The organism is Stenotrophomonas sp. 169, from assembly GCF_014621775.1.
Classification (GTDB): domain Bacteria; phylum Pseudomonadota; class Gammaproteobacteria; order Xanthomonadales; family Xanthomonadaceae; genus Stenotrophomonas.
Genome location: NZ_CP061204.1, coordinates 2174898 through 2232568 on the forward strand (window position 1 = coordinate 2174898; position 57671 = coordinate 2232568).

Sequence of the window (57671 nt, forward strand, 5' to 3'; positions counted from 1 at the left end):
CATGTTCACCTTCGTCGGCGGCATCCTGGTCATCAATCCCGCATTTGCGCAGGACGCCGCGACGCCGACACCGGCGGCCCAGCAGCGGGGCCAGTCGAGCCCGACCGAGCTGGACGCCGTGCAGGTCACCGGCATCCGCAACAGCCTCAGCCAGGCGATGGATATCAAGCGCGATTCGGCCGGCGTGGTGGATGCGATCAGTGCGGAGGACATCGGCAAGTTCCCCGACACCAATCTCGCCGAATCCCTGCAGCGCATCACCGGCATTTCCATCGAACGTCGTGATGGTGAAGGTGCGCAGGTCACCGCGCGCGGCTTCGGCCCGCAGTTCAACATGGTCACCCTCAACGGGCGCCAGATGCCGGGTGCCGATGCATTCGGTGCGTCCGGACAGGTCGCCATCGGCGGTGTCGACGGCGGTACCCGGGCCTTCAACTTCGCCCAGTTGGCTGCTGAAGCCATCAATGGCATCGAGGTCTACAAGACCAGCCAGGCCAACGTGCCCAGCGGTGGCATTGGTGCCACCATCAACATCCTGACGGCGCGACCGCTCGCTCATGATGGCACCGTCGCCAGTGCCGGTGCGAAGGTGGTCTCCGACCAGAGCCAGCCGTTCGGCGACGACCTGACGCCGGAACTGTCCGGCCTCTTCAGCTACAGCAACCCGGAAAAGACCTTCGGCGTTGGCGTGAGCGCCAGCTACCAGAAGCGCAAGGGTGGCTCGGTGCAGGCTACCAACAACTATTGGAACATCCAGCCATGGACCGGCACGCTGCCGGGTAACCCGACCGTGGTCAATGCGCCGGCAGTGGGCGCGCTGTACGGTCGGCCGAACGATCTTCGCTATGCGTTTTCCGAGTTCGAGCGCGAGCGCATCAACGGCCAGGCCGTGCTGCAGTTCGTGCCGACCGACGCGGTGACGCTGACCCTGGACTACACCTATTCGACCAACGAGATCACCGAGAATCGTGGCGAACAGGGCATGTGGCTGCAGAACAGCAACTACACCGATGTCACGTTCGACACCAGCGGTGCGGTGGCCACGCCGATCTACCTCCGTGAGATCGCGGGGACCAAGGATTTCGGGCTGGAACAGCAGCGCAGCATGCAGAAGTACAAGCTGGGATCGCTTGGCTTCAATGCGCTGTGGAATGTCACCGATCGGTTCAAGCTGAGCTTCGACGCGCACGACTCGAAAAACGAAAGCCGCCCGAACGACCCGCTCACCGGGGGCGGCTCCATCTTCAGCAGCATCGCCGGCACCAACAACTGCACCACCGGACCGCATTGCGGCGGATCGTGGGTCCAGGAAATGAACTTCAACAACGGCCTGCCGGTGGGCACCCAGGTCTGGTACCCGAGCACGGCCGATGCCCTCGCCAAGATCAACGGCGTGGTCAACCCGGGTTTCGTGCCGGGCGAGATCGGTTCGCAGGTGCTGCGCATCAATTCGCAGACCCAGGTCAGCGAGATCAAGCAGGGTCGCGTCGACGGTGAGTGGAGCTTCGACAAGGGGCGCTTCCAGTTCGGCGTGGACTCGAGCAAGCAGACCACCCACCGCATCCAGGCGGCGGAAAACTACAACACCCTGGGCGACTGGGGCGTGGCCAACGTGGACGGCGATGTTGCCAACGGCCTGATGGACCTGCTGCAGCCGGTCAACATCGTCGGACTGTTCGACGACTTCAGTGCCAACACCTTCACCGCCTGGCGCGGCGACGCCGGCCGTCTCGCCCAGTGGGCGGCGAACAACTATGGCGCCAGTCTCGGCGTGAGCCCGCAGCGCGCCGCCGATAACCTGGTCGAAGAGAAGACCAAGTCGGCCTACTTCCAGGTCGAGCTGGACGGCGAGCTGGGCGGTCTGCGTACCAATACCCGTCTGGGCGTGCGCTATGAAACCACCGATGTGGTGTCGACTTCAGTCATCGCCATCCCGGAGGCCATCGAATGGCAGTCCAACAATGACTTCCGCGTGGTGTTGTCTGACGAACAGCAGCCGTTCACTGAGAAGAACAGCTACAGCTACGTCCTGCCCAACCTCGACTTCAGCATCGACCTCATGGACGACCTGAAGGGCCGCGTCTCGTTCGGCAAGAGCATCGCGCGCGCGCCGATCGGCAACCTGTACGCAGGCCCGACCGCGCAGCAACCGTTTGGTTCGGTGCTGATCGATCCGTCTTCGCGGGCAAGTGGCACTGCACAGAACCCGCAACTGAAGCCGCTGGAGTCCGACAACCTCGACATGGCGCTGGAGTGGTACTTCGCGGATGCGAGCTACGTATCGGTCACTTACTGGAACAAGCGGGTCGCCAACTTCATCGGCAACACCGTCGTCCAGGAAAACCTGTACGGCCTGCGGGATCCCACCGCCGGTCCCGATGCACAGGCGGCGCTGGCGTTCCTCACCAGCGGCGCCTGCGCTACCCAGGTCGGTGCGGCCAATGCGGGGGCCTGCAACGCCAACGACACCGCGCTGTTCACCGCCTTGGCGCTGCTGCGCAACAACCCGGGCGGGTTGGGTGCCTACAACGGGACGGACGCGCAGGTCCTGGCCACCGAAGCGGCCTACGATCTGTATGGCACGGCGGCGGACCCGCTGTACCAGTTCAACGTCAACCGACCCATCAACCAGAACGATTCCAAGCTGAATGGCTGGGAGCTCGGGGGGCAGTACTTCTTCGGCGACACCGGCTTCGGCGTGCTCGCCAACTACACCATCGTCAACGGTGACGTGGGCTACAACGACGCGGGTGATCCGAACATCGACCAGTTCTCGCTCACTGGCCTCAGCGACACCGCCAATGCCATGCTGATGTACGAAAAGTACGGCTGGTCGGTACGTCTGGCATGGAACTGGCGTGACCAGTACCTGATCCTGGCCAACCAGGGCACCAGCCGCAACCCCTACTATGTGGAAGCGTATGACCAATGGGATCTCAGCGTGAACTACACGCTGGATGAGCACTGGTCCTTCGGCCTGGAGGCGATCAACCTGACCGGCGAAGACGTACGCTGGCGCTCGCGCACCTCGCAGATGATCGTGAAGCTGGCGGACCAGAGTCCACGTTACATGCTCGGCGTTCGTTACAGGTTCTGACGTGTGGGGGTGCCGCTGCGCTCGCAGCGGCACCCGTTCTAGGCGCCTGCTGGGAGGGGACTGCACCGTGTCGCGATACGAAATGCTCAACAACATCGCCCACCACGACCTGCGCGTGGCCACTGGCTTCGGACCCGAGTTCGGTGACGCGGTGGGGATGGTGCCGGCCTACCCGAGCGAGTTCGCCGAACTGCAGCGGGAATATCCCATCTTCCTGCGCCGGGACGCCGACAGTGGCGCTTGGCAATCGGTGGCTCTGCTCGGGTTCGAGCAGCATGAGAATCTGTTCCTGCAGGACGGACGCTGGAATGCCTCCTATCTGCCGGGGGCCGCGGCAAAGGGACCGTTCCTGATCGGCTTCCAGGACCGCCACATCGATGGCACGCTCAGCCGCGAAGCGGTGCTGCACGTGGATCTTGATCATCCGCGCGTGACCGCGATGCAGGGTGAGCCGGTGTTCCTGCCGCAGGGGGAAACACCCCTTACCTGGACCACATTGCCAACGTACTGCGTGGCATCCACGACGGCCACGGGTTTGGCGCGGAGATGTTTGCCGCGCTCGACGCGCACGCCCTGATTCAACCGATCACGCTGGATGTGCAGGTCGACACGGAGCATCGGTTCGCGGTCAACGGCCTGCACGCGATCGACCGCGACCGGCTGGCCCTGCTGGACGGCGATGCGTTGGCCGGACTCAACCGCGCCGGCTACCTGGAAGGGGCCTATCTGATGCTGGCGTCGCTGCACAACATGCGTCGCCTGATAGCCGAGAAACAGCGTCGCCTGCGCGTGCACGATGCCGCGGCTGCGGCAGGCAGGAACTGACCGGTGCCGGACGCCGTCGCCATGCGCACCTTGGAAGGCCTGGATCCCACGGCGCTGCCGTTGGAGGCCCTGGTCGACGCTGGCGAACCGGTGGTGCTGCGCGGCATCGCGCGCGACTGGGGACTGGTGCAGGCCGGCTTGCGCGGCCCCCAGGAGGCCATGGCCTACCTGCGTCGTTTCGACGCCGGCTCGCCTGTCCCGTACTCCTACGGCGATGCCAGCATTGAAGGACGACCGTTCTACAACGCGGACTTCACCGCGTTAAACGTCGAGGTCCGGCGCGGCGGGCTGACAGAAGTGCTGGACGCGATCGCCGACCACCTCGATTCGCCCAGCCCGCCGACCTACTATGTTGCCTCGCTGCCGGTCGCGCGGGCGCTGCCGGGATTTGCGGAGCACAACACCGCCGGGCTGGCGGGGCAGGGCATCGATGCCCCGGCCAGTATCTGGATCGGCAACCGGGTAACCGCCTCCTGCCATTACGACACCCCGGAAAACCTGGCGTACTGCGCGGTCGGCCGTCGCCGGTTCACCCTGTTCCCACCCGAGCAGATCGACAACCTCTACCCGGGTCCGATGGAGCCTACCCCCGGCGGGCAGGTGGTCAGCGTGGTGGATTTCGAGCGTCCGGATTTCGACCTGCATCCGCGTTTCGCCGATGCACTGGCAAGCGCGCAGACCGCGGAGCTGGAGCCCGGTGATGCGCTCTTCATTCCAAGCCTGTGGTGGCACCACGTGCGCAGCCTGGAACCGTTCAACGTGCTGGTGAACTACTGGTGGCGCCGTTCGCCAAGCGTGCTCGCCTCGCCTCTACCGGCACTGCAGCATGCGATGTGGGCCCTGCGCGATCTACCACCGCGTGAGAAACAGGCCTGGGCGGCGATCTTCGATTACTACGTATTCGGCCCCGCCGAGCGCGCCGGGCAGCACCTGCCCGAAGCCGCCCGGGGTGAGCTGGCACCGTTCGACACGACCCAGGCGCGGCGCATGCGTGCCCGGCTCCTGGCGCTACTCAACCGCTGATGGGGACACCGCATTGAACGCTGTGAACACAACACAAGGACGGATCCGGAAAGTCGTCATCGCCGGCGGGGGCACGGCCGGCTGGCTGGCCGGCTGCGCGCTGGCGCACCAGTTCCGCGATCAGCTGGACATCGTCCTGGTGGAGTCGGAGCAGATTGGTACGGTCGGCGTCGGCGAATCCACCGTGCCGCCCATCCGGATGTTCCACCGATTCCTGCAGATTGATGAGCAGGAGTTCCTGCGCGCGGTGGCCGGCACCTTCAAGCTGTCGATCTCGTTCGAGAACTGGCGTCGTCCCGGGGACCGTTTCATCCATCCTTTCGGGACCATCGGCCAGGGCACCTGGGCCACGCCGTTCCATCATTTCTGGTTGGACAGCCTGCGCCGGGGCATGCCCTCGGACCTGGGCGACTTCTGCCTGGAAAGCGCGGCCTCGCTGGAAGACCGGTTCTCGCTGCAGACCCAGCCGCAGGTCAGCTACGCTTATCACTTCGACGCCAGCCTCTACGCTAGGTTCCTGCGGGGCAAGGCCGAAGCAAACGGCCTGCGGCGGGTGGAAGGCAATATCCGTGAAGTCCGTCAGCACGCGCATGACGGCGCGGTGGCATCTCTGGTGCTGGAAGACGGGCAGGTCATCGAGGGCGACCTGTTCATTGACTGCACCGGATTCCGCGGCCTGTTGACCGAGCAGACCCTGCATACCGGCTATGAAGACTGGCACGAATGGTTGCCCAGCGATCGTGCCGTTGCGGTGCAGACCGAGTCGGTGAATCCACCGGTCCCGTACACGCGCGCCATCGCACACGAAGCCGGGTGGCGCTGGCATATCGCGCTCCAGCACCGGGTCGGCTGTGGGCTGGTGTTCTCCAGCCGCCACATGTCCGATGACGAAGCGCAGGCCAAGCTGCTGCGTGACATCGACGGCCGGCCGCTGCGCGACCCGTGGCTGGTGCCGTTCCGCAGTGGGCGTCGGCTGAAGGCATGGAACAAGAACGTGGTGGCGCTGGGGCTTGCCAGCGGGTTCATCGAGCCGTTGGAATCCACCAGCATCCACCTGACCATCAGCGCGGTGGTGCGCCTGATCCAGTTGTTCCCGCTGGAGGGCATCAGCCCGTCGTTGATGGACCTGTACAACGATGTCAGCCGCCAGGAAATGGAGCACGTGCGCGACTTCATCATCCTGCATTACCACGCCAACCAGCGCGACGAACCGATGTGGAAAGCGTGCCGCGAGATGACGCTGCCCGAGTCGCTGCAGGTCCGCCTGCGCGCGTGGCGCGAGCGTGCCCACGTCTGGCAGGACCCCGGCGAACTGTTCCGTGTCGACTCCTGGACCAGCGTCCTGACGGGGCAGGGCATCCAGCCGGGACCGCCGCATCCGCTGGCGCGTGCCATCAGTGATACGGATCTGCGGACGCTGCTGGATCGCATCCGGCGACCGGTGCAGCACGAGTTGGCGAAGATGCCGTCACAGGCCGCGTTCATTGAACGCTACTGCAACGCCTCGCCAGAAGCATGGCAACGGAGCATGGCCGTGACATAGCAGCACGGCGTGCTGTTGCCGAAAATTGGTAGCGCTACCTTTAAACCACAACGGGTGGACGGAATGGATCTGGTTGCCGGAATCGACGCAGGGACACAAAGCCTCAAGGTGCTGGTCTATGACCCCGCCGGGCGCTGCGTGGTCGGCAGCGCCAGCACACCGTTGGCCCTTGCCAGCGACGCCGACGGCAGTCGGGAGCAACAGCCGGCCGACTGGGTTGCGGCACTGCACGGCTGCTTCGCTGCGATTGATCCTGCGGTGCGCTCGCGCATTGCCGCGCTGGCCGTTTCAGGCCAACAGCACGGCTTCGTCGCGGTCGATGCAGCAGGGCAGGCGCTGGCTCCGGCCAAGTTGTGGTGCGATACCAGCACCTCGGCCGAATGTGGGCAGATCATGCAGGCGGTAGGTGGCAGGGCGCGCACCATCGCATTGGCCGGAAACCCGGTCCTTACCGGCTACACCGCGTCCAAGCTGCCCTGGACGAAGACCCACCGCCCTGAAGCCTACGCCCGGCTTGCCAGCATCCTGCTGCCGCACGATTACCTCAATTTCGTGTTGACCGGACAGCTTTTCTGCGAATACGGGGATGCGTCCGGCACGGGTTGGCTGGATGTGCGCACCCGCACCTGGTCGAGCGAACTGCTGCACGCGACCGATCCCGAACGCGATCTTGCGGCCTGCCTGCCGCGCATCGCCGGGCCCGAAGAAGTGTTCGACATCGACCCCGCCACAGCCGCTGCATTGGGCCTGCCGGCGACGGTCAAGGTGGCCGTCGGCGGCGGCGACAACATGATGGCGGCCATCGGCACCGGCTGCGTGGTACCGGGGCGCCTGGCCATGAGCCTGGGCACCTCGGGCACGCTGTTCGCCTACTCCGACACGCCCGTGGTCGACCCGGACGGGGCATGGGCGGCGTTCTGCTCGTCCACCGGCGGCTGGCTGCCGCTGATCTGCACGATGAACTGCACCGTGGCGACCGAGCAGGTCGCGGCCGCTTTCGGCTTCAGCACGCGCGATGGCGACGCCCACCTGCGCGCCACGCCGCCCGGTGCCGACGGGCTGGTGATGCTGCCGTTCCTCAACGGCGAGCGCACGCCGGACCTGCCGCTCGGCAAGGCCGTGCTGGCGGGCTTGGACACCACCAACATGACCCCGGCGCATGTCTACCGCGCGGCCATGGAAGGCGCGACGTACAGCCTCAAATACGGCTTTGATGCCTTCGTTCGTGCGGGCATGCAGTTCGAACGCATCGTGCTGACCGGCGGCGGCAGCAACAGCGCGCAGTGGCGGCAACTGGTGGCTGATGTGTTCGGCCTGCCGGTGGACGTACCCAGCCAGTCTGAAGGTGCCGCCTTCGGTGCGGCGCTGCAGGCGCTGTGGGCACTCGGACACGCGCGCGGCGATGCCGCCTCGATCACCGACATTGCCAACCAGCACGTCGCGCTCGACCCGCTGCGCTCTGCACGCCCGGACCCGGCATGCACCCAGGCCTATGCCACGGCCTACGCACGGTTTCTTCGACATCTCGATGCCATCACGCCGCTGTATCGCGACGCATCCCCCTCAACACCGCACCCCGCACAACGACAGGAAGACCCATCATGAGCACCCAGCCCTTCATCGGCGCCAAGGAATACTTCCCCGGCATCGGCCGGATCCCCTTCGAAGGACGGGGCTCGGACAACCCGCTGGCCTTCAAGGTCTATGACGCGGACAAGATCGTCGGTGGCAAGACCATGCAGGAGCACCTGCGCTTCGCGGTCTGCTACTGGCACACCTTCTGCAATGCCGGGCATGACCCGTTCGGCCCGGGCACCCGGCATTTCCCCTGGGAAGCCGGTTCGCCGATGGCCAGCGCCGAGGCGAAGCTTGACGCGGCGTTCGAGTTTTTCACCAAGCTGGGCGTACCGTACTGGTGCTTCCATGACATCGATCTGGCCCCGGACGCCGACGACGTCGGCGCCTACGAAAAGAACCTCAAACACATGGTGCGCCTGGCCAAGGTGCGCCAGGAAGCGACCGGGGTGAAACTGCTGTGGGGCACGGCCAACCTCTTCTCGCATCCGCGCTACATGAACGGTGCGTCCACCAATCCGGACTTTGCGGTGGTGGCGCGTGCCGCCGTGCAGGTGAAGGCGGCGCTGGAAGCGACCGTTGAACTGGGTGGCGAACATTACGTGTTCTGGGGCGGACGCGAAGGCTATGCCGGCCTGGCCAACACCCAGATGAAGCGCGAGGTCGACCACCTTGCACGCTTCCTGACCATGGCGCGCGACCATGGCCGCAGCATCGGCCTGAAGGGCAATTTCCTGATCGAGCCCAAGCCGATGGAGCCGATGAAGCACCAGTACGATTTCGACAGCGCCACCGTGGTGGGTTTCCTCAAGGAGCATGGCCTGGACCAGGACTTCAAGCTCAACATCGAGGCCAACCACGCCACGCTGTCCGGCCATACCTTCGAACACGATCTACAGGTCGCATCCGACCACGGGCTGCTGGGCAGCATCGATGCCAACCGCGGCAACGCCCAGAACGGGTGGGATACCGACCAGTTCCCCACCGATCTGTACGACACGGTTGGCGCGATGCTGGTGGTGCTGCGCCAGGGCGGGCTGGAAGGCGGCCTGAACTTCGATGCCAAGGTGCGCCGTGAATCGACCGATCTGGAAGACCTGTTCATTGCGCACGTCGGCGGCATGGATGCCTTCGCCCGCGGGCTGGAAGTCGCCCACGCACTGCTCAACGAATCCCCGCTGGAACAGTGGCGCAAGGAACGTTACGCCAGCTTCGACAGCGGCGACGGCGAGGCGTTTGCAGGCGGCAGGCTGAGCCTCGCCGACCTGTCCGCGCTGGGTGCGAAGGGCGGCGAGCCCCGGCAGATCAGCGGCAAGCAGGAGCGCTACGAGAACCTGATCAACCAATACCTGCTGCGCTGACCGCGCGCGCTCGCGTCGATGAAACCGAACCGGGGAGGGGAAGGGCAATGGAGCAGACAGTAAACAGCGGCGAGAACACCCGGCTGATCGTTCTGATCAGCGTGGTGGCGACCATTGGCGGATTCCTGTTCGGGTTCGACAGCGGGGTGATCAATGGGACCCAGGACGGCCTGCACCAGACGTTCAAGTCCGGCGAATGGATGCAGGGATTCGAGATCGCTTCGATGCTGTTGGGCTGCGCGTTTGGTGCCTTCAGCGCCGGACGGCTGGCCGACCGGCTTGGCCGCCGCAACGTGCTGATCGTGTCGGCGGTGCTGTTCCTGCTGTCGGCGATCGGCGCGGGCGCTGCACCTTCGTCGGCGATGTTCATCATCGCGCGGGTACTGGGCGGCTTCGCGGTGGGCGCCGCCAGTGTGATCTCGCCGGCGTACATCGCCGAAGTCGCGCCGGCACGTTACCGTGGCCGCCTGGCCACGGTCCAACAGATCGCGATCATCAGCGGGCTCACCGCCGCGTTCCTGTCCAACTATCTACTGGCGGCCACGGCCGGTGCCTCCACCGAGGCGCTGTGGGGAGGCCACGCGGCCTGGCGCTGGATGTTCTGGATGCAGGCGGTGCCTTCGCTGTTGTTCCTGGTCCTGTTGTTGGCCATTCCAGAAAGCCCGCGCTACCTGATGGTGAAGCGCCGCAAGGACGAAGCGTTGCAGGTGCTTGCACGGCTGTTCGGCGCGGCCGAGGCGCAGGCGAAGCTCGCCGAGATCGATGCCTCGCTGTCGACCGACCACCATCGCCCGCGGCTGTCGGACCTGCGCAACACGGCCAGCGGCAGGATACGCCCGATCGTCTGGGTGGGCATTGGCCTGGCGACCTTCCAGCAACTGGTTGGCATCAACGTGGTGTTCTACTACGGCGCCGTGCTCTGGCAGGCGGTCGGCTTCTCGGAAAACGACGCACTGCTGATCAACATCCTGTCCGGCGCGCTCAGCATCGGCGCCTGCATCGTGACCGTGCTGCTGATCGATCGCATCGGGCGCAAGCCACTGCTGTGGATCGGCTCGGCCGGCATGGCGGTGTCGTTGGCGCTGCTAGTGGTGGCCTTCGCCAGCGGATCGCTGGTCGATGGGCGCCTGCAGCTGCCCGCGGGCATGGGCACGCTGGCGCTGGTGGCTGCCAACGCGTACGTGGTGTTCTTCAACGTCTCCTGGGGCCCGGTGATGTGGGTGATGCTGGGCGAAATGTTCCCCAACCAGATCCGTGGCTCGGCGTTGGCGGTGGCCGGGGCAGCGCAATGGACCGCCAACTTCGCCGTGACGGTGACCTTCCCGATCCTGCTGGCCGCCATCGGATTGGCCGCAACGTACAGCATCTACCTGGTGGCGGCGGTCATCTCGGTGTTCTTCGTGCTGCGGTACGTGCACGAAACCAAGGGCAAGGAACTGGAGCAGATGGAAGGATGAACGCGATGGCGAATCGACGCTTTACCCGCGCCCACCGTGGCGTGCTGCTGACCACGCTGATGTGGGCCCTGGTCGCCTGCGGGAAGGACGACACGGCGGTGGCGCCTGCACCGGCCGACACGGATCCGTGGCCGCAGGTCGCCTGGCCGCTGGCCGAAGATCCCGCGCTGGAAAAGCGCATCACCGAGCTGATGGCCAGCATGACGGACGAGGAAAAGGTCGGCCAGCTGGTGCAGGGGGATATCGCCAGCATCACCCCGGATGACCTGCGCACGTACCGGCTGGGCTCGATTCTGGCCGGTGGCAATTCTGATCCGGGTGGTCATTACGATGCCTCGCCTGCGCAATGGCTGGCGCTGGCCGATGCCTTCTACGCCGCGTCGATGGACACCTCACAGGGCGGCAAGGCGATTCCGGTGCTGTTCGGCATCGATGCCGTCCATGGGCAGAGCAACATCATCGGCGCGACCCTGTTCCCGCACAACATCGGACTGGGCGCGACCCGCAACCCGGAGCTGCTGCGACGGATCGGCGAAATCACTGCACTGGAGACCCGCGCGACCGGGATGGAGTGGGCCTTCGCACCGACCGTGGCGGTACCGCAGGACGACCGCTGGGGGCGCACGTACGAAGGCTATTCCGAATCGCCGGAGGTGGTGGCCAGCTACGCCGGTGCAATGGTCGAGGGCCTGCAGGGCAAGGTCGGCTCGCCTACCTTCCTCGACGGACGCCATGTGATCGCTTCGGTGAAGCACTTCCTCGGTGATGGCGGCACCGTCGATGGCAAGGACCAGGGTGATGCCCGGATCGACGAAACCGAACTTGTGCGACTCCATGCGGCCGGCTATCCGCCCGCCATCGCCGCAGGCGCACAGACCGTCATGGCGTCGTTCAACAGCGTCAACGGCGAGAAAATGCACGGCCACAAGCCGTACCTGACCGATGCGCTGAAGGGACGCATGAACTTCGGTGGCTTCGTGGTGGGCGACTGGAACGGCCACGGACAGGTGAAGGGCTGCACCACCACCGACTGTCCCGCCACCATCAACGCCGGCCTGGACATGGCCATGGCATCGGACAGCTGGAAGGGTTTCTATGAAACCACGCTGGCGGCGGTCAAGGCCGGCACCCTCAGCCAGCAGCGCCTGGATGACGCGGTGCGTCGCATCCTGCGGGTCAAGCTGCGGCTGGGCTTGTTCGAGGCCGGGAAACCTTCGACGCGCGCGGTCGGCGGCCAGTTCGCACTGATCGGTGCACCGGAGCATCGTACGGTCGCCCGGCAGGCCGTACGCGAATCGCTGGTGCTGTTGAAGAACCAGGGAGGCGTACTGCCGCTCTCGCCGAAGCAACGCATCCTGGTGGCCGGCGACGGCGCCCACGATGTCGGCAAACAGGCCGGCGGCTGGACGCTCAACTGGCAGGGCACCGGCACGACCCGCAAGGACTTCCCGAATGCAGACAGCATCTTCGAGGGCATCGAGCAGCAGGTGAAGGCTGCTGGGGGCCACGCGGAGCTTGCGGTCGACGGACGCTATGCGAACAAGCCGGACGCAGCCGTGGTGGTATTCGGGGAAAACCCGTATGCCGAGTTCCAGGGCGATCTGCCCACGCTGGCGTACAAGCCGGGAGACGATGCGGACCTTGCGCTGCTCAAACGCCTGAAAGCCGATGGCATTCCCGTAGTCGCGGTGTTCCTCAGCGGACGCCCGCTGTGGGTCAATCGCGAGCTCAATGCCGCCGATGCCTTCGTGGCGGCGTGGCTGCCGGGCTCGGAGGGTGCCGGGATCGCGGATGTGCTGCTGCGCAGACCCGATGGCAGCGTGCAGCACGACTTCAAGGGCACCCTCAGCTTCAGTTGGCCGCGCACCGCGACCCAGTACGCCAACAACGTGGGCCAGAAAGACTACAACCCGCTGTTCCCGTTCGGCTTCGGCCTGACCTATGCCGACAACGGCGCGCTGGCCGCGCTGCCGGAACTATCCGGCGTGACCGGCAAGGAAGGGGCGGTCGGTGTGTTCTTCGCTCGCGGTGATGCGGGCCCCGGCATGGCGCTGCGACTGGAAGGCAGCACGGGGCAGGGCGTGACGGTCACGAAGGTGCCGGACGCCCTGGAAGGCGACCTGCTCAGGGTTACCGGCGTGGATCATCTGGCGCAGGAAGACGGGCGCCGGCTCGCCTGGTCGGGCAAGGGTGAGGCGATTGCCGCACTGCAGTCACACACCGCACTGGACCTGCAGCGCGAAAGCAACGGCGACCTGATGCTGTTGACCACCCTGCGGGTGGAGTCCGCACCGCAGGGCGATGCCTGGTTGGCCGTGGGCTGCGGTACGGGCTGCATGGCACGCATCGCGATCGGACCCACACTGGCAAAACTCCCCGTGGGCCAATGGACGCGCGTGGGTGTGCCGTTGAAGTGCCTTGTTGCGGCGGGCGCGGATGTCGGCAAGCTGGAAAGACCGTGGTCGATCGGCACGGCGGGCGAGATGACGCTGGCGGTGTCGCGTGTCGCGCTTGGGGCGCTGAACGAGGCGGAGACTACCGTCGAGTGCCCGGGCGCATGACGGTGCGTGCTGCGCTATCGAGGTGCGCGAGGACGCGCGACCGAATCGCGAACCACCAGCCGGTGGGGCACGACGTGGTCCGTCAACACGCGTACGCCTTCCTGCCGGCGGCGGATGGTGCGCAGCAGGATTTCGATCGCGGCATCGGCCATCGAGGCGATCGGCTGATGGACCGTGGTCAGCTCGGGCCACACGGTGGTCGCGGCCGAGGTGTCATCGAAACCCACCACCGACAGGTCGCGGGGCACCTCGAGGCCGCGGCGGTGGGCGACGGAGATCGCGGCCGCCCCCATGTCGTCGTTGCTGGCGAAGATCGCGCTGGGCGGTCGACGGTGGCGCAACAGCTTCTCGGCGGCGGCAAGCCCGGAGCGGTAGGTGTAGTCGCCCTGCTGCACCAGCGTGGGGTCGACCTCCAGCCCCGCCTCATGCAGCGCGCTGACGAAGCCGTCGTAGCGCCGCGCGCTTGCGCTGAGGTCGCTGCGCCCGCAGATGAAGCCGATGCGGCTGTGGCCGTGCTGGATCAGGTGTTCGGCCAGTTCCCTGCCGGCGTGGAAGTCGTCGATGCGCACGCAGGAAATATCGTTGCCGAGGTGGCCCGATGCGATCGCGACCACCGGAATGCCCGCCCTCAGCAGCTCGTTCACCGCAGGCTGCGACTCGCACAGCGGCGGCGGCAGGATGACACCGTCGACCCGGCCGGCAAGGGCACGTGCCGACTTGCGCTCAGCTGCGGGGCCGAGATCGTCCCAGTAGTCGACGACCAGCTGGATCGCCGCGCTGGACGCGACACGCAGCAGCCCGACCAGCAATTCGCGCAGGTAGGCCCCACTGGGATCGGTGTAGATCAGCGCGATGCGGGTGTGCTGTGCGGCGGCCAGCGAACTGGCAGCGAGGTTGGGCGTATAGCCGAGCTCACGCACCGCGCGCATCACGCGTTCGCGGGTGACATCGCGCACCTTGCCCTGGTTGATCGCCCGCGACACGGTCATCGGCGAGACCCCGGCCAGGGCCGCCACTTCGTCGATCGTCACGCCACTGGTTTTGCGGCGGACCGATTTCTTCGGCTTCTCCAATACGCACTCCCGTTGTTCTTCGTGGCGCCGCCGCGAACCGCGCACGTCCCGAGCTTACAAGGTTTGCCGGCCGCGCTGCGGTCCCGCGCAGATGGCGAGCGGTGTCATTGGATATTCGTTGTCGTAATGGCCCTGATGGCCTGTATCGGCAACGCGCAGGCAGAGGATGGCTACGCGCTGTGGCTGCGCTACGTTCCGCTCGATTCCACTCTTGCCGCCGCCTACCGCACGCAGCTGGCCGAGGTGGTTGCCCCCGATGACACGCCCACGCAGCGTGCCGCGCGCGGAGAGCTGGAGCGTGGCCTGGCCGGACTGCTTGGCAGCGCACCGCGCATGCAGGTTGCGGCGGCCACCGGCCGTGCAGTGGTGCTGGGCACGCCGAAGTCATCACCATTGATCGCGCCGTTCGGCGAAGAGGTTGCATCGCTGGGCGGGGAGGGCTACCTGCTCAAACGTACCCGGGTGGGTGGGCACGATGTGGTGTTGGTGGCCGCACGCACGGATATCGGGGTGCTGTACGGCGTGTTCCATCTGCTGCGCCTGCTGCAGACCGGCGCGGAACTGGACACCCTTGCGGTGCGCGAATCACCGCGGCTGGATCGGCGCGTGCTCAACCACTGGGACGACCTGGACGGTCATGTCGAACGCGGGTACGCCGGCCGCTCGCTGTGGGCCTGGCAGACCCTGCCGGAATGGCAGGACCCACGCTATACCGACTACGCACGCGCCAACGCGTCCGTGGGCATCAACGGCACGGTGCTCAACAACGTCAACGCCAGCGCGCAGAGCCTCGCACCGGAGTATCTCGACAAGGCGGCCGCGCTGGCCGACCTGTTCCGCCCCTATGGCATCCGCGTGTACCTGAGCGCGCGCTTCAGCGCGCCCATTGAATTGGGCGGGCTGGCAACCGCCGATCCGCTCGACCCGGCGGTGCAGCGGTGGTGGCGCGACAAGGCCGACGAGATCCATGCACGTATTCCGGACTTCGGCGGCCTGGTGGTAAAGGCCAATTCGGAAGGCCAGCCCGGCCCGCAGGATTACGGGCGCTCTCATGCCGACGGCGCCAATCTGCTGGCCGATGCGCTGGCCCCGCATGGCGGCGTGGTGATGTGGCGCGCCTTCGTCTATGCGCACGACGTTCCCGCAGACCGTGCCACGCAGGCCTATACCGAATTTGCCGGCTTGGACGGTGCCTTTCGTCCGAATGTGATCCTGCAGGTAAAGAACGGGCCGATCGATTTCCAGCCACGGGAGCCGTTCCACCCGCTGTTCGGCGCCATGCCGCGCACGCCGCTGATGATGGAGGTCCAGATCACCAAGGAGTACCTCGGCTTCGCCACGCACCTGGTGTACCTGGGGCCGCTGTACGAGGAAGTGCTGCACGCCGACACCCATGCACGCGGCGAGCGCTCCAGCGTGGCGCACGCCCTGACCGGGATGGCGGGCGTGGCCAACATCGGCAACGATCGCAGCTGGAGTGGATCGCACTTCGATCAGGCCAACTGGTATGCCTTCGGTCGCCTTGCGTGGAATCCCGCGCAGTCCGCCGCCGACGTCGCGGCGGAGTGGGCGGCGATGACGTTCTCACCGGATCGCGAGGTGGTACAGCCCATCGTCGGGATGATGATGGGGTCGCGCGAGGCGGCGGTGAACTACATGACCCCGCTGGGCCTGCATCATCTGATGGCACGCGGACACCACCATGGACCCGGGCCCTGGGTCGACGGCGGTCCGCGCGCGGACTGGACGTCGGTGTACTACCACCGCGCCGACCGCAATGGGATCGGCTTTGACCGCACCGCGCGCGGCAGCAACGGCATCGCCCAGTACGCACCCGCAGTTGCTGATCGGTATGGCGACCTGACGCAGGTGCCGGAGTCGCTGCTGTTGTGGTTCCACCATGTGCCGTGGGACCACCGCATGGCGTCCGGACAGACGCTGTGGGACGAACTGATCCGACGCTATGCGCAGGGCGTCCGCGGTGTCGACGAGATGCAGCGCAGCTGGGCAGGTTTGCGGGGCAGGGTGGATGCACAAAGGTACGCCCAGGTCGACGCCTTCCTGCGCATCCAGCGCCGCGAAGCGCAGTGGTGGCGCGACGCCAGCGTGGCGTACTTCCAGTCGGTCAGCGGCCGCCCCTTGCCGGAGGGTGAAGCCGCACCGCCCCATCCAGTGGCGTGGTACCAGGCCCTGCAGTCCCCGTCCGCGCCGGGAGATGGCCGATGAGCAGGGCAGCGTGGAGGAGCTGGCTGCTGGCGATCACGCTGGGGTGCTGCGTCGTGCCCGCACCGGCGCAGCACACGATGAAGCCGCTGCTGCATCCGCTGTTCCAGGATCACGCGGTGCTGCAGCGGGACCAGCCGATTCCGTTCTGGGGCGTTGCCGCTCCGGGCGTCACCGTTTCGGTGGAGCTGGCGGGTCGGACAGCCACCACCCGCGCCGATAACAGTGGCCACTGGCAGGCAGTGCTGCCGCCCATGGCCGCAGGCGGACCTTACGAACTGGCGATCCATGCTGGAGATGCCATCCAGATCGTGCGCGACGTGCAGATGGGCGATGTCTGGTTGTGTTCCGGGCAGTCGAACATGGAACTACCGGTGTGGCGCACGCTCGACGCAACCAGCGAAATCGCTGCCGCCACGCAACCGATGATCCGACTGTTCACGGTGCCCAAGGCGGCAGCCGTTTCGCCACGACAGGATTTTGCAGGACCCGTTGCGTGGCATCGCGCGTCGCCGGATACCGTGCGCGACTTTTCCGCTGCCTGCTTCTACTTCGCACGTGAGCTGCAGAAGACCGTCACGGTACCGATGGGGCTGATCCAGGCGGCGTGGGGCGGTTCCCGCATCGAGGCATGGACCAGCGCCTCGGCCCTGCGCGCACAGGGCGGCATGGACCCGGCGCTGGACATACTTGCGCTGTACGCGAACGACCCTGTGGCCGCCAACGCCCGATGGGGCCAACACTGGCAGCAGTGGTGGTCCACGAACGCGGGTGCGCGCGCCGACGACCGGCCATGGCAGCCAGATGCAGAGGGCACGGGGTGGCAGCAAGCGCCGTCGATGCTGGGGGCATGGGAGCGCTGGGGCGTGCCTGCACTGTCCCACTACAATGGCATGGTCTGGTACCGCACCCAGGTGACCCTGACCGCCGCCCAGGCAGGGCAGGGCGCACGCCTTGAACTGGGTGCGGTCGATGAGACCGACATGACTTGGGTAAACGGAGTAGCCGTGGGCAGCGAGAACGCTCCCGGCACGGCGCGATCCTATGCGCTGCCGACCGGTGCGCTGAACGCCGGTGCCAACACGGTGGTGATCAATGTCCTGGACACCTACGGCGACGGCGGCCTGGCAGGGCCTGCGAGCGCCCACGCCGTGGTGCTGGACGATGGCACGCGCCTTGTACTGGACGCGCCGTGGCAGTACCGGCCAGCGCCCACTGCACGGGTCCCGCCGCTGGCGCCATGGCACGCTGCCACGGGCTTGTCGACGCTCCACAACGGCATGATCGCCCCGCTGGGCCAGCCTGGTCTGCGCGGAATGCTGTGGTATCAAGGCGAATCCAACACCGGCGACGGCGCGGCCTACGCGGCACGCCTACGCAGCCTGCGCGATGACTGGCGCAGGCAGTTCGGCGCGCAGATGCCGTTGCTGGTGGTGCAGCTGGCCGGCTACGGCCAGCCGCCCGAAGCACCAGTGGAAAGCGGGTGGGCACAGGTCCGCGAGGCGCAGCGGCGGGTCGTGGCAGAAGACCCGCACGCCGGTCTCGCGCTGGCGATCGATATCGGCGACGCCTACGACATCCATCCGCCCAACAAACAGGAACTAGGCCGGCGACTGGCGCGCGTGGCACGTCACAGGGTTTACGGAGAAGGCACACTCGCACCCTCTGGCCCGACCGCACGCACGGCATCGCGTACCCCTGCGGGAATAAAGATCGCCTTCGATGATGTCACCGAGGCCCTGGTCACTACCGGTGCCAATGGCCCCATCGGCTTCGAACTCTGCGATGCGCAGGCGCGGCAATGCGCCTACGCCGAGGCGGTGCTGCACGGCCACGACGTCCTGCTGCGAAGCCCGCAGGCCGGACCCGGCGCACGCGTGCGCTACTGCTGGGCCGATGGTCCGATCTGCACGCTGCGTGATCGTAGCGGCGCGCCGGCCGGGCCCTTTGAACTGTCCCTCGATGCTGCGGAGGTTCCATGATGCGCCTGCTGCTTGCCACGATGATCCTGCTGTTGACCGCTGCGGCGCCGCCGTTGCGGGCCGCGCCTGCGCCACCGGTCCACTTCGACTGGTTCGAGTACGCCGGTCGTGATGCCGCCTTCGAAAGCCCCCTGCCATCTGGGCACTACCGCAATCCGATCCTCGCCGGCTTCCACGCCGACCCGAGCATCGTGAGTGCGAACGGCCACTTCTATCTGGTCAATTCCAGCTTTACCTACTTCCCCGGTATCCCCGTGTTCGAGAGCACGGACCTGGTGCACTGGAAGCAGATCGGCCATGTCATCGACCGCCCGACGCAGTTGGACTTCGATGGCCTGGGCGTGTCCCGTGGCATCTTCGCTCCGGCGATCTCGTACCACGATGGCCTGTTCCATGTGGTCACCACGGCGGTGGACAGTGGCGGCAACTTCATCGCCACCGCACGCGATCCCGCCGGCCCCTGGTCGGATCCGCACTGGCTGCCGGGCGTGGGCGGCATCGACCCGTCGTTGTTCTTCGACGACGACGGCCGCGTCTACCTGCTCAACAACGACGTGCCGCCCGGTCCACCGCGCTATGAGGGCCACCGTGCGATCTGGATGCAGCAGATCGACATGGACCGCTACGCGCCGATGGGCCCGCGCAAGGTGCTGATCGACGGTGGCGTTGAGCCGGCAAAGAACCCGATCTGGATCGAAGGGCCGCACCTCTACAAACGCGAGGGCTGGTACTACCTGTCCGACGCCGAGGGCGGCACCGGGCCGCAGCATTCCCAGGTCGTGCTGCGCAGCCGCGATGTCTGGGGGCCTTACGTTCCGTATCCTGGCAATCCCATCCTGACGCAGCGCGACCTGCCTGAAGGCAGACTGCTGCCGATCACCAATGCCGGACATGCGGACCTGGTGGAGGGCCCGGACGGGACCTGGTGGGCGGTGTTCCTTGCCAGCCGCACCTACGACAAACGCCACTACAACACGGGCCGGGAGACCTATCTGCTGCCCGTGCAATGGCGCGACGGCTGGCCGGTGATCCTGCCGGCCAACCAGCCCATTCCCTACGTGCTCAAGGCGCCCTCATGGATGCAGGGCGATGCGTCGCAAGCACCGTTCACCGGCAACTTCGTCGAGCGCGATGAGTTCGATGCGCCGACACTCGGCAGCGGCTGGCTGCGCGTACGCGTGCCCAAGCAGGCGTGGGCGGACCTTGGCGAGCGACCGGGCACCCTGACGGTGCACCCGCTGACAGAGAACCTCGACACGCTGCTCAACCCGTCGTTCCTGGGCCGACGCCAGCAGCACCTGCGCTTCGAGGCGAGCACCGCGATGAGCCGCCCGGCGGCGGGGGTGGCGGCCGGACTGGCTGCGTTCCAGAGCGAGGCGTATTGGTATTTCCTTGGCGTGCGCAGCCTCGGCGGTGATCGCGTGGCGATCTTCCTGGAAGGGCGCGACGGGGGTGGGCAGACCCGGCTGCTGGCCACCCGCAACGTGGACGCGAGCGCTTCGCTTCGGCTGAAGATCAGCGGTGATGAAGCCCGCTATGCCTTTGCATTCGACAGCGGCGATGGGCAGGGCTGGCAGATCCTCGCGGACGAGGTGGATGGAACGGTGTTGAGTACGGATCGCGCAGGCGGCTTCGTGGGCGCTCTGCTGGGACCATTCGCACGCGATGAGCGTGCCTTGAGGAGCAAATGATGACGCGCACGCCACGGCTCTACCGCCCGATGTTCCGCACGCTGGCGCTGTGCGCCGCCATCGCCTTGACCAGCGTCGGTCAGGCAGCCGAAAACCAGCCGTGGCGTGACACCACGGCAAGCTTTGAAACCCGCGCCGCCGCGCTTGTCGCACAGATGACACTGGAGGAGAAAGCGGCACAGATGCAGAACGCCGCGCCCGCCATCGAGCGTCTGGGCATCCCGGCTTACGACTGGTGGAACGAGGGCCTGCACGGGGTGGCACGCGCAGGGCAGGCGACCGTGTTCCCGCAGGCGATCGGACTAGCCGCCACCTTCGACGTTCCGTTGGTAGGGCAGGTGGCCACCACCATAAGCGACGAGGCGCGTGCCAAGCATCACCAGTTCGTCCGTGAGGGTTCGCATGGTCGCTACCAGGGACTGACCTACTGGTCACCGAACATCAACATCTTCCGCGATCCGCGCTGGGGCCGCGGCCAGGAAACCTACGGCGAGGACCCGTACCTCACCGCGCGCATGGGCGTGGCCTTCGTGCATGGCCTACAGGGGGACGACCCGGTCTACCGCAAACTGGATGCCACGGCCAAGCACCTGGCCGTCCACAGTGGCCCGGAGGCCGACCGCCACCATTTCGATGCCCGCCCCAGCAAGCGCGACCTGTATGACACCTACCTGCCGGCGTTCGAGGCACTGGTGAAGGAGGGCCAGGTGGATGCGGTGATGGGCGCCTACAACCGCGTATACGGTGAATCCGCCAGCGCCAGCCAGTTCCTGCTGCGCGACGTGCTGCGGCGCGACTGGGGATTCAAGGGCTACGTGGTGTCCGACTGCTGGGCCATCGTCGATATCTGGAAGCATCACAAAATCGTTCCCACCCGTGAAGCCGCCGCGGCATTGGCGGTCAAGAACGGTACCGAACTGGAGTGTGGCCAGGAATACACCACCCTGCCTGCAGCCGTGCAGCAGGGCCTGATCAGCGAGGCGGAGATCGACGATGCGGTGACCCGACTGTTCACCGCGCGGATGCGACTGGGCATGTTCGACCCACCCGAGCGGGTGCGCTGGGCGCGGATCCCGGCTTCGGTCAACCAGGCCCCGGCGCACGATGCGCTGGCGCTGAAGGCCGCGCAGGAATCCCTGGTGCTGCTGAAGAACGATGGCGTGCTGCCGCTGCCACGCACGCTCAAGCGCATCGCCGTGGTCGGTCCAACCGCCGATGACACCATGGCACTGCTCGGCAACTACTTCGGCACGCCGGCCGCACCGGTGACCATCCTGCAGGGGATACGCCATGCGGCGAAGGGCATCGACGTACGTTATGCACGCGGCGTGGACCTGGTCGAAGGGCGCGACGATCCCACTGCCACGCCGCTGATCGAAGCGGCCTACCTGCGGCCGTCGGCCGACTCGCCGGAACGTGGTCTGCGCGGTGAGTATTTCCGCACGGCCGATCTGTCAGGCACGCCGGCACTGGTCCGCACCGACGCCCAGATCGGCTTTCGATGGGATCGGGGCTCACCCACCGACAACCTGCTGGCCCGGGGTGAAGCGGCACCGGGGCAGGGGATTCCCAGCGATGGCTTCAGCATCCGCTGGAGCGGCGAACTGCTGCCACCGGTGTCGGGCCGCTACCGGATAGAGGCCGCGGCCGACGATGGCTACCGCCTCTACGTGGATGGCAAGCCGGTGCTGGACCGATGGGACCGCAGCGACCGCCTGCAGGGCGACGGCGTGGAGCTGGATCTACAGGCCGGACGCGCCTACGCGCTGAAGCTGGAATACTTCGACGCCGAGCGCGACGCAGGCGTGCGACTGGGCTGGCGCATGCCCGGTGCGAAGCCACCGTTCGAGGAAGCGGTGGATGCCGCCCGCGATGCGGATGTCGTGGTGTTTGTCGGCGGACTGACCGGCGATGTCGAAGGCGAAGAAATGAAGGTCAACTACCCCGGTTTCGCTGGCGGTGACCGTACCGATCTGCGCCTGCCGGCACCGCAGCGTGCACTGCTGGAAGCCCTTCATGCCACCGGCAAGCCGGTAGTGATGGTGCTGACCGGTGGCTCCGCGCTGGCCGTGGAGTGGGCCGAAACGAACGTGCCCGCGATCCTGATGAGCTGGTACCCCGGACAGCGCGGCGGCACCGCGGTGGGCCAGGCATTGTTCGGCGACGTGAACCCCGGCGGGCGCCTGCCGGTGACCTTCTACAGGGCGGACCAGGCGATGCCGGCGTTTGACGACTACAAGATGGAGGGCCGCACCTACCGCTATTTCCGCGGCAGCCCGCTGTACCCGTTCGGACACGGGCTGTCCTACACACGGTTCGACTACGGCAAGCTGCAGCTCGACGCCGCCCGCATCGGCAATGACGGGACACTCAAGGTGCAGGTCGAGATAGCCAATACCGGAAAGCGCGCGGGCGATGAAGTGGTGCAGCTGTATGCAAAGCGGTTACAGGCACAGCCGGGCGATGCCCAGCAGGAGCTGCGCGGTTTCCAGCGTGTCCACCTGGCTCCGGGCGAACGGCGCACCGTGGCATTCGAACTGCAGGCGAATCAGGCCCTGCGCCAGTACGACGAGGCGCGGGCGGCGTACGCTGTGCCGACGGGAGCGTATGAGGTTCGGGTAGGGGCCTCCAGCGCCGATATCCGCGCGACGCGCAGGTTCACTGTGGAGGCCGCCCGTGACTGATGCACGCAGCGTGGAAAGCACCGAACACACGCTGTCCATCCGGGAGAAGCTTGGTTACAGCCTGGGCGACCTGGCGGCGAATCTGATCTTCCAGACGCTGATCACCTATCTCGCGTTCTTCTACACCGACGTGTATCGGCTTCCGCCTGCCACGGCCGCCACGATCATCTTCGCGATCGGCGTGCTTGGCGCGTTCGTGTTCACGCCGTTGATCGGCATTGCCGCTGATCGCACGGTCAGCCGGTGGGGCAAGTTCAGGCCATGGATCCTGTGGACGGCGATTCCCTTCGGTGTGTTGTCACTGCTTGCCTTCAGCACGCCGGACCTCGGCCCGCGCGCGAAGATCGTCTACGCCGTGGCCACCTACGGGCTTCTGATGCTGGTGTACGCGGCCAACAACCTGCCGTACTCGGCGCTCAGCGGGGTGCTCACCGGCAGCATGGCCCAGCGCAACAGCCTGTCGGCCTACCGCTTCGTGGCGGTGATGATCGCGCAGTTCATCATCCAGGTCCTGCTGTTGCCGCTGGTGCTGATCCTCGGCGACGGCGATCGCACGCTGGGTTTCGAGCGGGTCATGACGGTGTTCGCGGTGGTGGGCACGGTGTTCTTCCTTATCACCTTCGCCACCACGCGCGAGCGAATCGTCCCGGCCCGGGAACAGACCGGCGGCGTGCTGCAGGATCTGACCGACCTGCTGCGCAACCGGCCGTGGAAGGTGATGCTGCTGCTGACGGTGCTGGTGTTCGTCAACCTGGCCCTGAAGGGCGGCACCTACATCTACTATTTCCAGTACTACATGAGCGAAGTCGCCCTGGCACGCTTCCTCGACAACTCCGGCTTCAACGCTTTCATCGGCGGATTGAACGCAGCGTTGAGCCGATGGGGCCTGGCCGGTTTTACCTGGCCGGAAGACCCGGCGACCTCGGCCTTCAGCCTGTTCAACGCCTGCGGCATCCTCTGCATGATCCTGGGCATCGGCGTATCACGCCGGCTGGCTGACCGCTTCGGCAAGCGTGATGTCTTCGGTGGCGCGTTGCTGGTGTGCACGCTGTTCCTGCTGGCGTTCTACTTCTTCCCGCCCACGGCGGTTGGCGTGGCCTTCGTCGCCTTCATGCTGCACGGGTTCTGCTACGGCATCACCATCCCGCTGCTGTGGGCGATGATCGCCGACGTCGCCGACTATTCGGAATGGAAGAACCACCGCCGCGCCACCGCGATCGTGTTCTCCGCGATGCTGTGCGGCCTGAAGATCGGCCTCAGCATCGGCGGTGCGCTGGTGGCCGGAATTCTCGCGCACCATGGGTACCAGGCCGGCGCAGAGCAACAGCCCCAGGCGGTGGTGGACGGCATCCGCCTGACGGTGAGCGTTTACTGCTCGATCCCGTTCCTGGTCGCGGTTGCGCTGCTGTTCCTCTATGAGATCGACAAGCGCATGGAGAGCCGGATCGAGCAGGAGCTGCTGCAGCGCCGGCAGGCAGGCGACCTTGGCCAGCTCGCGGCACGTGCAATCTCCCAGCCGTTGGTGACCCACCTCTACACGGCGGATCCTTCAGCCCACGTGTTCGAGGGGCGGCTGTACATCTACCCCTCGCACGACATCGACGGCGGCGCTCCGTTCGATGACGAGGGCGGTCACTTCGGCATGGAGGACTACCACGTGCTGCGGCTGGACACGCCCGCCGGCGAGGCCACCGACTGCGGCATGGCGCTGCATGTCCGCGACGTGCCGTGGGCCAGCCGGCAGATGTGGGCGCCGGATGCGGCGAGCCGTGATGGTCGCTACTACCTGTACTTCCCGGCCAAGGACCCGCAAGGCATGTTCCGCATCGGCGTGGCAGTGGCGGACCGTCCGGAAGGCCCGTTCACTGCCGAGCCCGAGCCGATGGAGGGCACCTATTCCATCGACCCGGCCGTGTTCGAGGATGACGACGGCACGCATTACCTCTACTTCGGCGGGATCTGGGGCGGCCAACTGCAGAAGTACCGTGACAACCGCTTCGATGAGGCGCACGAGGAGCCTACAGGCGGAGCGCCCGCATTGGGCCCACGCGTTGGCCGGCTGGAACCAGGCATGACCCGTCTTGCCGAGCCCACGCGGGAGATCGTCATCCTGGACGAGCACGGACAGCCGCTGCGCGCCGATGACCACGCGCGTCGGTTCTTCGAAGGGCCATGGCTGCACACGTACCAAGGGCGGTATTACCTGTCGTACTCCACCGGCGATACGCACCTGCTGTGCTACGCGATCGGCGACAGCCCGTATGGACCGTTCACGTATGGCGGGGTGATCCTCAAGCCGGTAGTTGGCTGGACCACGCACCATTCCATCTGCGCATTCGAGGGGCAGTGGTATCTGTTCTACCACGACGCCTTGGCGTCCGGCGGCGTGACCCATCTGCGTTCGGTCAAATGCACGCCCATGCACATGGAGCCGGACGGCAGCATCCAGACCATCGATCCATATGGCGCTTGAACCGGGCTCGCCACTCGATGATGCGCAGGCGCCGCTGCGGGGTGGCCCGCTGCATTGGCTGCGGTCGGGCAGGGTGGAGGTGGCGTTAGCACCTGAAGCCGGCGGCCGGATTGCACAGATGCGGTACGACGGCGTGGACTGGCTGGTGGCCGAGCGCGAGGGCGGGGCGGCCGCGATCGGCTGGGGATGCTACCCGATGGTGCCTTGGGCTGGGCGCATCCGGCGTGGTCGCTTCACCTTTGATGGCACGGAATTCGTGCTCCCTGCGAACCTTGGGACGCATGCGATCCACGGGGTGGGATTCTCGAGACCTTGGCGGCTTGAACCTCGCGATCCGGCCGCTGCCACGCTGACGCTGGCGCTTCCTGAGGACCGGTACTGGCCGTTCGGGGGCGTGGCGACACAGGCTATCCGGGTGCTGCCTGATGGCCTGCAGCTGCGACTTGCCGTGCAGGCCGGCGCCAAGGCAATGCCGGCCGTGATCGGCTGGCATCCGTGGTTTCGCAAGCCCGATGCGTTGCTGTTCTCGCCGCGTGCGATGTATCCGCGGGACGGGGAGGGCATCGCTACGCTGCCCTGCGTCACGCCTGCGCCCGGGCCGTGGGACGACTGCTTCATTAACGACGCTGAGGTGGTGCTGGTATCTGCGGGGCAGCGACTGCGGTTGCGGGCGGATGCGGACCACTGGGTGGTGTATGACGGAACTGCGCACGCGACGTGTGTGGAGCCACAAACGGGGCCGCCTGATGGGTTCACGTTGGTGCCGAGGCGGCTGGGGGCGGGGGAACGGTTGGAGTTGGACTTTGTGCTTGGTTGGGAGACTGAGATCCATGCAGGATCTTGGTAGAGATCATTGAGATCCGACCACGGCAAGAGCGCGGGCCGCACGGAACCGCTGAGGCATCATGGGCGTGCAAGCAACGAAGCGATGTGCATGTCATTATTTGATCCGCGGCACAGCCGATCAACTTATGGGGCTGCGGTTGACCAGGAGCCTGGGCCACGAATGGATAACGATGAGGCATGCAAGAATGAAAACATCCAGACGAGGCACTGAAGCCGCTCGCGCACGACATGAATAAACTATCTTCGCTGAGCTGCTTCGCTTTGATCCTCACTGCATGTAATGGCGGCGACCATCCCGTTGATGCCAAGTTGCCTGACCCATGTGTAATCAAGACCAATGGCGCGCCCCCGTCGTGCGAAGTCTCAGCCCAGCACCTACTGTCTGCTGGGCAGGAATTCACTGGGAAGATCGTATCCGTATCGCTCTACTACCCCGGCTATAACGCAAGTCTCTTGTTCTCAGGGCAAGAGTCCGCGGAGATTCACGATCTATCGTCAGCGTTCGTTTTCGACCCGACTTCGCTGCGTGGCGGGAGGAGTTTGGAAGATGGCCCTGAGTTGGCTGCCGGATACTATCGGGTTCGTGCCCGTTTCCAACAGGTCGAGCCGCCGGGTGCGTCGGCACCATCTCCTACCAAGGCTGTGGGAACGTGCTAAATGGCAATCAGTGCACTGGAAAAAACATCCACTGCAGCGACACAAGGTGACACGTTTTGGCTGTGAAATCATTGATACTGACCTTGGCCCAAGCCAACGCAGCGACTCAAAAACTCTTGGTTGGCGCATATCTGGACAGCTTCAGCGTTACCAGCGTGTCGGTATCTCTGCAGTTCATCAACCCTGCACTGGTTCAGCGCACGAACCTTTTGGTCGATGTCGATTTTACGTGTCCTGCTGCAGTCCTCAGTCCTTTCTCGAAGACACGCATTGCCGAGGACGAGGATTTCTTCGTTGAACGCAGCATCTTCATTTCACAGGTATTCAATTGCATCGGCAAAGTGATTGACCGCATGCACGTGGAGGAGGACGGCAGACTTGTTCTGGTGATTGGAGATGTGTCCGTCGAGCTGCACGTCTCTGCTGATGATTGGGCAGATGATGACTCGGTTTGGAGCATTGCATTGGACGGTGCGGACGCTCATCACTCGGCGATAAGCGCGGTCTCATGCATCGCAGATGAGTCGATTTTGTTTGTGGCGGAGTGCTGACCAGTCTTCCATTCTGAACGTTTAAACTCGATGCGAGCGACGAGTCGAAGCTTGTCAGATGAGTAATAGCGGGCTCGCAACTTGTGCCGTTGTGCTTGCGCTTGTCCTGCCCGGATGTAGTCCTGATAACAGTCTGGCGCAACATGGTCTTGACTGTGGAAGGCCGGCGCAGCCTGCCTGCAGGGTGTCATTCAGGGCTATTGCGGAAGACAGTCAACGATTCGATGGTCGTTCAATACGGATCGAGGGATATCTTGGTGTCTCAAGGGAGCTCTTTGTGTTGAATTCCAGCAAGGAACTCTTTGAGGCGGGTGTGACTGACGAAGTCGCAATCAGGCTCAGGGGGCCGGTTGATGTACAGAAACGCATCTTCCAAGAGCATGCGTATTCCTGGGTATCCGTGGTAGGCACCTTCAAAATTAGAGCAACAACCGGCACTATTGATGATCTGCTGCTTGGAGAACTCTTCGCGCCTCTCGAAGTGCGTTCGTTGAGGTTGCCATTAGCGATGGGTCGTCACAGCTTCGGTGACGTGATTCATAATCTTGAGGACATCAAATAGCGTGTGATTCTGCTCAGCATTACTGGCCACTACTGCCCGCGCGCTCGTCGTGCCCTCACCTAGGCGCAAGGCCTCGAACAAATAAACATGCCGCATGTCTTCCACGGCGATTCAGCCGTTCCCAGCAGTGTCCGCACCATCGTCAACTCTGTCATGAACCTCTGATTTCCTCATGCGTGTTGTAAGGCGCAAGTGAGACGCGGCACGTCGCCAACACGCAATCGTGCTGCAGCAGCGGATGCGCGCAGGAGCACATCGCCATCCCCTCCAACCCCAGCAGCGTCGCAAGGCAGTGCGCGTTCGTGCCGTCGATCAGGAATGACACCGTCGCTGTTTTTGCAGGTGCCTCCTCAATGACGCGCAAGCCATCGATTGTTCAGAGCGTCCCTAGTTCAAGTCCTTAAGATCGATGGCTGCTTCGTCAAAGGTCTCTCTTCTTCTGGGAATTGGAAATCGAAGGGCCCTGACCTCTGTTGGCCGATGCAGCTCGCCTATCAAAATGTCATCTGTAGTTCCGTTCCTCTCTTTGGTCTTGAACGTTCCAGTAACTGATACCCAAGAATAACCGTGCTGATCGTACATTTGACGCTGCGAATCCAAAGGCCCTCTAATCCTTACAAAAACTTCGTCGGTAACTCCTGCGTCAAAGAGCTCCTTGCTTGAGCTCAAAACGAAGAGTCTCGCTGAGACAACGAGGTAACCCTCAATTCTCACCTTGCGGCCGTCGAATGACGCTGGATCAGCTGCGAGCGCGCGGAAGGATACTCGGCATACGCTCTCTTTTTTCTCTGATTCGCAGAGTTGCGGAGTGCCGCTTCTTGACCTGTCTGCGCATCCTGCCAGAGAGGTTGCGTAGAAAGCCAAAATAAGGAAGAAACGCACCATCACTTTAGCCCTCTGATTGACCGGTTTTGTTCAACTCTTACACACTTGAAGTAATGGATACATAGTTCGTTGAATTCCATCTCTCAGTTGAAGTCCGAACTATCCATTTTAGCTGTATCAATGTCGAGGCGCCGAACGTGCACCCCGACACCAAATTCAGCCTGTCTCCTGACGGGACGTTCGAGTACCAGGACGAGGAGCTCACGAGCCATGCGAAGATTGAATTGTCGCCTGATCAGGCCGTCAGACTCACCCCAAGTGGCTGACGCGGACAGGATTCCCTAGAAGTTCTACGGCAGTCGCTACATCACTGCGATCCGTAGAGTGACACTGCCTCAACCCGCACCACCGAGCCAGATCATCGCGAAGGTGCAGATGATGCAGCCCACAAGAATCAGAAAAAATGTCTGCAGCGTGCCGGCAATCATGTTCCTGCCTAATAGGTAATACCCCCATGTGAACTCAGGTTTTCGCTTGGGCGCATGGTGTTCTTTCAACGTGGCCTCCCGGCTTTGGTGCCTTTTCTGCGGCGTGGCATGTATTGCCCAGATAGACTACGGCTCTGGAGCGGCCGCAGCTACTCGCATTTCAAGACCGACATGCCCATACCTCGTGACCTTCCGTCGCAACCTCGCAAACTTCCTCGCCAGGCGCGCTCGATCAGCACCGTGGACGCCATCCTTGAAGCAGCAGCCCGTCTGCTCGAGCAGCAGAAGTTCCATGCGTTCAGTACGAACGCGATTGCGGCCCTTGCGGGTGTCAGCACTGGCTCGCTGTATCAGTACTACCCGGATAAGGAGGCTGTCCTGCGAGCGCTGATCATCAGGGAAATGCAGGGCAGGGTGGATCACGCAGTGGAAGCGATGCGGCAGCACACAGGCCCCGGGGCCGTCATGGCCGGGGTCGCTGCAGCACTGGCCCATGCGCAAGGGAGGCCAGCGCTGACGACGCAACTCGCATTCGCGGAACCCATGATCCTCGCTGCACCGCACGACAGCGCTCTCACCACGGGTCTGTTCATTGCGCTGGAACAAGCGATCCAGCGAGACCACGGGGTATCGGCACAGCTCGCCACTGACTTGGCCCACGATGTCTTGGGCATCTGCAAGGGCATGCTGCTCTCGGCGGCTGCCCGAAACTCCGTCAGTTCTGCCGACCTTGCCAAGAAGATCAGCGTTGCCGTTGGTTCCTATCTGGATGCGATAACCAAATCATGAAGGAAGAACAGGCGGTCTGACAAAGCCGCACGCGCCCGACGCACTGTTTCCTAGCGGTCTCAAGCGTCGGGAAGCGTCCCGTCGGCGCGCTCCCGGAGCCGGCTCGGAATCGTTACGGAGCCAGGTAAGTTAGAACCTTCAGCAGGGTTCGTGGGGCACGTCGCGCCAGCCCCCCTCGATGCGCCTGAAGCGATTACCTGAAATACATCGCTCACCCGGCCGCAATGGCGCCGGAGCGTATTCCGGGATGCTCAGCCTGATTGTTCGCGGACGGATGGCCTCCGCATCCCGCGCCAGCTCAGTGTTCAACCGTGCCATTTCTCGGTCGAACTGTGCCTGTTCGGATTTCGTCATCGGACGCATCAGCTCGGCTGTCATGGCTGCCGCTTGCCGCCTAGCGTTCCACTCAATGAGTCCCATTGCTATTGCGACCGCTGCCGCCACCCCTAGGCAGATTCCCAGCCATGGAATCTCCGGTCGATTTCGATAGGTTGAGTTGGAGCTGGAACGCTCCCTGAAATGCACTTCCGCCATGTCTTGTTTGCCAAACGTCGGCTCCTGCCGTTCGCGTTCCATACCATCCCCAAAGCGTGTCCCGGTTCGCATTGTAAGGGTGTGTAGGGCAGGGTCCCTACGGCAAAAGCGTGACCCGCCCTGAAGTGGTTACCGCCCGCGGCTGATGCGCACCACAATGGAAGGCTGCTCGCTGCAGCCGCAGTCTTCTTCGCCTTATGGCATCGCGCAGATTGTCCACGTTTGGTCTCCTGCAGGAGCCGGCCCGTGGAATCCATTGCAATTGGTGATGCGCGATGTTGCAGGTCAGCGACCGCCGGACCATGTCAGAGGGCTCGAGGCTGTGACACTCGGCGACGTACACATGCTGCTTGTCCAGGGAGGCCAGTGGATGATTGTTCTGCTGGCTGCGCTGGGCATCTCATTGAGCATCGGCCTGACTGCGTCGCCCATTGCGATCATGGGCAGTGCACCTGAAGAGAAAGCCGGGGCGGCCAATGCACTGGAAGCCACCCGCTACGACTTGGGTACGGGCCTGGGCATCACCGGATTTGGGCTGGTGCTGGCATCCAGCTACCGCAACGCCATCGAACTACCCGGCGGCCTTCCTGCCGGCATGGCAGCCAAGGCAACAGAATCCATCGGCGAAACCCTGGTCGCGGCGCAGGCGCTGGAGGGGGGCGGGGGTTGCCAGAGCCATTGCCGATGCTTAGCATCGCTGCAGCACGATCGACCAGGAAGCGCCTGGTTCCGGCAGAAGCTCCAAAGCTTGCGTAGCGTACGTGCGCGGTAGAGCGCGAGTTGGTAAAACGGACAAGGAAGCGCTCATGACACGGCAAATCACAAAACTCGTAATCGGCGCGGGCATCATGGCTATCGCGGCGCAAGTCGGGGCCAGCGAGTTTCTGATCGATATGCAGGGTGCAGCCGGAAAGCGTGTCAATGTGTACGCCAATGACGCGGCGACCGACCACACGCCGGTCGATGATGTCACGAATCCTGGCCCAGACCGGATCCGTCAGATTGATCTGACAATGGTCTATGAAGCGATCGACCAACCCCTATGGTTGGAATATCAACTCCAGTTCAAATGCCCCAAGCCGAGCAAACGCGGCCGTGGCGCGCCCAAGCACAAGGCTGATTCAACCGGGATGTTGGACACGCCGGATTCGGTGGAATTCCGGGTGGCCAGCGGCACAAAGTCCATGAAACAGGATCCGGCGATCATTGATCTCCAGCCCACCGATTGGCAAAGTACGAGCAGCCACACGATGCGACAGGCATGGAACGTAGCCTGCAACAGTGACAGCATTATCGGCGCCAAAGAAGCTGCGTCCATCGATCGTGTGGTTCTGTCCGACACATTGCGACCGAAACTGGCAGCCATTGGTTTGACTGGACTGGAACTGGTCCCCGATGGACTGTCGATGAGTTCCCTTGCCGACTTTACCTGGGAAAAGCTGTGGTCCGATGTGCCGAGGCCCGCGATCAATAACGGCCGCAAGCTGACGGCTGCAGAATCGGCAGCGCACAAGGCAAAATTGGTGCAAATGCAGCAACGCGTAACCGAAGCACAGGGGAGGGTGCAGGGCAATCTGGCGACGATGAAGGCCGATCTGGATTTTACTCAGACTGCCGCTGAGTACCGGGGAAAAAGGCGTTTAACGCGCAGTGAATCGCTCCTGATCCAGGTGTGGGCAGGTAAGACTGAGCAAGAGGTCGTCGCCGCGAACGGCAACGCATCTGTCCGTCAGGCCGGGATCGCGCGGACGCTCTCTTACGGGCAGTCCTTTGACAATCGCGTCATGTGGCAGAACCTCGCGACCGGCGCGACGTATGACGGCGGCGGCTATAAAAGCTGCAACGTCCGCTATGTGCTGATCCCGGACAGCGCCGGGATGCTGAGGGTTGCCGATGTGAATGTGTTCGGTGAAGCAAGTGGCGACACAAGAGGGATGCGTGGCGCCTGCACCGACATCTTGAACGTGCCAAACGGCTGAAATCATTGCCTATTTGTGAGCCGCGCTCATGCAAGCCGAAAGCTGGCGATACGCCAGCTGCAGCTGGACAACCTTTGAGCGGAACACCTCTTTCCCCTGAAACTGGATGGCGAGCTCATTGGTATCCGGCTTTTCCTGCACCGATTTCTTCACGTCGATGGTCAGCAACAACGCGCCACTGCTCTGGCCCGGCATGCTCACATGGGCGGCTTGGGCGTTCTGCGTGGGGTGGTTGGTAGATGACAGCGTGATCGGAACGATCTCGGTCTTTGTCACCGGGGGGATTGCCTCACTGATGAACCAAACGCCGCCATGATCCTTTCGCGCCATCCCAGCCTCGGCGGGACCGCGAATCGAAAACGTGGAATCTGGCGTGATGAAATTAACGGAGCAGTGGTAACCGGTGTTGACGGGTTCGCGTACCAGCACCCAATTGCCCTCAACCCCTTTGTAGAAAGATTCGCTGAACATCGGCTTATCCGGATCCGCGCCGCCGAGCAACTCAGGGGCGACTTGAGCAACGCAGGGGCTGGTCCATGCGATTGCAACTACTACGCCGATCAGCCAATTCTTCATCTAAAAGCGCTCTCCATTCGTTGGTCCTCGACGTACGGTCTGGTGCAATTCCTGTCCTGGCCTTATGCAAGCGGCTAGGGGCTATAGCTTAGCTTCAACTTATCCGCGGCAGTTAGGCAGCCAGGCAAATAGGCAGAGCGCACAGGTTGGCCCGTCAGGAGCGTGCAAGCCGAGGATGGGGCTGGAACGCGCTGGCCAAGCCGGAGGCACCCAACACGTCATTTCGCATAATGTATATTATGTTATACGTGCGCGTATGCTACCAGCGCAAGGATGTCTCATCGAATGTAGGCTTTCCTAATTGCTGTCGTTTTCGCACTTAATTGCGCCGCACATTGAATTTGCTGATTTTTTTTGACCAGTTTGGCGACAACAATTAGGGATGACGTCGTCGTTCCTAGTTAGCCCTGCTTGCGGGCTCTGAGTTGTTCTGCAAGAACAATTGCACTTCCGCAGCTCAAACAGTGATCATCTGGATCTCGCTGTCCCTACATTGGTACGTTCTGCATGGCTCACCGCCTGTTATTGCTCTCATTTCTCATCAGCACCCCCGCACTCGCCATTGGTGGCCCTGTCTCCACCAGCTCAAAGGTGGAAAACGGCAGAGTATTCCTTGTCCTGACAAATGACTCACCAGGCGTGGTGTTCGTCGTGGATGAAGTGACCGTTCCAGTCCACCTCAAACGTAAGCAAAAGACTTTTGTGCCAACCGAAACCAGGACCGTCCCCGCACCAGGCACACTCGTGGACCGCTTGACCATTGACCTAGGGAACGTCCAAGAGGTGTTCGACGGTGGTGGCACCAAGAATGAGACATTGTCCAACTATCGCAAACTTCGTTCGGTAGGCATGGAGTCATGCCACAGGAGCTCTACCCCGGTGGAAGCGAGGTTAAGTATTAGCCGGACAGCCACCACGAACCTCGTCACTAGCGTCGAGGTTACCTATTGCCTTGAGCGCGAAGGCTGAAGCTATGACTCAGATCTGGCGGTGACTGATGATTTAATGAGTGGCAACTGGGCCTCTGACCGCACCTCCTCAGCAGTCCTGAGTCTGCCATGAGCATCCGCCATCTCTCGCTCGGCATTAGCTACTCGAACTTCCAATTGCGCCAAAAGCCTTCGAAGCTCGGATGCCTGGGATGAAGCGATACCTTCGCGTTGGCTGGCCTCTTCAGCCTGTTGCCTGAGTAGGTCTACCTCGACTCGCTGTTGGGCCTTTTCTAAAGCGAAGCGATCGCGATCGGCAGCTAATACAGCTCGTTCGGCAACAAGTGCCCCATGCGCATCTTGGCGCCCATGCTCCAGTGCAAGTGCCCACCACTGCCCGGCTAGGACGCGGATCGTGTCAGGCGCATCCGGGACGTCTGTTCTCGCCTGGTGGTCCCCCAAGCGCTCGGCAAGTCGCACCCACCAAGTCTCCAGCCAGCGCACAACTGTGTTTGGAGATCCCGTGCCCAGATAGGCTCGGATTCTTTCGACCGTTGGGCGCTCACCGCCCGCCACAATCGCGTCAGCGGCGGAATGGACTTCAGATTCAGTAATTCCTCTAGCCATCATCGTCTCCCACGTCGCCGCCCTACCCCGTTGATTCCGTACTGGTGATAAGTGATGATTATCGCGGGGACAGTCTTTTTTGCGTAGCGTACATTACATAGTATGAAAGATATTTCTACAATTCCCGTGTCCGCGACGGCCACCTCACTGGCACTGCCCGAACAGCTGGCCCAACAGGCTGCCGATGCGGTCCGCGAGCTACTAGCCGAAGCCGCAGCCGCAGCCGAGAACACCACTCGCAGCTACACCAGCGCCCTGCGCTACTGGGCTGGCTGGCATGCGGCGCGCTACGGCATCGAGTTGACCTTGCCGGTACCCGAAGCCACCGTGCTGCAGTTCGTAGTCGATCACGTACAGCGCCGCTCGACCGACGGCGAATTGGCCTGGGAACTTTGATCCAGCCCCTGTTTCATGGACACCCGGTTAAGTGATTTGATATCACAACTTGAAGGTGCCCAGATGATCAAGAAGACGACCAAGAAGAGTGCTCAGAAGCCCGCGCCGCCGACGACCCGTAAACGCTATGGCGAGGAGTTCAAGGTGCAGGCGCTGGAGCGTGCTCGGCGCGATGGTGTAGCCCAGGCTGCGCAGGACCTCGGCCTGCAGGCTCAGCAGCTCTACACGTGGCGAGCCCGCGCACAGGAGAGGGATTCGCTCAGCGAGGAGCAACGCACGGCCCAGGCGGACCTGGCCAAGCTCAAGCGCGAAGTGGCGCGGTTGTCCGAAGAGAACGACTTCCTAAAAAAAGTGGCGGCGCACTTCGCCAAGGGTTCCAAGTGAAGTGCGCCGTGATCGCTGAGCACGTTGGTGAGCACCCGGTATCTCTGATGTGTCGTGTGCTTGCGATTTCCCGAACCGGCTTCCACGCATGGCATCGCCGCAAGCCCTCGGCCAGAGCACAGCGGCAGTCAGAACTGGATGTCCAAGTGCAGGATGCATTCGTGACAGCCAGACGCCGTGAAGGCGCGCAGCGGTTGAGTCGAAGGCTCCGCCGAGGGCGCCGTCAGGTCGCCGAAAGTCTGCACCGGCAAGGTCTGCGCGCCAAGGCAGCACGTCGATACAAGGCAACGACCAACTCTCGGCACAATCTTCCGGTGGCTGAAAACCTGCTCAATTAGAACTTCCGCACCGAGCGGCCAAACCAGGCCTGGGTCAGCGACATCACCTATATTCAGACCGACGAGGGCTGGATGTACTTGGCTGTGGTGCTGGACCTTTACTCCCGCAAAGTCGTAGGTTGGGCGATGGACAGTCGCATGACCGCGACGCTGGTGTGCGACGCCCTGCTGATGGCTCTTTTCCGGCGCAAGTTCCCACGTGGTGTGATCGTACATAGCGACCGCGGCTCGCAGTACTGCTCGAAAGAGCATCGGAGCTTGCTGGAGACCTACGGCTTGGTGCCCAGCATGAGCGCCAAGGGCAACTGCTATGACAACGCCGCGATGGAGAGCTGGAACCACAGCCTGAAAGTTGAGGCCATCCACGGCGAGCGCTTCGCCACACGCGAGCAAGCCAAAGCTGAGGTGTTTGACTACATCGAGGTCTACTACAATCGATCACGCCTGCACTCGACCTTGGGCTACGTCAGCCCGGATCAGTTCGAGCTTGAAAATATAGCTTAACCCCGTGTCCATGATTGGGGGTCTAGATCAGACTGCGATCACCCTGCCCGAGCTGGAAGCCCTGCTGGCCACCTGCGACGACAGCCTGGAAGGAATACGGGATCACGCCCTACTCTGCTTCGGGTTTGCCAGCGCTGGGCGCCGGCGCAGTGAGATCGCCGCCGCCGACCTGCGCGACCTGCGCCGGATCGGCTTGACGGAAGTGCGCTTTCTCCTTTCGAGATGGGAGAAGAGCCCTTCCTCTCCGCCGCTATGAGCTAAATCAACTGGCTGGGAACAGGGCATCTTGTCCGCGTCAATCAGCGGAGATTCGAAATAACGTCAAAGGTGGAAAGGTGGCGCGCTCACGCTCTTCCCCATCTTGCCTCTCAGCCGAATCGCGTGCTCGCTCAGTTCATGCGCCGCGTTTGAGCAAGTCGTGCAGATCAACGTCCGGAGGATTGAGTAAAGATCGCTTGCTCCCTGTGTAATACAACTCGAACACCCCTTTCTCGTCGTCGATTACCCTCACTCCATCCAACACCGCGAGCAAACCAAAGACAGCAGCATGTGCCGAATCGTGCGCAACCTGGCGGACCAGATCCGCATCGTCGGTCGAAAGCGAGTTGAACCAACGCGACCGGTGTGCAGCACCCTCGTCCACACGTCGGCCAGGCGGGGCTCGAAGGGTCGACATCGTGTCCTCCACTGCAGTGTCGAGGACATACAACTCCAGTGCTGATACAAATTCACTGCTTTTCATTGCGCCATCTCCCAGGCTTCGCGAATGCGTTGGGGTACATTTCCTTGTGCAAATCTATGAGCTCTTGGAAGGCGCTGTTTGGCGCATACGTATGATGCCTCAGGTTCCAGGCGTCGCGGGCCCCGCGCATGACTGCCCTTACAAGGGTGCGGAAGTTGCTGGGTTGAGCCTTCAGCAGCAGCTAGAAAAGGCTAGATCACCGTGGGAGATCGCGGCACTTCATATGTGCGAGGCCTTCCGCTTACGCGGGGCACGCCTGCCACGCAGGCGATTGCCCTCACAGGGTGTGTAGAAATTCACGGCCCCACCTGTGGTTGGCGGCCGAGGCTGCACCGCGTAGGCGTTACGCCGACCTGATCCGGGCTGCCTCAAGCCGGCTCGACGATTGACCAACCGTCGTCGCCAATTAACGCAATCGCTCCGATGAGCCGGACCATTTCAAAGGCGCGAGAAGGCCCTTCACGTATGCTTCGAGGCCAACAACATCTTCAGTATCGCCGATCAGATCACGCCTCATGATTTTCTCAGCGCACTCTGCGCCGCCCAATATCCCAACCACACGACCCATGAGCACGAGATTTCCCGCAAATAGCGTCACATCCTGATCCAACCTTACAACCCAACGACCGTCAGCCGCGAATACATAGTGATCATGCATGAAGTTTCCATTGCGCAACCAGTAGTCCCGCAATCCAGCCATCCCATCTCCAACTTCCACAGGCGCGCCTCTCTCTGAGTAAGTTGAGTATCGAATCGCGCAGAGGGCTGTCGCCGAAGCATCCTCTAATGCCGCACGTAGCCAGGCATCCCAGACCTCACTCGGAGCAAAGTCCTCATACAGGTTCCGATCAAACGCCATGCCCGCCCAGTCATCGCGAACAAATGGCATGTCCGGTGGTGTCACGTTGGAAATGGAACTAGCAATAAATTCTGGCCAAACACACGATCTATTCATGGCTTTTTTGGATACCGCACGGTAACGGGCATTTTACAACCAATAACATACACCTCGATCGTATCGGTAACCTTTGGCACCAATCCGACGACATTGCCTAGCCCGATTGTTCGGGCGGCCAGTCGCGAGGGTTGAGACGCCCCGCGTCCATCATTAGCATGAAAGATCTAGAAATATTTTCCAGACATTTCTGACCTTTAAGATTGATGAGGTGCCCCCACGGTAGGTACAGGGGATCAATTAAACGGAGTTCATTGTGAGCGCAAGATGGGAAACGATCTTCGAGAACCGGACACAATCGCCGAGCAGTGCCGAAACCGACAAGATTGAACACTCAATCACCGCAATCAAGATGGCGCTCAAGGGGCGCACTGGAAGGCGCGTGAAGGCCATGCCACGGCAGGTTTCGTTTCACCGCCTGCTTGTCGCAGCGGCGCTCTTTTTAGCAGCCTCAGCCGCACTGGCCAAACCACCTGCCGAGGTGGCGTTCGAAGAGTGGCTGGCAGCGTTCAACAGCAACGACCGCGCAAAGATACGCGCGTTCAACAAGCGTCGGTTTGATGACGCGGAACACAACCTAGAATACCTGCTCGACAGCCGCGAAGAAACGGGTGGGCTTGACGTCTTCGAGATTGAGCGCAATGAACCAAAGCTTCTGGTGGCAATGACGCGGGAACGTAATTTCCCAGCCTACAGACGAGTCACGGTGAGCTTCGATCAGGCCAGTGGGACGAAGCTTGTAGAGGTCCGGCAGGACCCGCAGCGGATGACCCAGGATGAGGCGTTGAACGCCTTTGACGCGTTCGCAGCACATCTGGCGGAAATGGATAGGTTTTCTGGGGTGCTGGTCATCGAACAGAATGGGAAACGGCTGTACGGAAAGGCCTTCGGGCTCGCTGATCGCGAGAACAACGTCCCAGTGCATCTGGACACCCCGTTCCTTTTCGCATCCCAAGGCAAGATGTTCACGGCAGTGGCGGTGCTGCAGTTGAGCCACGCTGGCAAGCTTGGCTTAGACGATCCCGTTGGAAAGTACCTGACAGACTATCCCAACAAGGAGATGGCCAAGGTAACCATCCGCCAACTTCTGTCGCACCAAGGCGGAACGGGCGACATCGGCGTGCTCCAGCCGGAGGAGAGCAGTGATCGCGCTTGGGTAAGAACCATCGACGATCTGATCAAGCTCAACGGCAACAGGGCACCGTCTTTTAAGCCTGGATCGGAGTTTGAGTACTCGAACTATGGCTTCGTTCTGCTCGGTGCAGTCGTGGAGAAGATTACCGGGCAAAGCTACTACGCGTACCTGGACGAGCATGTCTTCGCCCCGGCAGGGATGACCGCAACCAGATACCCCGACGTCGAGAACATGTATGGCATCGCTCGCGGCTACACCCAACAGCCCACTGGGGACCTAGTGCCCAGCGCAGATCAGCTGCCTTGGCGGGGAACGCCAGCAGGTGGCGGCGTCACCACGGCCGGCGATGAAGTGCGGTTTGTTGATGCGCTCAGGGCGGGGAGGCTGATTCCGCTTACCCTCTTAAGCGAGGCTATCAAGCAGCAGACAGACTGGTACGGCTATGGATTCATCTCATCCGGACCGGACGAGTTCCCCCACTGGGGTCACGGCGGGGGAGCGGCCGGCAACAGTGCGGCCCTATCGGTTTACCCGACCAACGACATGGCCATGGCATGCCTGAGCAACCGGGATCCTCCCGTGTGCGACCGATTACTGATCAATCTGCATTGGCACTTGGCTCCGCCAGCGGCAGCGAAGTAAACAAAGCGACTAATACTCAGGGGCCGCTTACATTTCCCACAACGCCACTGGCAGCAAGCGGTTCGCACCCAGGACCGCCAACCAGGCCAGCGCTGCCGCCACGGCCAGCGCGTCGGGGATATGCCATCGCGACCGCGGGTGGCTCACCAGGCTTCGTGCCAGTTGCCATGGCAGCAAAGGTGCGAGCAGCTTGAAGATATGAATAGATGCAGTGCTGTGGATCGCTTCCCGGATGGCGCTGTAGTCTTGTTCATCATTGAAGGGTATGACCGACCGAAGTACGAGGATCAGCATTCTTACCCGGTCGAGATCCGCCTTTCTGACGCAGACGGGGCCGAATTGACAGCCATTCTGTTCGCGGACCCCAACGACCGTCTTTACGAGCTTGAAATCATAAGGTGGGATCTTGGGGTACTGGTTGGGCCGAATATGGAATCAGTGGAGTTTTATTGACCTCCAGCGTTTGCGTGATCAGCAAGCAACAAAGACGGCTCACCCGAGTCCGTCGGCAAGCCCGCAAAGGTTTGCCAGCATGATGTTGCCCCTGCCCTACTCTCTGCGTCTCCGACGCCGTCATCTGACCCACGAACAACCACGTAGATAAGGCTTCCAAGGAATCCGCCTTGTGTTGTTTGTGGATCTGGCGCGCCAGCGTAGCAATCAACACCACCGTGGCCGCCCAGCCCAACAGATCCGCCGTCGCTTCCATGTTCAGCCCTGCAGCGCTCGCGTCGGCAGCAGCCGCGTACCGACATCAAGGACTTCCCGCTCCAACGCCCGCAGGAATTCGCTGAAACCGTGCGGTGCGCGCGCCGAGCGGCGGGCACTGGTGAGCACGGCAGGCTTCGCATGCCATGCAATGGATGCGCGGGTATTGCTCAGCGCACTCACCAACGCGACATCCTCGCCGGTGGAAAGTGTCTGGAAACCGCCAGCGGCCAGGTAAGCAGGCGTGTTCACGCCCATGTTGGCCCCATGGATATGGCGATGACCATCCCTGACAAGTTCGCGTTGCGCGAAGGCGTCTCGAACCGCATCCGGATAGTCCATCCAGTCGGCGACGTTCACCACGCCGCAGAAGGCATCTGCACCACAGCCTACCTGCCTGCTCAGCCAGTCGCGGGGCACGATCGTATCGGCGTCCGTGCTGGCGATCCAACGCGCCCCCTGGGCAATTGCATAATCCGCGGCGGCCGCACGTGCAGCGCCAACGCAGCGCGCATTTACTGCAATGGCCATCACGCCCTGCCCCTCACACACCGCCGCCGTTGCGTCGGTGCAGCTGTCCAGCGCCACGACGGTCAGCACGGCCTCGCCCCGCAATCTCGGATGCTGGGCGGCGCGGCTGACAGAGGCCAGACAGTGCTGGATGGCGGCCGCCTCATTGTGGGCCGGAATGATGACGCCGATCATCGCAGCCCCTCCCATTGCGCCACGCTGGTCGCCTGCGTGCTCCATCCCTGAAGTAGCAGATCATCGTCGCGATAAGTGAACGCCTCAACCAGGCCCTGGCCGAGTGCTTCGTGCACCTGGTCAGTGTTGCTGCGGGCCTCATCAAACCCATGCCGCCAGTGGCAGCCCAGCAGGAGGCCGCCATCGGCGAGGGTCTCACGCAGGCCAACAGCGAGCTGCTCAAGATCAGGCTCCGCCAGGTAGTACCCGACTTCGCTGATCACGATCAGATCGAACCGGCCGGCAGGCCAGTCCTGCGGGTGCACGGCGCGTTCAAGCGTCACGTGGGGATACATGCGCGTGGAAGCGGCCGCCTCGGTCAAGGCGTCTGCGCTGATATCGGTACCCAACAGCGTGTCACAACGCGGCGCCAGCTCCGCCGTGAGCACGCCATTCGAGCAGCCCAGCTCCCACGCTTTCTGATACCGCTGCCGTGGGAGCGCGGCGATGGTGAGCGCACGCTTGCGCGCTTCATACCAGCGGCTACGGTACTGAAACGGGTCAGGCTGCTGATACAAGGTATCGAAGTAGGCGGCGGTACTCATCCGATCAGCACCTCGTAGGGCCGCTTGAAACGCGCGGTAACGTGATCGGGCAGGATGGGCGCGCAGTCGAGTCCGTCCACCGCGCCCATCTGGGTGGCGAACGCCCGCATTGCCTGCTGCTTGCGCGACATCGAGGCGTCACACAGGGCGACGCGCGAGGCCACGCGCCACGGCCCCATGGTGGTGTGCGGATCCATCCAGTGCCATGCCCATACCGGATACTGCAGCGCACGCACACCGCGAGCCGTTGCTGCCTCCAGCGTCGCACGTCCGGTTGCCTCGTGGTCCGGATGGGCATCATGCACCCACGGACCCAGCACCAGGTCACCCGGCAGCAGTTGTGCCACCAGCAACGTGACCAGTTCGGCCTCGCGCAGGCTGACGCCACCATCAGGAAGGCCCAGCAAGGTCACATGGGTGGCATCGAGCCCAAGCTCGCGCATGGCGGTGGCCAGTTCGTGCCGCCGCGCATCGCGCAGGCGCGCAGCAGGCCACAACGGTTGATCGGGATAGCAGGCCTCGCCGTCGGTTACCGAGATCACATGCACGTCCGTACCGAGGCGTGCGGCCGCCTGCATGAGGCCACCACAGCCCAGCACTTCATCATCCGGATGGGGCGACACGATAACCAGCCGGCGCACGTCCTGCAGTACCGAATGGGCCTCGCGTGTTGGCAGCGCGCCCAGCCACGAAGACGATTCCCACTCGGCTTCCGGCGTGCCCTGCCCTTCAATCCGGGGTCGAGGGGAAACAGGTTTTACAGACTCCATGTGCCCTCCTGCGCCTGTACATCGCGCCCCAGCGCGGCCCAGTCGCGGTCTGCGTGGCTTTGACGGATGAAAACGGTCAGGTCGCTCCAGCGACGGGCATGCTCCGCATCCAGACACATCGGCGCAGGTCCAAGCGCGCGCCCCACCACATCAAGCACGCGCGTGCAGGTGCGCTCCACGACGCTGCGCGCGCGGACCACTTCGGTCTGCCACGACCGCGAAGGATCGGCATCAATGCGCGCTGCGAGGTCACGCAGTAACGCGGCAGCGCTGTGCAGCGCCATGTCGACCTCGCCCAGCAGGGCCGCGGTCTGTGCGTCGGTCGCAACGCGCGGGGAACGCTGCAGGGGCGCAGCCAACGCGGCGGCGGCACCGTACCAGCAGGCGGCAATGCCAGCGCCACCGTGCCAGAAACCGGGACGTGCCAGATAGGCGCCTGGCGCTCCCACGGGCACCGCAGCAACTCCATCAAAACGGGTCGTGCCGCTGGGGATTCCGCCCATGCCGGTGGCGTGCCACGTCTGCGGCAGCAGCAGGATGCCGGCTGCGTCGGTGCGGACCTGCACGAGCCGCGGGCCCTCAGCACTCTGTGCGGTGACCAGTGCAACATCCACCAATCCTGCACCGGAGCACCACGGCTTGTTTCCTGTCACGGTGCCAAGGGCTGGATCAAAACAGAGCGTTGCCTGCGGGCCCTCGGCTGCCCACACTGCAGCCAAGGCACCCTTTGGCAGGGCATCAGCATGCAGGTCGGCAAGAATCGCCTGTGCGTCGTAGTGGGCTTCGACAACCTTCACCACGCAGAGATCGCGGGCGGCGATGTCGGCCAGCGCACGCCAGCGATCCAACGTGTTTCCACGTCCTGGCAACGGCAAGGCAGGCAGGCGAGCCAAGACCTCACGTGCGCCGGCATCCAGCGCGGGCGATGCATGCTCTGAAAGCTGGTCCATCAGGGCGTCAGGATCACCTTGCGGCAGTCCTCCTCCTTGCGATCGAAGATCTCATAGCCGCGCACGGCGTCCTCCAGCGAGAGCCGGTGGCTGATGATCACGCCAGGATCAAGCGCACCTTCGCCGATGTAGTCCAGCAGTTCGGGCATCAATCCCTGTACATGCGTCTGACCCATCTTGAACGTCAGCCCCTTGTCGAAGGCATCGCCCAGCAGGAAGCCGTGCAGGTAACCCGCATAGACACCCGGAATGCTGACCGTGCCGCAGCGCCGGGTAGCCGCAATGCACTGACGGATCGCCACACCACTGCTGCCTTCCACCTTCAACGTGGTGAGCGCGGTCTCCAGCGCGCTGCCCTCCGCCTCGAAACCGACGGCCTCGATGGACGCATCCACACCACGTCCGTTGGTCTGGGTGATGATGTACTCGGCAGGATCTTCGATCTTGCTGAAGTCGACCGGCGTTACCCCGTAGGTGCTTTCGGCGAAGGCCAGGCGATACGCAAGGTGATCCACCATGAAGATGGTCTCCGCGCCCAGCAGGCGGCAGCAGGCAGCCGCCATCAGCCCCACCGGCCCGGCACCGAAGATCGCGACCGTCGAGCCGGGCTTGACGCCGGCGTTGATGGCGGCCTGATAGCCGGTTGGCAGGATGTCGGACAAGAACAGCACCTGCTCGTCCGCGAGCACGTCCGGTATGCGCAGCGGCCCCACATTGGCCTTGGGTACCCGCACATACTCTGCTTGGCCGCCGGACACGCCACCGTACAGATGGCTGTAGCCGAACAACGCCGCCGGCGGGCGGATGCCCTTCTGGTTGAGTGCCGCGCCCTTGCCGGTGTTGGTGGTCTCGCAGGCGGCATGCTCGGACAACATGCAATGGAAGCACTGCCCGCACGCAATCACGAAAGGCACCACCACGCGGTCACCCGGTCGCAGGTCGGTCACCTCGCTGCCCACCGCTTCGACAATGCCCATGAACTCATGACCCAGGACGTCGCCGGCGTGCAGGTCGGGAATCTTGCCGCGGTACAGATGCAGGTCCGAGCCGCAGATGGCGGTCGCCGTCACCCGGAGGATGAGGTCATCGGGTGCTGCGATGGTCGGATCGGGTACGGTCTCTACCCGTACATCCTTGCTGCCGTGGTAGGTCAATGCACGCATGGTCCGGCTCCTTGAAGATCGTTGCACCCAGTGATACCTGCCAGCCCATGGGTGAACGGTGACCAGGATGTGCGTGCGGCGTGCATGCGCGCGGTTCAGGCCTTGGCCCGTAGCGGGCCAGGGTCGCCGACGCGCCCCCGGTAACGCCCGCCGCTACGCGCGGCGGGCGTTTCAGTACGCGGATCAGGGCCAGCTGATCCCCACTTCCGGCGTTGTCTCAAGGATGCCGTCGATGCCACAGGGCAGGCCCACATTGGAGTCCAATTTCCCCGTCAGGCTGAGCCGCCCGCCGATCAACGTGCCGTCAAGCGTCCCGGAGCAGTAGACCCCAAACGGCCCGTTGACCCTGACATCGCGGATCTCGAGGGTCGTGGCTGATGTTGGCAGCACAGCCCAGCTTCCGCTGCCCCTTATGACCGCGCACCCCCGTGATGTGCCGGAGAACTCGGAGACATCTCCGTCGATCTTCCCGGCTCCTGCCGGATCGATGTCACCAAACAAGGTGACAGAACAGGTGCCGGAATACGGTCCTGCCGAGAGCTTGATGGCGCCCATTCCTTCAAAAACCGAATCAACCGGCGTCAGTCCGCTGGCGTGCGCGATACCGCTGGCCAGCAGCCCAACGGCAACCAGCGACATGCCGAGGTGATGCATTCCCATGACTTTCATATGCGTGCGTCCTGCCCGGTGCGCCGGGCCTGCGTGCAGACGGTGCGTCTGCGGCAGCGCCATCGCATGGATGACGCTGCCAAAGGCGTTTTCACACGCTTCGCCTCCGCTGCACTTTGATCCGCGTCGCATTGAGTCGACGGAGGGCGTAAGCCTCACCCTGCTTCGGGCAATTCCCGCAAGCGACCCGACCGGCTTAACGAAAAGATTGCCCGGCTCCGACCGAAATCCGACCTGTGCCCCCCCAAGATCGCCGCCATCCTTCATGCCGGCGCTCTACTTCGTGGCCCCTCCTTCCCCCTCGCCTGTCGTCGCAGGTCCTGCGGCGCTCCCCTACCGTGCCCTGGCCCGTGGTGCCGTGCTGGATCGCCTCAGAAGCTGGCATCCGGCGGTAAGCCAGGAGCGGCTGATCCTGCTGGCCAGCCTGTTCTTCGCGCTGGTCAGCAATGGGCCTTTCTGGCGCGCCTCCTACGCCCTGCATCCTGGCAATCTGCTGTTCGGTCTCGCACTGAGCGGCCTGCTGATCACCGCAAACGCGGTTGTGCTGTCGTTGCTGGTGTGGCGCTGGAGCGCAAAGCCGCTGCTTACCGTGCTGTTCTTCAGTACGGCGCTGGCCGTGCACTACATGTCGACCTATGGCGTGTACATGGACGCGGACATGGTCCGCAACGTGCTGCAGACCGATGCAAGGGAGTCACGTGAGCTCATCACGCCGGGGCTGATCCTGCCGCTCCTGGTCCATGCCGTGCTGCCGACACTGGCGGTATGGCGCGTGCGCATCGTGCCGCGCCGGATGATCCGCACCGCGTGGATACGCCCCCTCTTCATCGTCGGCCTGCTGGTCGTGGGTGCCGGCTCGGTCCTGCTGGCCTCTGCCGACGTAGCATCGATGCTGCGCAACCATCGCGAGATCAAGTATCTGGCGACGCCGCTGAACTACCTCATCGGCCTTGAGCAGAACCTGCGTTCGAACTCGCCGATCAAGAGAGCCCCCAAGACGCCCATCGCACAGGATGCCAAGGCGGGGCCACACGCGCCAGGCGCCAGGCCGCGCCTGTTGGTGCTGGTGGTCGGCGAGACCGTTCGCGCGCAGAACTGGGGCCTCAATGGCTACCGCCGGCAGACCACGCCGGAGCTCGCGCAGATCGGCGTGGTCAACTTCCCGGACATGCATTCCTGCGGCACCAGCACCGAAGTATCGGTGCCGTGCATGTTCTCCCGGCTGGGTCGGCGCCACTACGACGAGAAGGAGATCCGGTCGGAACAGTCGCTGCTCAACGTGCTGGATGGGGTGGGCATCAAGACGCTATGGCGCGACAACCAGTCCGGCTGCAAAGGCGTCTGCGAGGGCACGGCGTTCGAGTCAGTGGCCGATGCGAAGGATCCCGGCCTGTGCGCGGACGGTCGTTGCATGGATGAGGTGCTGCTGAAGGGACTTGCCGAGCAGGTGCGTCTCACCCCGGGCGATCGTGTCGTCGTGCTGCACCAGCTGGGCAACCATGGCCCAAGCTACTTCCAGCGCTATCCGGGCAACTTCCGCACCTTCACCCCGCCCTGCGAGAACCCCGAGCTGGGCAACTGCCCGCGCGAGCAGATCGTCAATGCCTACGACAATGCCGTGCTTTACACCGATCATTTCCTGGCGCGTGCGGTCCATGAACTGCAGGCGATGGATGACTACGACACCGCCCTGATCTATGTGTCCGACCATGGCGAGTCGCTGGGTGAAAAGGGCCTCTACCTGCACGGGGTGCCGTATGCCATCGCACCGGCTGAGCAGACGTCGGTGCCGATGGTGATGTGGTTCTCACGCCACTTCGCCCTCGACCGCGGCCTGGATACGCGCTGCCTGGCAGAGCGGGCGCGGCAGCGCACCGACCACGATGTGCTGTTCTCTTCGGTGCTGGGTCTGTTGCAGGTGACCACGTCAGCGTACGACCCCGCACAGGATGTGTTCGCATCGTGCGGCACGCCGGCGGCCAGGGCCTGACGCATGCCGTCCGTGCACTCCCCCGCCGGGCCAACGAACCGCATCGCCGCCGCCAGCGTGTCGACCCCGTTCCTGACGACGGTCATCGCGCGCTGCTGGCAGCCGCTCCTGATGCTGATGATCGCGCTGAGCCTGGCGGCCGGGCTTGGCCTGCGCGCCCCGTCGCCCCCCGACGAGCCCCGTTTCGTGCTGGCGGCCAAGGCGATGATCCGCACCGGCGAGTGGCTGATACCGCACCGGGGCACAGAGATCTACGCGGAGAAACCACCGGTCTTCATGTGGCTGCAGGCCACGGCGTACCGGCTGGTACACGACTGGGACATCGCCTTCCTGCTGCCGTCCCTGCTCTGCGCCTTACTTACCCTGTGGATGACATCGCGCATCGGCCGCATGCTGTGGAACCGACGCGTGGGGCACCATGCCGCCCTGGCCGTGTTCGCCACCCTGCAGTTCGGGCTGATGGCCAAGCGCGGTCAGATCGACATGGTGCTGGTAGCCATGACCACCGCCTCGCTGTGGGGGCTGCTTGCGCATCTGCTGCGCGGCCCACACCGCGCGGCGCTGTTCTGGGGTGCCGCAGCGACGGGTCTCGGCACGGTGACCAAAGGCGTCGGCTTCCTGCCCCTGCTGATCCTGCTGCCGTGGGTGATCCTGCGTCTCGGCCATCGGGTTCCCGCGCTGCCCGGCAGCGCGTGGCAGTGGCTGCTGGTCCCTGCGGGCTTCGCCACCGGGCTGGCGGTGTGGCTGGTGCCGCTGGGCATCGCAGTGCTGCAGCCCCACGCCGCCGAGGTCGATGCCTATGTGCGGGAGATCCTGTTCCGGCAGACGGCCACCCGCTATGTAGGTGCATGGCATCACCTCCAGCCGGCGTGGTACTACCTGCAGGTCATCGCCACCCTGTGGCTGCCCGGTTGCCTGCTGCTGCCCCGGCTGGTGCCGGCGTGGGCACGACGGGTCGCGCGCGGTGACACCCGGCAGATACTGCTGATCAGCTGGGTGGTACTCGTCCTGCTGTTCTTCAGCGCCAGCCCGGGCAAACGCGAGGTCTACCTTTTTCCTGCACTGCCCCTGCTCTGCCTGGCCGCTGCGCCGTTGCTGCCAGGTTTGCTGCGCCAGCGCTTCGCGCGCATCGTGCTGCCCGGCTTCACCGCGCTGATCGGCGCGGCGTCGCTGGTGCTGGCAATGGCCATCCTGATGCAGGCCAGCTGGATTCAACCCGCGCTGACCGGACGCGATCTGAACCCCGAAGCCACCGCGGCGATCGGGTACTGGGCCGGTGCACTGGGTGCGGCAGTGCTGGCGCTGGCCGCCGCGTTGCGTGGACGCCGGCCGGGCCTGTTGGCAGTGCTCACGATGGCGTGTGTCTGGACGGTGTACGGGGTGGGTTTCATGCCCGCGCTGGACGATGCGGCATCTGCCCGACAGCTGATGCAACGCGTACTGCAGACCATTGGCCCAACGGCCGAGCTGGGGTTGGTGGACTTCCGGGAACAGAACTACCTGCAGGCTGATGGCCGGGCAACCGACTTCGGCTACCGCCAGCCCTGGGATATGCAATGGCGCCGCGCGCGCAGATGGGTGGACGACGCACCGTCCCGGCGCTGGATCCTGGTCACCGACAAGGCGCTGGGACCCTGCGTGGACACTCGCCAGGTCCGCGCCATCGGCCAGTCCAACCGCAACGCGTGGCAGCTGGTCCCCGCTACGGCGCTCATCCACGGATGCGAAAGCACGATCACCAGGAGTGATATCGATGAATGACAACGCAGGCGTCTGGCCAATCCCGGGTCGTGGGCGTTCGCTGCTCGGCGCGCTGGGCATCGGCAGGCATGTCGTGCTGCCGCTGTCTGGCCTGCTGCTCGGTTCACTGGTGCTGATGCACTGGCACGGCGACCAGGCGGCGGCGTCGGCGCTGTATGCGATGCAGGGCCATCAGTGGGCCTGGAAAGACCAGTGGCTGACCGAACAGCTCATCCATACGGCGGGCCGCGACCTGTCCATCACCGCAGGCCTGCTGGTGCTGCTGCTGGCCATCATCGCGGAGTGGTGGACGCCACTTGCCGGGTGGCGCCGGCCGCTGCTGCGGCTGTTCGCCTCGGTGGTGCTGTCCACGGTGGTTGTCTCGTTGCTGAAGAAATCCACGGGGATGGATTGTCCGTGGGACCTCATCGACTACGGTGGCACCCGTCCTTTCCATGGACTCTTCGCGTCACGCTCGGCCGCTGCGGTGTCCAGCGGCTGCTTCCCGGCAGGCCATGCCAGTGCAGGTTACGCTTGGATGGCGCTGTACTTTCTTGCGCTGGAGGTTCGCCCTCGCCTGCGCCACCTGGCACTGGGGCTGGGCGCGGGGCTGGGCCTGCTGTTCGGCCTCTCCCAACAGCTTCGCGGCGCGCATTTCATGTCGCATGATCTGTGGACTGCAGGCCTGTGCTGGTTCATTGCGCTGGGCCTGTATCTGCTCAGTCCACCACTTCGATATCCAACCCCTGCAGCAGCCGAACCGCTTCAAAGCGGCTGAACTTCGCGTGGCGCACGACATTGTTCAGCACATCGATGTCGTAGTTCGTGGCCTCGCTGAAGTCCGCTTCGCTGAGGTCGGTGCGGCCGAACAGTGCACTGCTGAAATCGCTGAAGGTGAGGTCCGCCGCACGCAGCCGGGCCTCACGGAAGTCCACCGCGTGCGCCTTGCAGCTCTGCAGAACCAGTGCGTCCAGGGCGAGCCCGAAGAAACTCGATTCGTTGAGCACGCAGTCACGGAAACCGACCTGCGCATCGCGCGTGAGCCGCGACCAGTCAACGGCCGTCCAGTTGATGCCGACCAGACGGCACCGCTCGAACACCGTACTGGTGAAGCGCGTCGAGGACAGCTGTGCGTGGTTGAGGGTGCAGCCCTGGAAGCTGCAGTCGATGAAGCGGCAGCGACGCAGCGTTGCGCTGGACAGATCGCAGTCGACGAACGTGCAGGATTCGAATTCGATGCCGTCGAGACGTGCATCGGCAAGCGCCAATGCCGTGAAGGTTTTCAGGTAGTACGCCGTTTCACCGTCCACCAGCGCGCTTGCTGCGCTGCCCTGCGTCTGCATGCTCATTCTCTCTTTCGTGCGGCGGCGCACAGCATACGTCAGCACGGCGGAAGGCGCGGCGCATCCTGTCCGCGCGCTTCCGACCCCCTTCAGCCGCGCTGTGCACAGCGCAGCCTGCGCCGCGCTCAGAGCTTCATGTTCAGGCCGACGAACACCGATCGCCCCGCAGCCGGCGAGAACATCGGCTGGGCCTGCTCCCAGAAGAAGCTGTCGTACCACGCGTAGGCATACGCGCGACCGGTGGCGTTCTTCACCTGCAGATCGACGCTCCATCGCGGATTGATATCATAGCGCGCACTGAGATCCAGCACGGCGAACCCACCGAACTTCCCGGCGACGTTGCGCTCTTCGAGGTAGTAGTCGCCCTGCGCCCTCCCCTGCATGCCCAGCTGCAAGGCCTCGGTCGCCTGGTAATCGATGCCGATGGTGCTGATGTGACGCGGAACCGCTGCCACCTCGCGCCCCTGCAATGACAGCGCGGGGCCACGGCCATCCCGCTTGATCTTTGCTTCCTGGTACGCGTGCGAGGCCCACACGGTCCACGCATCCGCGAGTTGCGCACTGATCTGCGCATCCACGCCCCGCCGCTGCGTCTTGCCGAGCGTGATGGTGGTGCCCGTGGCCGGCATGTTGGACGTTTCGTTTTCCGCATCCTGCTGCCACACCGCCACGCGGGCCTGCGAGCGGGCGAAGGGGCTGAACTTCAGACCCAGCTCCATCCCCGTGTTGGTGGACGGCTCCACCGCGGCCTGTCCCGGCGTCAGGTAGGCCGGCGCGGTCGGTCCGGTCAACACCTGGAAGGTACGGCCCCAGTTGGCGTAGAGGTTGGTGTCGGCGCCGAGGGCGTAGACAACGCTCAGTTTGGGCTGGTTGATGGTGCCGTAACGCTGCAGCTCACCGGTGATGCCGCCCGGCAGGCGCGTGTTTCCGTCGAAGCGGTCCACGCGGAAGGCCGGTACGATCTTCAGAGCCTCGGTGGGCTGGTAGATGGCCTGTACATAGGCGCCCCAGTTGTCCAGCGTATGCCGGTCGTCGCTCTGCACGCGTGCCGGCGGGGCGTCGAAATCGGTGGGCTCGCTGTAATTGAAACGCTGGCGCAGGTAGGCGTTGTCCTGGTGCTCGTAGTTGATGCCACCTTCCACGGTCAGGTTGCTGCGCGCCTGCCACGTCAACGTGCTGAGCATGCCCACCTGTGTCTCGTCCCATACACGTCGCTGGCGTGGCGCGTTGCCGGTGGGCAGGTCGCTGAAGGTCACCTTGCGGTCGTCTTCATACCGGTTGTAATACAGCTTCGTGCTGGCCAGCAGATCGTCCGCGAGTTTCAGGTCCACGTGCACACCGAGCGTCCGCATGTCACGGTCATCGCCGTCGTTGGCATTGCGTCGCTGCGAGGATCTGCGGTCTGCCTTGAGCTCTTCGGCCGTCATGAAGCCGGGTTCGTCCGCCTCGTGGTGGTAGGCCCTGGCCGTCAGCCCGATGCGCATGCCCTCATCCAGGCTTCCGTAGAACCACTTGCCGCCCAGCGAATACTTCTGCGAGGTATCGTGGTCGCGGTAGCCGTCCGAGGCCTGCGTGCCGATGAAATAGTTCTGCGCGAAGCCATTCGACTCACGCCCCACGGCCAGCTGGGCATCGCGGGTGTTGTAGCTGCCATAGGACAGCCGACCGTCCGTGTAGTTGCCGCCCTGGCGCGTGCCGAAATTGACGTTGCCGCCGATGTTGTGCAGGCCATAGCGCGGATCGTTGGTCCCCCTGACGACTTCGATGTAGCTGATCTCAAGGGGAAACAGCATGTCGATGAAGCGCTGGTTGCCGCTGTTGACGTTGCTCGGCACGCCGTCGATGAGCGTTTTGATGGCGTTGAGATAGCCCTCGCCGTTGAACGCACGGAAGCTGACCTTGCCTGATTCGGCACCCTGGCGCGTCTCGGTGAGCTGTATCCCGGGCATCTGGCCCAGCAGCTCCCAGCTGTGCTGGACGTTCTTGTCTTCGATCTGGTCAGCGCCCAGCACGTCAACCGAGGTCAGCACCTGGTGCGCCGTCAGCTGCGCTTCGCCGTGTTGGTGGACATCGACCTTGCCCAGGGTCAGGGCGGAGCCAGCAGATTGCGCGTGCGCGTCCGGCGTGCACACCACCGCGGTGATCGCGGCGGCCAGGACGTGGATCTTCATCAGGGAACTCATCGGGCAACTCATCGGTGAAGGGAAAGGGGGTGAACAGGCAGGAGAACGATCAGCGATCCGCGTCGAAGCGCGGCGCCTTGTCGTAGTCCGGCTCGTGGAATGGGGTATCGGTGAACAGGAAACCGTAGAAATAGCGACGCAGCTGTGCGTGGTAATCGCGCACGCGATCCTGGTAGGCGAGGTGCGCCTGCATGTCCGTGCCGGCCATGCGGGTCAAGGCCACCTGCAGCCCCACCGGCGGCAACAGCCACCCTAAAGCGGACGCCGCGGCGGTCCGCTGCTCGATGCCCTGCCGGTAACCGGCAACCAGGTGTGCCACCGCATCGTCGCCGTTCTGGTGGAACGCCAGATACCACTTGTAATGAAAGTCGGCACCCAATGGCGGCGAGTCGCGCCATTCGGGATACGCCGCGTAGAAGCGACGCATGGTGTCCTCGCGCGGAATATCCCACGCGCCATTGACCGCCTCGCGCTGCGCGCGGGCGATGCCGGCACCCTGCTCCACCGGAATGGCCCGCTCGATGCCCACGTTCGCCAAGGCAGGCCCGACCAGCGCGACCACCACCCACAGCGAGGCCAAGGTTGCCGCATTGACCCCGGAGTTCCAGCCGCGCCACGCCACCAGCAGGCACAGTACCGCCCAGAACAGCAGGTAGCCCGCCGTCAGGCCCAGCACGGCCAGTATCTGGCTGGCCGCCACCTGCTGCTGCAGTGCCACGATCAGGAAAGGCAACCCTGCGCAGATCCACAGCGCCGCCATCCGCACCGTCGCACGGCGCGCGTTAAGCCGGCCCATCCGCAGTGGCAGGCTGCGCAGCATGCGTTCGCGACCGGTCTCGGTTTCGGCCGAGCGGATGTCGTGCATCAGGGCGATCACGAACAGCGGCAGCAGGAAGGTCAACAGGAAGGCGAAGTCGAAGCGACCGGCCAGTGCAAGCTCTGGATTGAACGTATCGCCATCGTGGATCTGCGCCTCCAGGCCGAGGGCCCGCACGCGCAGGATGTAGGGCGCCACATCGCGCATACCTACCGCGGCGAAGGCCAGTGGCGACGGCGGATTCCACGTGGGATGGAAGCTGTAGTACGCCGCACGCCCGGCATCGGTGGAATCGCCGTGCCCGGCGGACACCGCGGCCAGATCCTCCGCGTGGAGGGCACTGATGCGTGCGATCGCCTCGCGTTGGCTGTCCATGCGTTGCACGCCCGCCACCAGGCTGGCCAGCGCAAGCAGGCTGAGCAGCACCAGCGCGGCAGCGGCAACCCGCGAGCGCAGCATCATGCGCAGCTCATACCGCCAGAGGCTCATCGCATACCTCCCAGCCGCTGGATGGACCCACCCATCAGCAGCGCACCGGCCAGCGCCCAGCCAAGCAGGCTGAGCAGCGGCCACAGCAGGGATCGCAACACGCCGTCGGGCGGCTGCGGCGTGTAATGGAACGTGGGGATTTCCTGCCACTGTGCGCGATCAACGCGCTTGCGCTGGTCCGCTCCGGCGTCGCTGGCGGTGTCGTCCGCATAGGACACCGCATCCGCCTGCATCTGGTTGAGCTGCTGCACCAGTCCATAGCGATGCTGCTCGGCCTGGTCCATGAAGCGCAGATGGGCGCGCAGATCGGTGGCCGCTGCGGCCATCGACAGCTGTCGGATGGCGATGACCGGGCTCAACAGCGCGAAGCGGCTGACCAGGGCATTCTGCTCGTGCTGGATGTGGGCGCTGTGCTCGGCGTACCGATTGAACAGCGTCGAGGTCAGCCGCTCCCCTTCCATCGCCAGCAACCCTTTGTAGTTGACGGGCAGATCCTCTATCCGCTCCACCCCATATTGGTCCAGCACACGCTGGCGAAAGCCGGCGAAGTACGGATCTGCTGGATCATGGCTGTCGCCCATGGCGCGCAGGTCGCGCGCGATGCCGACCTCGGTCTGCAGCCGGTCGGGCAGCGCGAAGGCCGTATAGGCCACGTCCGGTGCGATGCGCGGCACCAGTAGTGCCACCACGGCCCAGCCACCGATCATGCCCAGCAAGGCATCGCGTCGACGCGGCAGCAGCGCCGATACGGCGGTGATCACGAGGCACCATGCCGCGAGATAGAGCGTGTATCCCGCCAGCACCCCCAGTGCCACGAGCGCCGACGCTGGCGCACCCACGGCCAGCCACCCCAGGCCCAGCGCGGCGGGCAACAGGAACGCCGCCGCGATGATCAGCAAGGCCAACAACTTGCCACCGACAATCGCGCGGCGGCTTGCCCCCTGCAGCATCAGCTGGCGCAGTGTCCCGCGCTCGCGCTCCTGCGCCAGCAGGCCGTGGCCGAGGAAGATGAGCACCAGCGGCGCCAGGATCTGCAGCACGAAGGCCGGGGTGAGCTGTCCGAAGCGGGTCAGGATCGAGCTCTGCATGACATCACCGAAGTTGGCCGTGTTCTGCCGATGGCCTTCGAGGAACATGCTGCTGCCGGTGAAGGGGTCGACGCCGGGATCAAAGGCGGCCAGCGCAGACGGCAGCCGGTAGACGAAGTGACCGTAGTGAACGACACGATGCGGATGCCGGTCCGGCTGCGCATCGAACGCGGCCTGCGCCTCCGCCTGCTGGCGAGTGCGGTGCTCGGCCGCTGCCGCCACATGGTGGAGCGACACGACCGTCGCGGTGACGGTCAACGCGACCATCAGCACAATGCCGGCCAGCGCCGTGCGCTGCCTGCTGACCAAGGCGCGCAGTTCGTTGCGCATCACCGAGAGCAGTGCGCTCATGCGGCGCGTTCCCGGCCCACGAAGTGCGCATGCAGCGTGCGCAGGTCAAAATCCCTGCGCTCGGCTTCATACACGATGCGGCCATGGTCCAGCACGCCGATGCGATCGGCGATCTCCACCGCCCCCAGCAGATCGTGGGTCACCATCAGCACCGCGGTCCCACGTGCCCGGACCGGTTGCAGCAGCGCGTGGAAATCCGCACTCGCGCCGGGATCCAGGCCGGACGTCGGCTCGTCCAGCAGCAACAGAGGCACCTCCCGCATCAGCGCCAGCGCGATGGCCACTTTCTGCCGCATGCCTTTCGAGAAGCCGGAAAGACGTTGCGACCACGCGGCTTCCTGCAGGCCCGCCGCACGCAGTGCGTCGGCGATTGCGCTTGCAGGCTGGCGGCGACCACTGAGCGAAAGCAGGTAGTCGACGTTCTCCACCGCCGTGAGGTGGTCGTACAACGCCACGTTCTCCGGCAAATAGGCCAGCTGTGCACGGGCGCGCTCCGGATCGGCCCATGGCGTCAGGCCTGCCACCCGCACATCCCCTGCGGTGGGCCGCACGAAACCGAGCAGCGCCGACAGCGTGCTGGATTTTCCGGCCCCGTTGCCCCCCAGCAATGCATAGATATGCCCGCGATCAACCGTCAGGTCGAGGCCGGACAGCACCGACTTGCCGGCAAAGGAAATGGAAAGGTCGCGGATCTCGACAACAGGCGTATCGGCAGGCACAGGCAGTCCCTTTGAAAGCAGGCCGCGCAGCCTATCACGATATGATATTACATAACATTACTGTCATGAGACGCAGGCCGCTGGGCTTCTCCTCGCGCCGGGTCAGCTCGCCGGTTCCGGTTTCAGCAGTTGCGCCAGCCTCGCTACGATGATCGCGCGCTCGGCTGCATCGAGGGTGCCGTTGTACATGGCCTCGTAGATCCACAGGCCATCGGCAGCGAGGCGTGCAATGAAGGGATCCCATGCCGAAGGCGCGACAGTGCCCGCTGCGGGCGGCGACGGTGCCCATCGCAGCATGGCCTCGTTCCACGGCGCGCTGCCGGTCTCCGGATCCATCGATTCCAGCATGAACAACAGCTCGGCCCGGGTAGCGCTCTGCGCCGACACCCGCATGTAGGCTTCGTAGCGCTCCACGGCGGTGGTCTGCGCGGTGGGCTTGCCCGCGAGCGCCTCCATGGAAGCTTCCCAGGCCTGCACCAGATGCGCATCGATGCCGCGCAGCAATGCCTCGCGCGAGGGGAAGTGATACAGCAGTCCACCGCGGGTAAGCCCCGCCTCGCTGGATACCGATTCGAAGGTCACCGCGCGCACGCCCTCGCGGTTGATCACGCGGACAGCGGCGTCGAGGATGCGGGTTTTGTTGCTGGCTCTCATCGGCTCAATGTACGGGATGGTTGCGCGCTTCGGCCACCGTCGGCGCGCGGCGCAGCAGCACGCCGGTGAGGATCGCGCCCGCCGCCAGCACCAGTGCGATCACGCCCAGCACCGTCTGGTAGCCGCGGTCGTAGGCCACGCGCACATCGTCCAGCCACGCCGGTGCGGTGTTGCCTGCCGCCTGCAGGGCGTGGCTGATGCCATCGCGCGCGGCAGCCGGCAACGACGCATCCATCGGCAGAAAGGCCGTATACAGTGCGGCACCCAGGCTGCCGAGTATCGCCACGGCAAGCAGGCCGCCGAACTCGTACGCCACTTCTTCCACCGAGGACGCCATGCCGGCGCGGTGAGACGGCGCGTTGCCGATGATGGCGGTGGAGGCAACCGAGATCGTGGCGCCCATTCCGATCCCGGTGAGCGCCATCCCGCCAATGACCCAGCCCAGTCCGTGCGGGAAGCCGAACACGATCACCGCCACGCCCACGGCACCACAGGCGAGGCCGCCGCTGATCAACGGTCGCAGGCCCACCCGATGCAGGATGCTGCCGCCCAGCAGGGCGCTGGGCAGGCTGCCCAATGCCGCGACCGATACCAACAGGCCCGCCTGCAGGGGACTGAATCCAGCGATGAGCTGGAAGCGCTGCGTGGTCACCAACTGCAGGCCGGCCAACGCGAACAAGGTAAACACGGCCGCCAGCGTGCCCGACAGGAAGGCGCGGTT

Annotated in this window: 43 protein-coding genes and 6 pseudogenes (2 of these 49 cut by a window edge); 28 read left to right on the plus strand and 21 right to left on the minus strand. The window is 64.1% G+C overall.

What is annotated here, in order from left to right; all coding sequences use genetic code 11:
• The 8 genes and pseudogenes from ICJ04_RS09355 to ICJ04_RS09390 form a co-directional block, all read left to right on the plus strand.
• On the plus strand, positions 1-3097 hold the 3' portion of the coding sequence (locus tag ICJ04_RS09355; RefSeq protein ID WP_188324020.1) for a TonB-dependent receptor. Its footprint begins 35 nt before the window's first position; 3097 of the gene's 3132 nt are visible here — the last part of the coding sequence; its start codon lies beyond the left edge, outside the window; it ends in the stop codon at positions 3095-3097.
• Positions 3098-3164: 67 nt separating this feature from the next.
• Positions 3165-3922: pseudogene (locus ICJ04_RS09360) on the plus strand (SapC family protein).
• 3 nt (positions 3923-3925) lie between these two features.
• A complete protein-coding gene (locus tag ICJ04_RS09365) occupies positions 3926-4945 on the plus strand; it encodes a cupin-like domain-containing protein (RefSeq protein ID WP_188324021.1) in 1020 nt (339 codons plus the stop codon).
• A gap of 13 nt (positions 4946-4958) precedes the next feature.
• Positions 4959-6488, plus strand: a complete 1530-nt coding sequence (locus ICJ04_RS09370) for a tryptophan halogenase family protein (RefSeq protein ID WP_188324022.1) — start codon at positions 4959-4961, stop codon at positions 6486-6488.
• Positions 6489-6551: 63 nt separating this feature from the next.
• Positions 6552-8093, plus strand: coding sequence for a xylulokinase (gene xylB / locus ICJ04_RS09375; RefSeq protein ID WP_188324023.1), 1542 nt, complete (start codon positions 6552-6554; stop codon positions 8091-8093).
• Positions 8090-9424, plus strand: coding sequence for a xylose isomerase (xylA, locus tag ICJ04_RS09380; RefSeq protein WP_188324024.1), 1335 nt, complete (start codon positions 8090-8092; stop codon positions 9422-9424). The genes xylB and xylA overlap by 4 nt, the downstream gene beginning before the upstream one ends.
• 47 nt (positions 9425-9471) lie before the next feature.
• Positions 9472-10881: a sugar porter family MFS transporter gene (locus tag ICJ04_RS09385; RefSeq protein ID WP_188324025.1), complete on the plus strand. Its 1410-nt coding sequence runs from the start codon at positions 9472-9474 to the stop codon at positions 10879-10881.
• A 5-nt stretch (positions 10882-10886) separates the two neighbouring features.
• Entirely contained in the window at positions 10887-13442 is a 2556-nt protein-coding gene (locus ICJ04_RS09390; protein ID WP_188324026.1) for an exo 1,3/1,4-beta-D-glucan glucohydrolase, read from the plus strand.
• Between the two features lie 14 nt (positions 13443-13456).
• On the opposite strand, the gene ICJ04_RS09395 is transcribed toward ICJ04_RS09390, so the two are convergent.
• Positions 13457-14515, minus strand: a complete 1059-nt coding sequence (locus ICJ04_RS09395; protein ID WP_188324027.1) for a LacI family DNA-binding transcriptional regulator — start codon at positions 14513-14515, stop codon at positions 13457-13459.
• A 126-nt stretch (positions 14516-14641) separates the two neighbouring features.
• Here ICJ04_RS09395 and ICJ04_RS09400 point away from each other — a divergent pair, with 126 nt between their 5' ends.
• The 9 genes and pseudogenes from ICJ04_RS09400 (at position 14642) to ICJ04_RS09435 (ending at position 28184) form a co-directional block, all read left to right on the plus strand.
• Positions 14642-16741 carry an alpha-glucuronidase family glycosyl hydrolase gene (locus ICJ04_RS09400; RefSeq protein ID WP_188324028.1) on the plus strand — a complete coding sequence of 700 codons (2100 nt, stop codon included), beginning with the start codon at positions 14642-14644 and terminating at the stop codon, positions 16739-16741.
• Positions 16742-16818: 77 nt separating this feature from the next.
• Positions 16819-18720 carry a sialate O-acetylesterase gene (locus ICJ04_RS09405; RefSeq protein WP_223203061.1) on the plus strand — a complete coding sequence of 634 codons (1902 nt, stop codon included), beginning with the start codon at positions 16819-16821 and terminating at the stop codon, positions 18718-18720.
• Complete coding sequence (locus ICJ04_RS09410) at positions 18717-20411, plus strand: glycoside hydrolase family 43 protein (RefSeq protein ID WP_188324030.1); 1695 nt, start codon at positions 18717-18719, stop codon at positions 20409-20411. The genes ICJ04_RS09405 and ICJ04_RS09410 overlap by 4 nt, the downstream gene beginning before the upstream one ends.
• Before the next feature lie 29 nt (positions 20412-20440).
• Positions 20441-23095, plus strand: coding sequence for a glycoside hydrolase family 3 protein (locus ICJ04_RS09415; protein ID WP_188327271.1), 2655 nt, complete (start codon positions 20441-20443; stop codon positions 23093-23095).
• Between the two features lie 10 nt (positions 23096-23105).
• A pseudogene (locus tag ICJ04_RS18315) lies at positions 23106-24578 on the plus strand (MFS transporter); the annotation flags it as partial.
• Between the two features lie 24 nt (positions 24579-24602).
• Positions 24603-25568, plus strand: a complete 966-nt coding sequence (locus ICJ04_RS18320; protein ID WP_342589197.1) for a glycoside hydrolase family 43 protein — start codon at positions 24603-24605, stop codon at positions 25566-25568.
• Positions 25558-26415, plus strand: coding sequence for an aldose epimerase (locus ICJ04_RS09425; RefSeq protein WP_188324032.1), 858 nt, complete (start codon positions 25558-25560; stop codon positions 26413-26415). Before ICJ04_RS18320 ends, ICJ04_RS09425 begins: the two co-directional genes overlap by 11 nt.
• 739 nt (positions 26416-27154) lie before the next feature.
• A complete protein-coding gene (locus tag ICJ04_RS09430) occupies positions 27155-27622 on the plus strand; it encodes a hypothetical protein (RefSeq protein ID WP_188324033.1) in 468 nt (155 codons plus the stop codon).
• Positions 27623-27902: 280 nt separating this feature from the next.
• A complete protein-coding gene (locus tag ICJ04_RS09435; protein ID WP_188324034.1) occupies positions 27903-28184 on the plus strand; it encodes a hypothetical protein in 282 nt (93 codons plus the stop codon).
• 119 nt (positions 28185-28303) lie between these two features.
• On the opposite strand, the pseudogene ICJ04_RS09440 reads toward ICJ04_RS09435, so the two are convergent.
• Positions 28304-28557, minus strand: a pseudogene (locus ICJ04_RS09440) (aminotransferase class V-fold PLP-dependent enzyme); the annotation flags it as partial.
• Between the two features lie 847 nt (positions 28558-29404).
• Complete coding sequence (locus ICJ04_RS09445) at positions 29405-29566, minus strand: hypothetical protein (protein ID WP_188324035.1); 162 nt, start codon at positions 29564-29566, stop codon at positions 29405-29407.
• Positions 29567-29737: 171 nt separating this feature from the next.
• On the opposite strand from ICJ04_RS09445, the gene ICJ04_RS09450 reads away from it, so the two are divergent.
• Positions 29738-30286 carry a TetR/AcrR family transcriptional regulator gene (locus tag ICJ04_RS09450; protein ID WP_188324036.1) on the plus strand — a complete coding sequence of 183 codons (549 nt, stop codon included), beginning with the start codon at positions 29738-29740 and terminating at the stop codon, positions 30284-30286.
• A 138-nt stretch (positions 30287-30424) separates the two neighbouring features.
• Here the strand turns inward: ICJ04_RS09450 and ICJ04_RS09455 are convergent, their stop codons facing one another.
• Positions 30425-30862 carry a hypothetical protein gene (locus tag ICJ04_RS09455; RefSeq protein WP_223202839.1) on the minus strand — a complete coding sequence of 146 codons (438 nt, stop codon included), beginning with the start codon at positions 30860-30862 and terminating at the stop codon, positions 30425-30427.
• 103 nt (positions 30863-30965) lie between these two features.
• Between ICJ04_RS09455 and ICJ04_RS09460 the strand changes: the two genes are divergently transcribed.
• Both ICJ04_RS09460 and ICJ04_RS09465 read left to right on the plus strand, forming a co-directional pair.
• Positions 30966-31592 (plus strand): hypothetical protein, encoded by a 627-nt coding sequence (locus ICJ04_RS09460; protein ID WP_188324037.1) that lies wholly within the window; start codon positions 30966-30968, stop codon positions 31590-31592.
• 73 nt (positions 31593-31665) lie between these two features.
• Positions 31666-32799, plus strand: a complete 1134-nt coding sequence (locus ICJ04_RS09465) for a hypothetical protein (protein ID WP_188327273.1) — start codon at positions 31666-31668, stop codon at positions 32797-32799.
• 9 nt (positions 32800-32808) lie between these two features.
• Here ICJ04_RS09465 and ICJ04_RS09470 read toward each other — a convergent pair whose 3' ends face one another.
• A complete protein-coding gene (locus tag ICJ04_RS09470) occupies positions 32809-33375 on the minus strand; it encodes a hypothetical protein (protein WP_188324038.1) in 567 nt (188 codons plus the stop codon).
• A gap of 507 nt (positions 33376-33882) precedes the next feature.
• On the opposite strand from ICJ04_RS09470, the gene ICJ04_RS09475 reads away from it, so the two are divergent.
• The 4 genes and pseudogenes from ICJ04_RS09475 to ICJ04_RS18325 form a co-directional block, all read left to right on the plus strand.
• Positions 33883-34344 carry a hypothetical protein gene (locus ICJ04_RS09475; RefSeq protein ID WP_188324039.1) on the plus strand — a complete coding sequence of 154 codons (462 nt, stop codon included), beginning with the start codon at positions 33883-33885 and terminating at the stop codon, positions 34342-34344.
• Positions 34345-35033: 689 nt separating this feature from the next.
• Positions 35034-35324: pseudogene (locus ICJ04_RS09485) on the plus strand (integrase); the annotation flags it as partial.
• 66 nt (positions 35325-35390) lie between these two features.
• Positions 35391-36553, plus strand: a pseudogene (locus ICJ04_RS09490) (IS3 family transposase).
• A 28-nt stretch (positions 36554-36581) separates the two neighbouring features.
• Positions 36582-36746, plus strand: a pseudogene (locus ICJ04_RS18325) (integrase); the annotation flags it as partial.
• 201 nt (positions 36747-36947) lie between these two features.
• On the opposite strand, the gene ICJ04_RS09495 reads toward ICJ04_RS18325, so the two are convergent.
• Together ICJ04_RS09495 and ICJ04_RS09500 are read right to left on the minus strand one after the other, a co-directional pair.
• Entirely contained in the window at positions 36948-37295 is a 348-nt protein-coding gene (locus ICJ04_RS09495) for a hypothetical protein (protein ID WP_188324041.1), read from the minus strand.
• Between the two features lie 406 nt (positions 37296-37701).
• Complete coding sequence (locus ICJ04_RS09500) at positions 37702-38250, minus strand: hypothetical protein (RefSeq protein WP_223202840.1); 549 nt, start codon at positions 38248-38250, stop codon at positions 37702-37704.
• A gap of 256 nt (positions 38251-38506) precedes the next feature.
• Between ICJ04_RS09500 and ICJ04_RS09505 the strand changes: the two genes are divergently transcribed.
• Entirely contained in the window at positions 38507-40027 is a 1521-nt protein-coding gene (locus tag ICJ04_RS09505; protein ID WP_188324042.1) for a serine hydrolase domain-containing protein, read from the plus strand.
• A gap of 27 nt (positions 40028-40054) precedes the next feature.
• On the opposite strand, the gene ICJ04_RS09510 is transcribed toward ICJ04_RS09505, so the two are convergent.
• From ICJ04_RS09510 to ICJ04_RS09540, 7 genes are all read right to left on the minus strand, one after another.
• Entirely contained in the window at positions 40055-40321 is a 267-nt protein-coding gene (locus tag ICJ04_RS09510) for a hypothetical protein (RefSeq protein WP_188324043.1), read from the minus strand.
• Positions 40322-40738: 417 nt separating this feature from the next.
• Positions 40739-41440, minus strand: coding sequence for a glycosyltransferase (locus ICJ04_RS09515; RefSeq protein ID WP_188324044.1), 702 nt, complete (start codon positions 41438-41440; stop codon positions 40739-40741).
• Complete coding sequence (locus ICJ04_RS09520) at positions 41437-42024, minus strand: class I SAM-dependent methyltransferase (protein WP_188324045.1); 588 nt, start codon at positions 42022-42024, stop codon at positions 41437-41439. Before ICJ04_RS09520 ends, ICJ04_RS09515 begins: the two co-directional genes overlap by 4 nt.
• Positions 42021-42794, minus strand: a complete 774-nt coding sequence (locus ICJ04_RS09525; RefSeq protein WP_188324046.1) for a PIG-L family deacetylase — start codon at positions 42792-42794, stop codon at positions 42021-42023. Before ICJ04_RS09525 ends, ICJ04_RS09520 begins: the two co-directional genes overlap by 4 nt.
• Positions 42782-43744: an acyl-CoA dehydrogenase gene (locus ICJ04_RS09530; RefSeq protein WP_188324047.1), complete on the minus strand. Its 963-nt coding sequence runs from the start codon at positions 43742-43744 to the stop codon at positions 42782-42784. Before ICJ04_RS09530 ends, ICJ04_RS09525 begins: the two co-directional genes overlap by 13 nt.
• Entirely contained in the window at positions 43744-44907 is a 1164-nt protein-coding gene (locus ICJ04_RS09535; protein WP_188324048.1) for a zinc-dependent alcohol dehydrogenase, read from the minus strand. The genes ICJ04_RS09530 and ICJ04_RS09535 overlap by 1 nt, the downstream gene beginning before the upstream one ends.
• Before the next feature lie 183 nt (positions 44908-45090).
• The gene (locus ICJ04_RS09540; protein WP_188324049.1) at positions 45091-45576 is read right to left on the minus strand and encodes a hypothetical protein; all 486 of its coding nucleotides are present in this window, start codon (positions 45574-45576) and stop codon (positions 45091-45093) included.
• A gap of 358 nt (positions 45577-45934) precedes the next feature.
• On the opposite strand from ICJ04_RS09540, the gene ICJ04_RS09545 reads away from it, so the two are divergent.
• From ICJ04_RS09545 to ICJ04_RS09555, 3 genes are read left to right on the plus strand one after another with little or no spacing between them, the layout of a single operon-like run.
• Entirely contained in the window at positions 45935-47566 is a 1632-nt protein-coding gene (locus tag ICJ04_RS09545; RefSeq protein ID WP_223202841.1) for a phosphoethanolamine--lipid A transferase, read from the plus strand.
• Positions 47567-47578: 12 nt separating this feature from the next.
• Complete coding sequence (locus tag ICJ04_RS09550; protein WP_223202842.1) at positions 47579-49327, plus strand: glycosyltransferase family 39 protein; 1749 nt, start codon at positions 47579-47581, stop codon at positions 49325-49327.
• Positions 49320-50084 carry a phosphatase PAP2 family protein gene (locus ICJ04_RS09555; RefSeq protein ID WP_188324051.1) on the plus strand — a complete coding sequence of 255 codons (765 nt, stop codon included), beginning with the start codon at positions 49320-49322 and terminating at the stop codon, positions 50082-50084. Before ICJ04_RS09550 ends, ICJ04_RS09555 begins: the two co-directional genes overlap by 8 nt.
• Here ICJ04_RS09555 and ICJ04_RS09560 read toward each other — a convergent pair.
• The 7 genes from ICJ04_RS09560 to ICJ04_RS09590 form a co-directional block, all read right to left on the minus strand.
• Positions 50026-50655 (minus strand): pentapeptide repeat-containing protein, encoded by a 630-nt coding sequence (locus ICJ04_RS09560; protein WP_223202843.1) that lies wholly within the window; start codon positions 50653-50655, stop codon positions 50026-50028. The two genes, ICJ04_RS09555 and ICJ04_RS09560, sit on opposite strands and share 59 nt — an antisense overlap.
• A 119-nt stretch (positions 50656-50774) precedes the next feature.
• Positions 50775-52820 (minus strand): TonB-dependent receptor, encoded by a 2046-nt coding sequence (locus ICJ04_RS09565; protein ID WP_188324052.1) that lies wholly within the window; start codon positions 52818-52820, stop codon positions 50775-50777.
• A 61-nt stretch (positions 52821-52881) separates the two neighbouring features.
• Positions 52882-54138 (minus strand): DUF3526 domain-containing protein, encoded by a 1257-nt coding sequence (locus ICJ04_RS09570; RefSeq protein ID WP_188324053.1) that lies wholly within the window; start codon positions 54136-54138, stop codon positions 52882-52884.
• Entirely contained in the window at positions 54135-55577 is a 1443-nt protein-coding gene (locus tag ICJ04_RS09575) for a DUF3526 domain-containing protein (protein ID WP_188324054.1), read from the minus strand. Before ICJ04_RS09575 ends, ICJ04_RS09570 begins: the two co-directional genes overlap by 4 nt.
• On the minus strand, positions 55574-56296 hold the full coding sequence (locus ICJ04_RS09580; RefSeq protein ID WP_188324055.1) for an ABC transporter ATP-binding protein: 723 nt from the start codon (positions 56294-56296) through the stop codon (positions 55574-55576). The genes ICJ04_RS09575 and ICJ04_RS09580 overlap by 4 nt, the downstream gene beginning before the upstream one ends.
• Positions 56297-56398: 102 nt before the next feature.
• Complete coding sequence (locus tag ICJ04_RS09585) at positions 56399-56950, minus strand: TetR/AcrR family transcriptional regulator (RefSeq protein ID WP_188324056.1); 552 nt, start codon at positions 56948-56950, stop codon at positions 56399-56401.
• A gap of 4 nt (positions 56951-56954) precedes the next feature.
• Positions 56955-57671: the final stretch of an MFS transporter gene (locus ICJ04_RS09590; protein WP_188324057.1), read on the minus strand. Its footprint extends 786 nt past the window's final position; the window shows 717 of its 1503 coding nt (coding positions 787-1503); its start codon lies beyond the right edge, outside the window; its stop codon occupies positions 56955-56957.

Excerpts from the sequence above, each read along its gene's own strand:
- xylA (WP_188324024.1), top strand. The coding sequence starts at position 8,090 with ATGAGCACCCAGCCCTTCATCGGCGCCAAGGAATACTTCCCCGGCATC.
- ICJ04_RS09555 (WP_188324051.1), top strand. The coding sequence starts at position 49,320 with ATGAATGACAACGCAGGCGTCTGGCCAATCCCGGGTCGTGGGCGTTCG.
- ICJ04_RS09495 (WP_188324041.1), bottom strand. The coding sequence starts at position 37,295 with ATGAAAAGCAGTGAATTTGTATCAGCACTGGAGTTGTATGTCCTCGAC.
- ICJ04_RS09390 (WP_188324026.1), top strand. The coding sequence starts at position 10,887 with ATGGCGAATCGACGCTTTACCCGCGCCCACCGTGGCGTGCTGCTGACC.
- ICJ04_RS09515 (WP_188324044.1), bottom strand. The coding sequence starts at position 41,440 with ATGATCGGCGTCATCATTCCGGCCCACAATGAGGCGGCCGCCATCCAG.
- ICJ04_RS09585 (WP_188324056.1), bottom strand. The coding sequence starts at position 56,950 with ATGAGAGCCAGCAACAAAACCCGCATCCTCGACGCCGCTGTCCGCGTG.
- ICJ04_RS09525 (WP_188324046.1), bottom strand. The coding sequence starts at position 42,794 with ATGGAGTCTGTAAAACCTGTTTCCCCTCGACCCCGGATTGAAGGGCAG.
- ICJ04_RS09560 (WP_223202843.1), bottom strand. The coding sequence starts at position 50,655 with ATGAGCATGCAGACGCAGGGCAGCGCAGCAAGCGCGCTGGTGGACGGT.
- ICJ04_RS09475 (WP_188324039.1), top strand. The coding sequence starts at position 33,883 with ATGGCTCACCGCCTGTTATTGCTCTCATTTCTCATCAGCACCCCCGCA.
- ICJ04_RS09470 (WP_188324038.1), bottom strand. The coding sequence starts at position 33,375 with ATGAAGAATTGGCTGATCGGCGTAGTAGTTGCAATCGCATGGACCAGC.
- xylB (WP_188324023.1), top strand. The coding sequence starts at position 6,552 with ATGGATCTGGTTGCCGGAATCGACGCAGGGACACAAAGCCTCAAGGTG.
- ICJ04_RS09540 (WP_188324049.1), bottom strand. The coding sequence starts at position 45,576 with ATGAAAGTCATGGGAATGCATCACCTCGGCATGTCGCTGGTTGCCGTT.
- ICJ04_RS09425 (WP_188324032.1), top strand. The coding sequence starts at position 25,558 with ATGGCGCTTGAACCGGGCTCGCCACTCGATGATGCGCAGGCGCCGCTG.
- ICJ04_RS09520 (WP_188324045.1), bottom strand. The coding sequence starts at position 42,024 with ATGAGTACCGCCGCCTACTTCGATACCTTGTATCAGCAGCCTGACCCG.
- ICJ04_RS09530 (WP_188324047.1), bottom strand. The coding sequence starts at position 43,744 with ATGGACCAGCTTTCAGAGCATGCATCGCCCGCGCTGGATGCCGGCGCA.
- ICJ04_RS09570 (WP_188324053.1), bottom strand. The coding sequence starts at position 54,138 with ATGAGCCTCTGGCGGTATGAGCTGCGCATGATGCTGCGCTCGCGGGTT.
- ICJ04_RS09405 (WP_223203061.1), top strand. The coding sequence starts at position 16,819 with ATGAAGCCGCTGCTGCATCCGCTGTTCCAGGATCACGCGGTGCTGCAG.
- ICJ04_RS09535 (WP_188324048.1), bottom strand. The coding sequence starts at position 44,907 with ATGCGTGCATTGACCTACCACGGCAGCAAGGATGTACGGGTAGAGACC.
- ICJ04_RS09510 (WP_188324043.1), bottom strand. The coding sequence starts at position 40,321 with ATGCTGATCCTCGTACTTCGGTCGGTCATACCCTTCAATGATGAACAA.
- ICJ04_RS09415 (WP_188327271.1), top strand. The coding sequence starts at position 20,441 with ATGTTCCGCACGCTGGCGCTGTGCGCCGCCATCGCCTTGACCAGCGTC.
- ICJ04_RS09575 (WP_188324054.1), bottom strand. The coding sequence starts at position 55,577 with ATGAGCGCACTGCTCTCGGTGATGCGCAACGAACTGCGCGCCTTGGTC.
- ICJ04_RS09460 (WP_188324037.1), top strand. The coding sequence starts at position 30,966 with ATGCGCACCACAATGGAAGGCTGCTCGCTGCAGCCGCAGTCTTCTTCG.
- ICJ04_RS09455 (WP_223202839.1), bottom strand. The coding sequence starts at position 30,862 with ATGGAACGCGAACGGCAGGAGCCGACGTTTGGCAAACAAGACATGGCG.
- ICJ04_RS09565 (WP_188324052.1), bottom strand. The coding sequence starts at position 52,820 with ATGAAGATCCACGTCCTGGCCGCCGCGATCACCGCGGTGGTGTGCACG.
- ICJ04_RS09385 (WP_188324025.1), top strand. The coding sequence starts at position 9,472 with ATGGAGCAGACAGTAAACAGCGGCGAGAACACCCGGCTGATCGTTCTG.
- ICJ04_RS09500 (WP_223202840.1), bottom strand. The coding sequence starts at position 38,250 with ATGAATAGATCGTGTGTTTGGCCAGAATTTATTGCTAGTTCCATTTCC.
- ICJ04_RS09400 (WP_188324028.1), top strand. The coding sequence starts at position 14,642 with ATGGCCCTGATGGCCTGTATCGGCAACGCGCAGGCAGAGGATGGCTAC.
- ICJ04_RS09410 (WP_188324030.1), top strand. The coding sequence starts at position 18,717 with ATGATGCGCCTGCTGCTTGCCACGATGATCCTGCTGTTGACCGCTGCG.